We start from the raw sequence: 41,922 nt of genomic DNA on the forward strand, positions 1-41,922 counted from the left end.
CATGACGAAGAAATCGACACCACCTGACACCCCCTCCCCATCCCGCTATGCTGCCCCAAAACATAAAGGGAGAGCGCCATGAGCCAGCCAGCCGAACAAGCGGCCACCGCCGAACCGATCCTGCTGCGCGAGGATGCGGGCGGGATCGCGACCCTGACGCTGAACCGCCCGAAACAGCGGAACAGCCTGTCGGGCGCGCTGATGGAGGCGCTGACGGCGGAGCTTCACAAGGTCGCCGAAGACAGCACCGTGAGGGCCGTAATCCTGGCGGGGAACGGGCCGAGCTTCTGCGCCGGGCACGACCTCAAGGAACTCACCAATGCAAGGCAGGCCGAAGACCGGGGCCGCGCCTTCTTCGAAAAGACGATGAAGCAGTGCTCGACGCTGATGCAGGCGGTGATGCGCAGCCCCAAGCCGGTGATCGCACGCGTGCACGGCATCGCGACGGCCGCGGGCTGCCAGCTTGTTGCGAGCTGCGATCTCGCCGTGGCGGCGGAGGAAGCGAAATTCGCCACGCCCGGCGTCAATATCGGGCTCTTCTGTTCGACGCCCATGGTCGCCCTGTCGCGCAATGTGACGCGCAAACATGCGATGGAAATGCTGCTGACGGGCGAAATGATCCCCGCCGCGCGCGCCGCCGAAATGGGGCTCGTGAACAAGGTCGTGACGGCGGATGAACTCGACGCAGCGGTGCATCACTTTGCCGACATCATTGCGTCGAAATCCGCCCTCACCGTCTCTATCGGCAAGGAGGCCTTTTACGACCAGCTCGAAATGGGCGTCGGCGAGGCTTACGACTATGCAAGCGAGGTGATGGTGCGCAATATGCTCGCCCGCGACGCGGAAGAAGGCATCGGCGCCTTCATCGAGAAACGCGAACCGAAATGGGAAGACCGATAGACATGGCAAGCGAGCCCGAGACCATCGAGAAAATCTTGCGCAGCGCGAAAGTGATTGCGCTGGTGGGTGCGAGCAACAAGCCCGAGCGCGACAGCAACAAGGTGATGGCCTTCCTTCAGTCGAAGGGCTATCGCGTGATCCCGGTGAACCCCGGCCTTGCCGGTCAGGAGATCAACGGCGAGACGGTCGCCGGGGCGCTGGCCGACATCGAAGAGCCCGTGGACATGGTGGATGTGTTCCGCAATTCCGACGCGGCGGGCGGCGTGACCGACGAGGCAATTGCCATCGGCGCCAAGGCGGTGTGGATGCAGCTCGGGGTCGTCAATGAAGACGCCGCGAAACGCGCCGAGGCCGCGGGCCTCGACGTGGTGATGGACCACTGCCCGAAGATAGAGATACCGAAACTGGGATTGTAGAAACGGAACGACAATCGCCGTCATGCCCCGCCCTCCTTGAACGTAAGGGTGGGCACGTCATGGCGCATCGAGAACAACAGCCTATGGATCCCGGCTTCCGCCGGGATGACACCGAAAGAAGACAGGACAGAAAAATGAGCGACCAGGCTTTCAACACGCTTGCCATTCACGCCGGAGCGCAGCCGGACCCGACCACGGGCGCGCGCGCGACGCCGATCTACCAGACGACTTCCTTCGCTTTCGACGATGCGGACCACGCCTCGCAGCTCTTCGGCCTGCAGGCCTTCGGCAACATCTATACGCGCATCACCAACCCGACGACGGCGGTGCTGGAAGAACGCGTCGCGGCGCTGGAAGGCGGCACGGCGGCGCTCGGCGTCTCATCCGGCCACGCAGCGCAGCTTCTCGTCTTCCACACCATGCTGGAACCGGGCGATCATTTCGTGGCGGCCAAGCAGCTCTACGGCGGCTCCATCAACCAGTTCGGCCATGCCTTCAAGAAGTTCGGCTGGGAAGTCGATTGGGTGGACGTGTCCGACCCGGCGAATGTGAAGGCCGCCATCGGCAAGAAGACCAAGGCCGTCTTCATCGAAAGCCTGGCCAATCCCGGCGGCGTGGTGACGGACATCAAGGCGATTGCCGATATCGCGCATGAGGCGGGTATTCCGCTCGTCGTCGACAACACGCTGGCCTCGCCCTATCTGTGCAACCCGCTGGCGCATGGCGCGGACATCGTCGTCCATTCCATGACGAAGTTCCTGGGCGGTCACGGCAATTCCATGGGCGGCGTCATCGTCGATGGCGGCGGCTTCGACTGGTCGAAGGACGGCAAGTACCCGACGCTCAGCGAGCCGTGCGAGAGCTATCACGGCATGAAGCTGCATGAGACCTTCGGCAATATCGCCTTCGCCATCGCCTGCCGCGTGCTGGGCCTGCGCGACCTCGGCCCGGCCATCTCGCCCTTCAATTCCTTCATGATCCTGACGGGCATCGAAACGCTGCCGCTGCGCATGCAGCGCCATTGCGACAATGCGCTGGAAGTGGCGACCTTCCTGAAAGACCATCCCAAGGTGAGCTGGGTGTCCTATGCGGGCCTGCCCGGCGACCCGCATCACGAGCTGATGAAGAAATACTCGCCCAAAGGCGCGGGCGCGGTCTTCACCTTCGGCGTAGAAGGCGGATATGACGCGGGCGTGAAGCTGGTGAATTCGGTGAAGCTGCTGAGCCATCTCGCCAATGTGGGCGATACACGCAGCCTCATCATCCACCCGGCCTCCACGACGCATCGTCAGCTCTCGGAAGAACAGCAAACCGCGGCGGGCGCAGGCCCCGACGTGGTGCGCCTCTCCGTCGGCATCGAGGATGCGAAAGACATCATCGCCGATCTGGAACAGGCGCTGGCCTGATCCAACGGGATCGAAGAACTAGAGAAGCCACCCCGGCAAAACCGGGGTGGCTTTTTTTTATTCAGTTCGCCTCAGGCGCCGCGCCCATCCCGCGCTCGGTAAGGATGCGGTCGATGAGCCCCCATTCGAGCGCCTGCTCCGCCGTCATGAAGCGGTCCCGGTCCATCGCCTGTTCGAACTCCTCGTAAGAGCGTCCGCAATGCTCGGCGTAAGCCTTTGTGATGCGCTTCTTGGTGCGCAGAGTTTCTTCAGCATGAATGAGAATGTCGGACGCCTGCCCCTGAAAGCCGCCCGAAGGCTGATGGATCAGGATGCTGACATTGGGGAGCGCCGCGCGCTGGCCGGGTTCGCCCGCCATCAGCAGAAACGACCCCATCGAGCAGGCCGTCCCCATGCAGAGCGTATGCACGGGCGCCTTGATGTAGCGCATCGTGTCGTACATGGCGAAACCGCTGGTCACGACGCCACCGGGCGAATTGATATAGAGCTGGATCGGCTTCTTGGGATTTTCCGCTTCCAGAAACAACAGCTGCGCACAGACCAGAGCGGAGACGGTGTCGTTCACCTCGCCATTCAGGAAGATGATCCTCTCGCGCAGCAGGCGGGAATAAATGTCGAAAGAGCGTTCGCCGCGGCTCGACTGTTCGACGACCATAGGGACGAGTTGCATCGCTTCGCGCATCGGCGAATTCCTTTCTTCTGAATGTGACGGTGAAAGCCCTGCGCGTCAGGCGGCGCGCATCATCACGGACTCGTTGTTGTTCGACGCGGGCGGCAGCAGCCGTGCATCGGCCAGCCCGTGAACGATCGTCAGGATCGTCCCGCCCCGTTCATCGGGCCGGAGCTGAAACGCGACGATGCTTTCAAGGTAAGGCGGTTCGTCATCGCGCATCCGGTAACGAATTTCCTCGCCCGTCTCCACCGATACCGGCTCGGCATCGGCCAGATCGCGGCCCGGCAGCCATTTCTTACGAAAGGCGGGGTCGCTCACCGCGCGCCAGACTTTCTCCGGCGGTGCATCGAGTTCATATTCCTGCACCAGTTCCCGCGGCCGTTCTTCGGTCTTCAGCTTGCTCATGGGTCCATATCCTTCAGCAGAGCCTTCAACGCATCGATCCGCGCCGGCCAATAGGCACGGTATTTCGCGAGCCATTCGGCGATAAGCGCCAGCCCGTCGGGATCGACCTCGTAATTCACGAAACGCCCCTGCCGCTGCTCGCGCACCAGCTTCGCATTGCGCAGCACGGCAAGATGCTGGGACATGGCCGGCTGGCTGATCTCCATGCCCTCGCGCAAGGCGCTGGCATTCATCGTGCCGCTTGCGAGCTTTTCGAAGATCGCGCGGCGCGTCGGATCGGCCAGAGCCTTGAATATGTCGTTCTCGATCATGCAATCAGATAAGCACGCGCTTATCTGATTCGCAATGCCGAAACATCCGAGATCCGCGTCGTGAGATAATCCCGGGATGACATCAAAGGGTGTAGATCAGCCTGTCGCCACGCCCAGCCTTGCGGACGGCGTCAGCCGGTGGGCGTGCCAGACGGCGGCGGCGAGCACGATGACGGCGCCCGCCTGATGCGCCGCGCCCATGGGGATCGGCACCACCATGACCAGCGTGCCGATGCCGAGAACGACTTGCGCCAGCACGGCGGCCAGTAGGCAGTTGGCCGAGAGCCTTGCGTCCGCCACGCCGCTCGCGCGGACGCGCCACCAATGCCAGCCCGTCAGGATCACCAGCACATAGGCGAACATGCGGTGCTGATACTGCACGGTGAGTAGATTCTCGAAGAAGTTCGACCACCAGGGCTGAAGGTGGAAAAGCCCCTCCGGCGCGAAGAAGGCACCCTGAATGAGCGGCCATGTATTGTGGATGAAGCCCGCCCGCGTGCCCGCCACGAAAGCGCCCAGCACGATCTGCAGGAAGAACCCCGCGATCAGCCAGCGGGCGGCGGTGGAAAGCCCACTCCCCGCGTCCGGCGCATGGGACACCGCATCGCGGCTGCTGCGCCACAGGCTCAACCCCGTCCAGAAAATATAGGCGAAGAGAATGAGGGCGAGCGTCAGATGCGCCGCGAGCCGGTACTGGCTGACCTCCGTGCGGTGCACGAGGCCGCTCTTCACCATCCACCAGCCAAGCGCGCCCTGCAGGCCGCCCAGCACGAACAGAATGGCGAGCTTCGGCACCAATGCGCGCTCGACCTTCTTCGTGAAGGCAAACCAGAGGAACGGAATGAGGAAGGCAAAGCCGATGAGACGGCCGAGCAGCCTGTGCCCCCATTCCCACCAATAGATCTGCTTGAACTCCGACAGCGACATCCCCTTGTTGAGCGCGGCATATTGGGGAATCTGCTTGTAGAGGTCGAACTCGCGCTGCCAGTCGGTCTGGCTCAGCGGCGGGAGCGCGCCCGTCACCGGCTTCCACTCGGTGATCGAAAGCCCCGACTCGGTAAGCCGGGTCAGCCCGCCGACAACCACCATCACGAAGATGAGCGCGGCCACGCCGAAAAGCCAGATGGCGATCTGGCGATTGGCTTCGGGCTTATGGCCCAGGTGCGCCGAGGGATGAGATGAGGGGCCGGTTTCGATGCGCTGTGCGGTCATGAGGCTGATTTAGCGCGCCCGACGCGAAAAGCCCAGCCCGGGAAAGGCCGCGGCGCCGCTTTCGAAGCTGAATTTTTGGTCATGAAGGTGAGGCCGGAGAGCGCTCCGAGGAGGGCTTTGCTCTCCCCTTTTCATGATCGGGGCTTTGCCCCGGGCCTGAGAATGTCCTATCAGGTGGCATTCTCAATGGAGACGGACATGCGCCTCAATATCCGCACCAGGAAGCTGATCGGCACCATCGTGCTTCTGGTCTTCCTGACGCTCTACGCTTTTCTGGTGATGACCATTGCGGTCAGCCACCTGCCGGATAACGGCTTCCTCCAGTTCATCTACTACCTGACGGCAGGCGTGATCTGGGCGTTCCCGATGAAATATCTGATTATCTGGATGGTCCGGCCCGACCCCGAAGAGGAATAGGCCGAAATCCGATCACATCAGCCGGCCGGTCTTCAGATAGTTGAAGAACAGGATCGCTACGAAAAACAGGGCGATGGGGATGATGTTGGCCATCGAAAAACTCCGGCAGATAAAAGCTGAACGGGGCACCCGTCTCGTCGGTCGAGGGTGAGCGCCGATTGGGCCGCAATGTGCCCCAGCTTCGCGCAAAAGAAAAGGGCCGCCCGTCGATTAGACGAGCGGCCCTTAGTCTTCACAAATTGGTCGGAGCGGCGGGATTCGAACCCACGACCCCTTGTCCCCCAGACAAGTGCGCTACCGGGCTGCGCTACGCTCCGTCGGCTGTGAAGGCGCGGACTATAGACGCGCCCTTTCGGCTCGGCAACCGCAGAAAACGGTGCATCCGACCTTAATTTTCGTCTTCTTCCTCTTCCCAGAGAGTCTCGTCGATCTCTTCCTTCAAGGTGACGAGATCGTCGAGAATACGCGAGAGCCGCTGGCGCCCTGCGGCGTCGATGGAAGCGCCGCCCGCCTGGACGTCTTCCTCCGCGCCCTCATGGTCTGAACGCTGTACCGCTTCGCGGGCAAGCTCGGCGACCGAGGCATCGGCGGTGCCCCGGCCGGTCTCGGAAACGAACTTCGCGCCCTGCTCGCGAAAGACCTTCTGTACACCCTTGATGGTATAGCCGTCATTGTAGAGAAGCGCGCGCACGCCGCGCAGAAGGTCCACATCTTCGGGACGGTAATAGCGCCGCCCGCCGCCGCGCTTCAGCGGGCGGATATGGCTGAACTTGCTTTCCCAGAAGCGCAGCACATGCTGCGGCACGTCGAGATCGGCCGCGACTTCGCTGATTGTGCGAAAAGCTTCAGGAGACTTTTGTGCTGTAGAATGAGGCACTTGCCGACCGTCCTCAATCCGGTTTCCGACCACAGATCTTACCATATTCTACGCGAACCCGACGGGAGCGCCGGTACTTGAGAGCTTCAGTCCGCCGCAGCGGCCTTGCTGCTCAACGCATCGTTGATGCGTTCCTTCAAGACATGGCTTGGACGGAAGACGAGAACGCGCCGCGGTTTGATCGGCACTTCCTCGCCCGTCTTCGGGTTACGGCCCATCCGGCCGCCCTTTTGCCGGACGGAGAACGAACCGAAGGACGACAGCTTCACCGTGTCGCCGCCGGCAAGACAATCCGAAATTTCCTGCAATACCCGTTCGACCAGATCGGCCGACTCGTTCCGCGACAAGCCGACTTCCTGATAAACCGCTTCGCTCAGATGAGCGCGCGTGATCGTATCCCCCATCGCCGCACCTCTGCAATTTCGTCACTAAGCGTAGGGCTAGCCCAGAAACCCGTCAATATCAATGAATTGGCAGCTTTTTCTAATCGGCCGTTTCATAGATTACCGCAATATGTCCTGCGCGTCGGGCTCAATAGCGCAGCAAGAGCGATCCCCAGGTAAACCCGCCGCCCATCGCTTCGAGCAGAACGAGATCGCCCTTCTTGATTCGGCCATCCTTGAGCGCCGCGTCGAAAGCGAGCGGCACGGAGGCCGCCGAGGTGTTGCCGTGATCGGCCACCGTCATCACCACCTTTTCAGGCGGCAGGCCGATCCGCTTGGCGGTGCTGTCCAGAATGCGCTTGTTGGCCTGATGCGGCACGAACCAGTCGATGTCGTCCACACCAAGGCCGGTCGCCTCGAGCGACTCGCTGATGGCCTCGGCGATATTCACCACCGCGTGCCGGAACACCTCGCGGCCTTCCATGCGGACATGGCCGACCGTGCCGGTGGAGGACGGGCCACCATCGACATAGAGCTTGTCCTTCAGGCGGCCGTCGGAATGCAGATGCGCGGTGAGAATGCCCCGGTCCGCATTCGTCCCGTCGCCCTCGCCCGCCTGGACGACCATGGCGCCGGCCCCGTCGCCGAACAGCACGCAGGTCGTGCGGTCCGTCCAGTCCAGCAGCCGGGAAAAGGTCTCCGCGCCGATGACCAGCGCCGTCTTCGACTGGCCGGCCCGGATGAAGGTATCGGCAATGGTGAGCGCGTAAACGAAACCGGAGCAGACCGCCTGAATATCGAAGGCCGCGCCATGACCGAGGCCGAGCCCCGACTGCACGGTGGTCGCCGTCGCCGGGAAGGTATTGTCCGGCGTCGTCGTCGCCATGATGATCGTGTCGATCTCCTGCACGTCGATGCCCGCATCGGCGATCGCCGCCCGCGCCGCATGCAGCGCTAGGTCGGAGGTGAGTTCCCCCTCCGCCGCGATGTGCCGGCTCTTGATGCCGGTCCGCTCGGTGATCCAGTCGTCCGTGGTTTCTACAACCTTGGAGAGATCTTCATTCGTCATGATCCGTTCCGGCAGATAGCTGCCGGTGCCGGTCACGATACTTCTTACTGATGTCACGGCAGAGCTGCCTCGGATTCTTGAGTGTCCTGTTTGCCGCCATTGCGGCCGCTCGCGAGTTGTTCCAACCCGTCCAAATGACCGAGATCGGTCACGATCTTGTTGAGAAGGTCCGCCGACGCCACATCGACGGCCACGTCGATGGCCGCGGCAAACCCCAGCGCATCCGTGCCGCCATGGCTCTTCACCACCAGCCCGTTCAGGCCGAGAAAGAGACCGCCATTATTGGCGCGCGGATCGAGCCGCGTGGACAGCGCCTTGAAGGCGCCTTGCGCAAAGAAATATCCGATCTTCGCCATCAGCGACCGGGAGATGGCCGCACGCAGATATTCGGAAATCTGCCGCGCCGTACCCTCGGCGGTCTTCAGCGCGATATTGCCGGTAAACCCGTCGGTGACCACGACATCGACCGTGCCCTTGCCGAGATCGTCGCCCTCGACGAAGCCCTTGAAGACGATGGGAAGGTCGCTCTCGCGCAGCATCTGCGCGGCGGCTTTCACCTGCTCGGTGCCCTTCACTTCCTCCTCGCCGATATTGAGGAGGCCGACGGTCGGCTTGTCGACATTGAAGATGACGCGGGCATAGGCCTCGCCCATCGCCGCGAACTGCACGAGCTGCTTTGCATCCGGCCCGATGGTGGCGCCGACATCCAGCACCACGCTTTCGCCGCGCGTGGTCGGCCAGAGCGCGGAGATGGCCGGCCGCTCCACATGAGCGAGCGTCTTCAGGATGAACATGGACATGGCCATGAGCGCGCCGGTATTGCCGGCGGAAACAACGGCCTGCGCCTGCCCTTCCTTCACCGCGTCGATGGCCTGCCACATGCTGGAGACCTTGCGGCCGCGCCGGAGCGCCTGGCTCGGCTTGTCGTCCATGGAAATGGAAACGTCGCAGTGATGGATCTCGCTGACCGAGGCGACGCGCGGAAACCGCTCCATCACCGCCTTCAGCTTTTCCTCGTCGCCATAGACGAGGAAGCGCACATCGGGATGTCGGACCGACGCGATGTCGATGCCGCCGATCACGGTCTCGGGGCCGTGATCGCCACCCATCCCGTCCACGGATATCGTTAGTCCTCGCGTCACTCCAGCCCCTCCTGAAACGGCTCAATACCCCGGCTTCGCGACAAATCGGGGTTTAACAGGCGAATCGACCCGGGAAGGGTCCCGCGGATCAGACTCGCGCGCCCGAACATACAGCCATCATACCCCGATACAATACCCATCAAACAAGGCCGTCTTGTCTCGACCGGGGTATGCGATTAGTCGTTTTTCTTGAGTTTTTCCAATATTGCAAAGGGGTTTTCACGCTCTTCCCCAGCGTCCGCCTCTTCCTGCGGGGCCGCCTCGGCAGGCTCTTCGAGCGCCGCGCCGGGCTTGCGCGGATAAGGCTCCATGGCCAGCGAGAGCTGCTCGGCCACCGCTTCGCCATAGTCCACCCGGCCACCGGCCAGAAACGGCTCCGGCGGCTCCACCGCTTCCGGATCGATGAGAATCTCCTTCTCATCGGCTCCTGAAAAGCGCGCATCCCGCTCGATCTGGTCGTCGGGCAGGAAATGCAGGGTGAATTCCTCCGAAATCTCCTCGCTCATCGGCTCCAGCGTCACGACGCATTCGCGCATGAGATCGGCTTCATAGCTGCAATCGAGGGTCAGCCCCGTCTTGCGCCACGGCCGCAGCTTCGCCACGCCGGAAAGCCGCGAAATGCCTGGAATTCCGAAGCGGCGGGCCAGCGCCGCGCATTCGGCCTCATCGGCCTCGAAAGGAATGGCCGTGCCCTTGGGCGGCACGTCATTGGCCGACACGAGGCGGCGGAATTCCGGCTTGCTGTCCTTGTTATTCGCTGGGTCGCTCAAAAGCTGCTCCTCAGGCCGAAATGTCATGGGCTTCGGGCGATCCGATGCCCTGAGCGGCGCGCGTGGCGGCGAGATCTTCCGCAACCGGCGGCTCGGGAAACCGGATTTCGCCGGCAATCAGCGCCTTTTCGGGCTGCGCCCTCAGCGCCGAGGCCGCCCGGCCCACATAGGCCGCGATCAGCGTGAGCTGAGCCCTGTCCACGGCCGCATCGCCGTAGATATTGCGCCGAATCGCCTCCTGCAAGGTCTCGGAACCGCCCGCCAAGCCCGCCTCATAGGCCGAAATCCGCCCATAAAAGGAGGAAGCGAGCTTCTTGACCTTCTTGCCGACGCTGAGATCGCCGACGCCCATTTCGCGCATGGTCTGGTCCAGATCGTCGAAAAACACGTCGAAAAAGCGCTGCCCGAGGGCCTTGGCCTCGTCTCCGCCCTGTTTCAGCCGGTGCATCGCCAGAAAGGCGTGAAGCGCAACCATCTCGAAACGGCTTTCCACGGTATCGGGAACGCCCGCATGACGATAGAATTCCGCCCGGCGCGCCTGATCGCTTACCGCCCGGTAAAGCCGGAAGGCCGCGTCATCGTTTTGGGGACGGCGAAACAATTTGTTCCATATCATTCGGTAATCTCCTGCCCGACCCGTCGGGAGCTGAAAGCGCGGCCTGACATGCCGATTGAATTTAGTTGCCGACAGGGGTAGGTCAACGCATGAAGAAGATGTGTCGAGGAGGCAGTCACGCCATGAAGTCCGCTCACCCGCGCCGTAAGCTCAAGGCCGTCCTGGCCGCATCCCTGATCGCGACCAGCGCCACGCTGACGGTCGCCTGCGCACCCGTCGTGGAAGAGCGCGGTTACATCTTCGACGCGAAAGACCTGAAGCAGGTACATCCCGGCGACAGCCGCGAGCAGATAAGACAGCTCCTCGGGACGCCCTCGACCGTTTCCACCGTCCGCGGCGAAGCCTGGTATTACATTTCCAGCAAGTTCGAAACCTACGCCTTTTACGCGCCCGAAGAGGTCGACCGCAAGGTCGCTGCCATCTATTTCGACAAATCCGGCGTGGTGGACGATGTCGCCTATTACGGGCTGGAAGACGGCCGGGTGATCAATTTCGTCGACCGCAAGACGCCCACCCGCGGCAAGGAGATGACGGTTCTCGAACAGCTCTTCTCCAATATCGGCCGCTACAACAATGCGGGTGCGAGCAAGCCGCAGCCGGGCAACTGATCCTCAGGCGAACCTCAACCTGACATAGCCGACGCCTGACCGCAGGCGCCGGCGCAGGATGTCTTTCAGCACGTTCGTCCAGGGCGTGATCAGGAAGGTGACGCCGATGACGCAGACGAAGACGGCGAGCTTCTGCCAGGTGGAGTGCACGTCGTAGAGCCCGAGCGCGGCGACGCAGACGAAAATCGGAAAGTGGAACAGGTAGATCGGGAAAGTCGCATCGCCGACCTTGCGGGCGATCGCCTTCAACCGGTCCGGCACCGCGATCCGCTCGCCGTAAAGGTCCAGCGCCCAGAACACCCAGGCGAAAACCGCAAGCGCGGCAATGGACGGCAGAACCAGCGACACCGATACGCGCGCCGGGTCCACATGCAGCATGCCGAAGAAGACGTCGATCACCTGCCGGATCGTTTCGGCAAAGCCATTGAGGTCGACGGCGGCAAGCCCCATCACCGCGACGGCGCCCCCTGCGACGAAGAGGCGAATGCCCGTCCCCGTCTTCCTCTCCTTGCGGCTGTAGACGTCGTAAAGCGCCGCCCCGCCGATCCAGACGACCGCCATGAAGAGGATGTTGGGGCCGAGCAGCAGCGCGGTCAGGCCGAGCAACATGTAACGGCGGGAGAGATAAAGGCCGTACATCAGATAAAAGGCGGCTTCGTAGCCGAGCGACCAGAAAGGCGAATTGGACAGCGGATAGATGCTGTAGCCCCAGAGCTGGGTAAGGAAGCCGACATTGGCGAAAATCCGGAAAATCGGATGGTCCGCCTCCCCACCCCAATTGCTCATATAGAAATCCGGCGCGGCATAGCGCGAAACCGCGTCGAGACAGATCGTGGCGACGAGCGCCGGCAAGGCGACCGACCAGAGCCGCGACAGGCGGTCGACATAATAGCGGCCCTCATCGAAGGATTTTCCGTCCGGATAGATCATCCGGATGGTGTAGCCGCTCAGAACGAAGAAGCCCCCGACCGCGGCGACGCCGAAGATCGTCAGATCGGGCCAGTCCGGCTGGAAATAGCTCTGGGTCCAGTGCGCGCCGGCGACCGCAAGAGCGAGAAAGACCCGCGATACATCGAGCAGCACGGATATGGAATCGGGAACAATTCGCGTGCCCGCCGCCTGGCCTTGCCCCGTCATCCCTGCACTCCCATCCCGAATTGACACATGACCGCGTCCCGATCGGACATTTGTTAGAAACGCGGACGGCCCAAGCAGCGTTTTCCGCCGTTTTTCCGTCCGGTTTCCCTGTTCGACAATCACGCTTCAAGTCGCGGGCCATCCCGCGGGAGGCGCAGTCGAGCCGGGGCGAAAACAACCCGGGCAAAACAAAAGGCCCCGGCGTTTCCGCCGGGGCCTTTCTCTTTCTTTTTGGTCCCCGCGCTTAGTGCGCGAGGATCGCCAGCAGCAGCAGCGCCACGATGTTCGTGATCTTGATCATCGGGTTCACCGCCGGGCCGGCCGTATCCTTGTAGGGATCGCCGACCGTATCGCCGGTCACGGCCGCCTTATGGGCTTCAGAGCCCTTGCCGCCGTAATTGCCGTCTTCGATGTACTTCTTGGCGTTGTCCCACGCGCCGCCGCCGGCGGTCATGGAAAGCGCCACGAAGAGGCCGGTGATGATGACGCCGAGCAGCATCGCACCAACCGACGAGAAGGCGGCCGACTTGCCCGCGATCCAGTTGATCAGGAAGTAGAGCGCGATAGGCGACAGCACCGGCAGGAGCGACGGCACGATCATTTCCTTGATCGCCGCCTTGGTAAGCATATCCACCGCGCGGGCATAATCAGGCTTCGACGTGCCCTTCATGATGCCCGGATCCGCCTTGAACTGACGGCGCACTTCCTCAACGATCGAGCCGGCAGCGCGGCCGACCGCCATCATGCCCATCGAGCCGAACAGGAAGGGCAACAAACCGCCGACGAAAAGCCCGACAACCACATAGGGATTGGAGAGCGAAAAGTCCGGCACAACCCCCTCGAAATACGGGAACTTATCCGCATTGGCCGAGAAGAAGGTCAGGTCCTGCGTATAGGCCGCGAAGAGCACCAGCGCACCGAGACCGGCGGACCCGATGGCATAGCCCTTGGTCACCGCCTTGGTGGTGTTGCCGACCGCGTCGAGCGCGTCCGTCGTCTTGCGGACGTCCTCGGGCAGTTCCGCCATTTCCGCGATGCCGCCCGCATTGTCCGTCACCGGACCGAAAGCGTCGAGCGCGACCACCATGCCCGCAAGCGCCAGCATGGTCGTCACCGCGATGGCGATACCGAACAGACCCGCAAGGTTGAAGGAAACCAGAATGCCGACAACGATGATGATCGCCGGCAGCGCCGTAGCCTCCATCGAGACCGCGAGGCCCTGGATGACGTTCGTGCCGTGACCCGTTACCGAGGCGGCGGCAATGCTCTTCACCGGACGAAAGTTCACGCCGGTGTAGTACTCCGTCACCCAGATGATGAGACCCGTCACCGCCAGACCGACAATGCCGCAGACATAAAGCGTCATGCCGGTAAAGTTGAAGACATCGAAGGAATAGGCCGTATTGAGTCCGACCACCCAGTCGGTGACGAAATAGAGCGCAATCAGCGACAACACCGCCGAGGCGATGAAGCCCTTGTAGAGCGCGCCCATGATGTTCTGGCTCTTGCCGAGGCGTACGAAGAACGTACCGATGATGGAGGTGACGATGCAGGCACCGCCAATAGCGAGCGGATAGGTCATCATCGCCGTTTCGGCGGCACCGTTGAAGAAGATCGAGGCCAGCACCATGGTCGCTACCACGGTCACGGCATAGGTCTCGAAAAGGTCCGCCGCCATGCCCGCGCAGTCGCCGACATTGTCGCCGACATTATCGGCGATGGTGGCCGGGTTACGGGGATCGTCTTCCGGGATACCGGCTTCCACCTTGCCGACGAGATCGCCGCCGACATCCGCACCCTTGGTGAAGATACCGCCGCCGAGACGGGCGAAGATGGAGATGAGCGAGGCGCCGAAGCCGAGCGCCACCATGGCATCGATCACTTCACGATCGCCGGGGTTCAATCCAAAACCGAAAGTGAGCACTGTGAAATAGACCGACACGGCCAGCAGCGCGAGACCGGCAACGAGCATGCCCGTCACCGCACCGGAGCGGAAAGCGATCGAAAGGCCGGCTGCAAGGCTCGTCGCGGACGCCTGCGTCGTGCGCACATTGGCACGCACCGACACCAGCATGCCGATATAGCCCGCAAGACCCGACAGCGTGGCGCCGACAAGGAAACCGATGCCGACACGAATGCCGAGAAGATAGGAAACGATGATGAAGATGACGGCGCCCACGATGGCAATCGTCGTGTACTGACGATTGAGATAGGCGGCAGCGCCTTCCTGGATCGCACTCGCAATTTCTTGCATGCGCTCATTGCCCGCGTCCGCTGCCAGCACGGAGCGTATCGCCCACATGCCATAGAGGATCGCGAGCACGCCGCAAGCAATGATAGCCCACATTGTGCTCATTCTCTCTGTCCTTAATTTTTATGAAGGTCAGGTCGGTCGTTACGCACGCAACAAACACAAGACGAGAGAAATTCCCCAAATCCTCCCTGAGAATCCCCTCTACCTCCCCGGCCATACTCTTAAGCGGGAAAAACGATGCCAAATGCTCAAGATGAAAGCAACCGGACCGATGCACTCATTTTATAAAGGGGTCCGCAAGCGCCCGCAGGGCCATGAAGACGCTCAGAAATGGCGGAAACCCGCATGGGGAACGGCGATGGGCTCGCCCTCCGCATCGACGAGCCGAACCAGCGTTTCGGGCGTACGATTCGCCCGTTCCTCAAGGTGACCGATAAGAGCGACCGGCACCCCTGCCCCAGCGGCAGCTTCAAGAAACGCCTCTTCCGCTTCGGCGGACACGGCAAGGAGCAGTTCGTAATCGTCGCCGCCGGTGAGAAGCGAGGCGAATGTGACATCGCTCTCGGCCAGAAGCATGGCCGCCGCCGCGGGCGAAAGAGGAACGTCCGCCGCCCGGATGGTGGCGGCAAGGCCGGAGGCTTCGCACATATGCGTCAGATCCGATACGAGCCCGTCCGACACATCGAGCGCGGCATAAACGATGCCGGAAAGCGCGGGCCCGAGCGTCACGCGCGGTTGCGGCAGGCGGTACCGGTCGGCCAGAAAGGCGCGGTCCGCATCCGAACCTGAATGCAGCTGCTCCCGCAACACGGCAAGGCCGAGCGACGCATCGCCGATGGTGCCGGTCACATAGACCCTATCGCCCGCCTGCGCCCCGCCGCGCGGCAGCATGGCGCCCTCTTCCACCTCGCCGATGGCGGTGAGCGAGAGCGTCAGCGGACCCGGCGTCGATACGGTGTCGCCGCCCCAGAGCGAGATACCGAACGCGGCCTGATCCTCGGCAAGTCCGGCCGCAAAGCCTTCCAGCCACGACATGGAACATGTCTCGGGAAGCGCCGTGACGAGCAGATAGCCGCGCGGGCGCGCACCCTTGGCGGCAAGATCGGAGAGGTTCACGCGAAGAAGTTTCCGGGCAATCGTGTCGGGCGGATCTGAAGGGAGGAAATGGACGCCCTCCACCATCGCATCGACGGTCAGGACCGTCTCCTTGCCCGGAGCAGCCCGGTAAAGCGCGGCATCGTCCGTGAGACCGAAAGCACCGGCGGCCTCGCGCGCAAGCGGCGCGAACAGCTCGGCGATCAGCTCGAACTCGCCGGGGCGGGGCCTGTCTGCCTTCCCGCCCGCCATGCTCAGGCCTTCCTGCCGCCCGCGCCCTTCCCTGCGTCGGGAGAGCGGATTTCCTTCGCCATCCGGTCGAGCACGGCATTCACGACGCCCGGCTCGTCGCCTTCGAAAAAGGCGTGAGCGATATCGACATATTCGTTGATGACGACCTTCACCGGCACGTCCTTGCAGCGGCGCAGCTCATAGGCGCCCGCGCGCAGGATGGCCCGAAGCGTGGAATCGACGCGCGCCAGCGCCCAGCCCCGGGCAAGCGAATGGTTCACATGGGTGTCGATGTCGCGCTGCTCACGCAGCACGCCGCGCACGAGATCCTCGAAATGAGCGGCATCGCCCGCCACGATCTCCTCGTCCTCGATGTTCTCGCCCAGACGGAAGGTCTTGAACTCGGCAATGACCTCCTCCATCGGCGTTCCCGCCACATCCATCTGGTAAAGGGCCTGCACGGCCCCCAGCCGCGCGGCGCTGCGGGCGCGCGGATCGGTTTTCCGGTTATCGGCGTGTTCGGCGTTACTCGTCACTTGGCGCTGTCGCTTTCAAAGAACGGTCAGAACGGGGCTCAGGCCCCGAGCTGTTTTTTCAGGTCGATCATGTCGAGGCAAGCCTTTGCCGCGCCGCCGCCCTTGTTCTTGGCGGAAACGTTGGCGCGGGCCCATGCCTGCTCCTCGTTTTCCACTGTCTGGATGCCGTTGCCAAGAGCCAAGGCGCGATCGACGGTCAAATTCATGAGCGCGCGGGCGGATTCATTGGAAACGATCTCGTAATGCGTCGTTTCACCGCGGATCACGCAGCCCAGAACGACATAGCCGTCAAACCGGGCCGAGGGGCCGCCATGGGTCATGCCTTCCAGCGCGAATTTGACCGCCGCGGGCGTTTCCAGCACGCCCGGCACGCTCACGCGCTGATAGGTGGCGCCGCGCGCCTCGATTTCGGCAATGGCGCCACGGGCCAGCTCGTCGGCCAGATCCTCGTAGAAACGCGCCTCGACAATGAGGATATGGGGGTTGTTGTCGCTCATTCCGCCTTTTCCTTGACCGATTTCGCCTTCGCGCCACCCGCCGAGACGGAACGCTGGCCGGTGATCCGGAGCCCGTAGCCTTCAAGGCCCACCAGGCTGCGATCCGTATCGGAGAGAAGCTCCATTTCGTGAATGCCGAGATCGAGCAGGATCTGCGCGCCGACGCCATATTCGCGCAGGCGGCGCGGCATGCCCTGATCTTCGCTCTCCCCCTCACCCTTGTGGAGCAGCCGGTCGGAGATGACGGTGGAGGTCGTGTCGCGGATGAGCACGACCACGCCGCGCCCCTCCTCGCCGATGATCCGCATACTGTCTTTCAGCACCGACGACCGCGGGCCCGACGCGCCCAGCACGTCGTCGAAAATATTGACGGCGTGAACGCGCACCAGCACGGGCTCCGGCGTAGAGATATCGCCCTTCACCAGCGCGATATGCTCGGCATATTCGACCGTGTTCTGATAGACCATCATCTTGAAGTCGCCGCCGAACTCGCTCGTCAGCTCGCTCTCGATGGCGCGGCGGATGAAATTGTCGTAGCGGCGGCGATAAGCGATGAGATCGGCGATGGTCGCGATCTTGAGGCCGTGAAGCTGCGCGAAATTCACCAGATCCGGCAAACGTGCCATGGTGCCGTCATCATTCATGATTTCGCAGATGACGCCGCCGGGATAAAGACCGGCAAGCCTTGCGATATCGACGGCGGCTTCGGTATGGCCCGCGCGCACCAGCACACCGCCGTCCTTTGCGACGAGCGGAAACACATGGCCGGGCGACACGATGTCCTGCGCGCTCTTGGTCGGGTCGATGGCGACCGACACGGTATGCGCGCGGTCATGCGCGGAGATACCGGTGGAGATGCCCTCGCGCGCCTCGATGGAGACGGTAAAGGCGGTCTGATGGCGCGACTGGTTGTGGCTCGACATGAGCTGCAGGTTCAGCTCCTTGGCCCGGTCCGCATTCAGCGACAGGCAGATGAGCCCGCGGCCGTATTTCGCCATGAAGTTGACCGCTTCCGGCGTGCACATTTGCGCCGGGATGACGAGATCGCCCTCATTCTCGCGATCCTCCGCATCGACCAGCACGAACATCTTGCCGTTGCGCGCGTCTTCGATGACTTCTTCTATGGGCGACAGAAATTCCTTGTACACGGGGCCTTAGTCCTTCTCAGCCAGGCGCGCGACATAGCGGGCCAGCATATCAATTTCAAGATTAATCGCATCGCCCTCGCGGGCGCCGCCCCAGGTGGTGACGTCCTGGGTATGTGGAATGATGTTCACGCCGAAATGGCAGCTGCCGTCGGGCCGGTCCTCGACCTCGTTCACGGTGAGCGAAGTACCGTTGATGGTGATGGAACCTTTGGAGGCGATGTAGCGGGCGAGACTTGCGGGGGCCTCGAAGGTGAAACGCTTCGAGTCGCCATCGGGCCGGATGGACACGATACGCCCCACCCCGTCCACATGGCCCGAGACGACATGACCGCCCAGCTCGTCGCCGGCCTTGAGTGCGCGTTCCAGATTGATCCGCGTACCCTCTTTCCAGCCGCCCAGCACGGTGCAGTCGAGCGTCTCGGCGGAGGCATCGACGGCAAACCATTTGCCGATTTCATCGTCGCCCTTGTCCACCACGGTGAGGCAGCAGCCCGAACAGGCGATGGAGGCGCCCATATCGATGCCCGCTGGATCGTAATGGGTGGCGATGACGAAACGCGTGTCGCCACGCTTCTCGATGGCGCGCACGGTGCCTATGTCCGTCACGATACCGGTGAACATGATCGATCAGCTCCGATAGACGTAGCTCGACAGCGTGTCCGCGCCGAGCTGCATACTGTGAGTGTGAAGAAAACCCGGCGCATCGCCGACACGCCCGATACCGAGCGAGGCGATGGCGGGATAGCCGTCGCCGCCCAGCAGTGTCGGCGCGCGGAACCATTCGAGCCGGTCCACCAGACGCGCCTGAACGAGCGAAGAGGCAAGTCGCGCCCCACCCTCGACCAGCACGCGGGTCAATCCGCGTTCGGCAAGCAGTTCCATTGCCACGCGCATATCCATGGCGCCGGTCTTGTCGGGCGCGACATCGACAAGCTCCACGCCGCATCCCTCAAACGCCTTGCGACGCTCCGTATCGCCGCCCGGATGGGTAAGGATGACGAGCGGTACATCCTTCGCCGTGCTGACGAGCCTGGAGGTGAGCGGCAGGCGCAACCGCCCGTCCGCGACGATGCGCATGGGATGACGGTCGGACATGCCCGGCAGGCGGCAGGTAAGTTCGGGATCGTCGACGATGGCGGTGGCGCTGCCGACCATGATGGCGTCATGCGTGGCGCGCAGCAGATGGCCGCGCGCACGCGCCGCCTCGCCCGTGATCCACTGGCTGTGGCCGCTATGGGTCGCGGTGCGCCCGTCCAGCGTGCTGGCGATCTTGAGCGTCACCAGCGGGCGGTTGTCGCTGATCCTGAGGAAAAAACCTTCATTGAGCAGATGCGCCTCGAGCGCGCAGACATTGTCCTCGACCTCGATGCCCGCCTTCTCCAGAAGCGCGAACCCCCGTCCGCCCACACGCGGATCGGGATCGGTAATAGCGACGACAACGCGGGAAATACCCGCCTCGATCAGCGCCTGGGCGCAGGGCGGCGTTTGTCCGTGATGAGCGCAGGGTTCGAGCGATACATAGGCCGTCGCGCCACGGGCCGCTTCGCCCGCGCGGGAAAGCGCCTCCGTCTCCGCATGGGGACGGCCGCCGGGTTGCGTCCAGCCGCGCCCGACGATGCGCGGACCGTCTTCTTCCTCACGGACGATAATGCAGCCGACAGCCGGGTTCGGCGCCACGCGGCCGAGCCCGCGCGCCGCCAGCGCCAGCGCCATTTTCATGAAATCCGCGTCGTAGGGCCGGACCATGCTCTTCTCCTGCGGGCTCTTCAGACAAGACCGGGCCCGGCAGTGAGAACGCTAGTCCCGATCTTCGTCCACGTCCGATTCCGGGCCGCTCAACTCGCCCAGAAACTCTTCGAAATCCTTGACTTCGCGGAAGTTTCTGTAAACCGAGGCGAAGCGTACATAGGCCACGGCATCGAGTGAGCTGAGGCCTTCCATCACGAGCGTTCCGACCATTTTGGAAGGAATCTCGCTCTCGCCCATGCTCTCAAGCCGCCGGACGATGCCCGACACCATACGCTCGATGCGTTCCTGCTCAACCGGGCGTTTGCGCACGGCAATTTGCACGGAACGCATAAGCTTGTCCCGATCGAAGGGCACGCGGCGGCCATTGCTCTTCACAATGGTCAGTTCGCGAAGCTGGACCCGTTCAAAGGTCGTGAACCGCCCGCCACAGGCCGGGCAGAAGCGGCGGCGCCGGATCGCCGTGTTGTCCTCGGTGGGACGCGAGTCCTTCACCTGGGTGTCTTCGTTTCCGCAATATGGACAACGCATGCGATGCCGCCCCCGCCTTTCCATCGGCCGTCAGACCGATATGTGCCCCTCAGAAAAAGATCGGTCCAAGTCTACTTCGGACCGCCATAAATCGGAAACCGCTTGCACAGCTCCAGAACGTCCGCGCCGACCTTTTGTTCGACATCGGCGTTCTTTTCAGCGCCATTGGCGGCAAGACCGTTCAGCACGTCGACGATCATGCGGCCGACTTCCTGGAACTCCGTCACGCCGAAACCGCGCGTCGTGCCCGCGGGCGTCCCCAGACGCACACCGGAAGTAACGGTCGGCTTTTCCGGATCGAAGGGAATGCCGTTCTTGTTGCAGGTGATGCGCGCTTCCTCGAGCGCCTTCTCCGCAATATTGCCGGTCAGCGATTTCGGACGCAGATCGACCAGCACCACATGCGTATCGGATCCGCCAGAAACGATGTCGAGACCGCCATCGACCAGCGTCGCCGCCAGGGCGCGCGCATTGTCGACCACGTTCTGCGCATAGACCTTGAAGTCGGGACGCAGCGCTTCGCCGAACGCAACCGCCTTGCCCGCGATCACATGCATGAGCGGCCCGCCCTGAATGCCGGGGAAGATCGCCGAATTGATCTTCTTGCCGAGATCCGGGTTGTTGGACAGGATCATGCCGCCGCGCGGACCGCGCAGCGTCTTATGCGTCGTGGTGGTGACGACATCGGCATGCGGCAGCGGGCTGGGATGCGCGCCACCGGCCACGAGACCGGCGAAATGCGCCATGTCGACCATGAAATAGGCACCGACCTTGTCGGCGATCTCACGGAACGCCTTGAAGTCGATCTGACGCGGATAGGCCGAGCCGCCCGCGATGATCAGCTTGGGCTTGTGTTCCATGGCGAGGCTCTCGACCTCGTCCATGTCGATGCGGTGGTCCTGCTGGCGCACGCCATACTGGACCGCATTGAACCATTTGCCCGACTGGTTGGGCGCTGCGCCATGCGTCAGGTGACCGCCGGCGGCAAGGCTCATACCCAGGATCGTATCGCCGGGCTGCAGCAGCGCCTGGAAGACGCCCTGGTTGGCCTGCGAGCCGGAATTGGGCTGCACGTTCACATAGGCGCAGTCGAACAGACGCTTGGCGCGCTCAATCGCCAGGTTCTCGGCAATATCGACGAACTCGCAACCGCCGTAATAGCGCCGGCCCGGATAGCCTTCCGCATATTTGTTCGTCAGCACCGACCCCTGCGCGTCGAGCACGGCACGGGACACGATGTTCTCGGAAGCAATGAGCTCGATCTGCGTTTGCTGGCGCCCAAGCTCCTGCTCGATCGCCTTCATGATTTCGGGATCGCTCTCCGCGAGGCTCGCGGAAAAGAAACCGGCGGACTGACCAGCGCCGGTCGCAGCTTTGCTTAGAGACATAAAACTACCTTTTTCAGTTCATATTGGCCGCTGGCGCGTCACGCGCCCTGCGGGGACCGGCCGTTCGAACCTCACGCCGCGGAGCCCTTTGACGCATTCATCAAAGCGCAGGAATTCCAGCGCTCGCGCATTGGGTTTGCCGCTTATCTGTCGCCCACGGTTCGGGCGGACCGAGGGGGGACCAGCCGGTGCGCGCGTCATACCATATATGGCTGTTTGAGAGCAATTGACCACCATGTGACAAGCGCCGGGACACGAATGCAGGCCGCGGATGTCTCACTGGGAGACATGTGTTTTTATCGAAAACAGATTCCGCATGAATATATCCGCGCCAACGCGCCGCGAAAATGCGGAGTGCCGACTACCTTTCATGGAGCAATAGTCGTTTCATTAAATAGCCCCCACTAATATTTACAGATTTCATGTTTTCCTGCCCCAACTGCTTAAGCGACACCAGGATGCCAGTAACTCACACCACATTTGTTGATGTTTTCGTAAGCAGAAGCGGGTTAATTGCTTGCAGCGCTCTGTTGTATCGCGCTAGAAGATGATCGTTATTGACGCTGAGGGATTCTCAGCGAGCCGATCTTACGAAAATTAAAGGTAAATTCTCAGGATGGACCAGAACACTACCGGCGACGAAGTCCAGAGCAGCGACTATCTTGGCCTCGCTGTGGAGATCGTTTCTGCCTATGTAAGTAATAATGCGATGTCTTCGGCCGACCTGCCGGCAATGATCCGTACGGTTCACACGACCCTGGTCGATCTCGGCAAGGGAACGGATTCAAGCGAACCCGACCTGACGCCCGCCGTACCGGTGAAGAAGTCGGTGACGCCCGATTACATCATCTGCCTCGAAGACGGCAAGAAACTGAAAATGCTGAAGCGCTACCTGCGCTCGCAATACGGCATGACGCCGGAAGAGTATCGTGCGCGCTGGGGCCTGCCGCATGACTATCCGATGGTCGCGCCGAACTACGCCGCGCAGCGCTCCAAGCTTGCCAAGCAGATCGGGCTCGGCCGTGCAGGCACCGCCCCTGCCCGCGGTCGCCGCAAGAAGTAAGCTCCGATCGGTCAGACGATGATGCCGCCCCCCGATCCTTCTTCAGGATTTCGGGGGGTTGGTTTTTCCGGCGTCCGCTCTTCGCCTTCCTCGATCCGCTTGAGACGATAGAGAAGCTTGCCCCGCGCCACGCGCTCCAGCTCGCGCTGCGGCGCCGTCGTCGGCCCGACCACCGACACCTCGACACCTGTCGCCACATCGACGGCCGTCACCTTGACGCTGCCGCCCAGCGGTGTGAATTCGAAAATGATTTCCCCGCCGGCGCCCGCCGGCATCCCGGGGCGGCTCGCGCCGCCCTTTTCGGGATCGTCAGGCGGCACGCCTGATGTTCCGGCGCGTCCACACCTTGTCGAGTGCGGAAACGAGTTCGCGCATCATCTCGTCGGTATGCACCGGCAAGGGCGTGAAGCGCAGCCGCTCCGTGCCGCGCGGCACGGTGGGATAGTTGATCGGCTGCACATAGATGTCGAAATCCATCAGCAGCTCGTCGGAAACGGCCTTGCAGACGACAGGGTCGCCCACCATCAGCGGCACGATATGGCTTTCGCACATCATCACCGGCAGACCGGCCTCCGCCATCATGGAACGCAGCGTATGCGCCCGCTCCTGATGAAGTTCGCGCTCCGCATTGCTGCTCTTCAGATGACGCACCGAAGCCAGCACGCCCGCCGCCAGCACCGGCGCGAGCGAGGTGGAGAAAATGAAGCCCGGCGCATAGGAGCGCACGACATCGACCAACGTGGAAGACGCCGCGATATAGCCGCCCATCACGCCGAAGCCCTTGGCCAGCGTACCTTCGATGATGTCGACCTTGTCGAGCACATCGTCGCGTTCCGCGATGCCGCCGCCGCGCGGCCCGTAAAGGCCGACCGCATGCACCTCGTCCAGATAGGTCAGCGCATTGTAGCGATGCGCCAGATCGCAGATCTCGCCGATGGGCGCGATATCGCCATCCATCGAATAGACGCTTTCGAAAGCGACGATCTTGGGCTGGTCGGGGTCGATCTCGCGCAGCAGCTCTTCCAGATGCTGAAGATCGTTATGGCGCCAGACGCGCTTGGGCCCGCCGCCGCGGCGAATGCCTTCGATCATCGAGGCGTGGTTCATCTCGTCGGAGATCATCACGCAGTCGCCGAGAATACGCGCCAGCGTGGACAGCGTCGCATCGTTCGCGGCATAGCCCGAGGTGAAGAGCAGCGCCGATTCCTTCTGGTGAAGATCGGCAAGCTCATGCTCCAGCTCGACATGGTAATGCGTGGTACCGGAAATGTTGCGCGTACCGCCGGAGCCCGCGCCGACCTCGTCTACCGCCTGTTTCATGGCCGCGACCACCTTGGGGTGCTGGCCCATGCTCAGATAGTCGTTGGAGCACCAGACGGTGATCTGTTTCGTGCCTTCGGGCGTGTGATAGGTCGCACGCGGAAAATTGCCGCGATGACGCACGATGTCGGTGAAGACTCGGTATCGCCCTTCGTCCTTCACCGCCTGAAGCGCGTCCGTCAGTTTCTTGTCGTAATCCATCGCCCCTATCCTGCCTTTCCCCGGCCCATGCCGGGAGCCTCTCTTCGAGAAGGCACGCAACTCTCACGCGACGCCGGTCCAATGCGATACCGGTCAATGCCGCCCCGTCAACGGGTGATCCGCAAATTAACCCTTTGAAAATAAGGGGCCACACGCGAATTGTCGCATTATTTTCTTAGCATCGATGGGAGATCAGGACGAGCCCCAAAGCCCTCGCTCCTGCAGAACCGATTTCAGGATTTTCGGCTCATCGGTCATCAGCCCGTCCACCCCGATGTCGATCAGACGGCGCATTTCGTCCGGATCGTCGATGGTCCAGACATGAACCTGCATCCCCAGCTCATGGGCGCGCTTGACGAGCTGCCGGTCGGCGATGGGGATGCCGTGCTGGCTGACGGGCAATTGGGCGCATCCGGCCTCAAACCCGCCCCAGAGGACGCCCAGCGGACCGCTCCAGCTCGAAAAACGCAGGCGCGCCGTCCCCAGCGGACCGGTACCGGTACACAGATCCGGCCCCAGCGCCTCGCGGATGGCGGCGGTTCGCTTGTCTGAAAAGGAATTCACACAGACGCGCTCGATGGCGCCCTGCTCGCGCAGAACGCGGATCAGCGGCTCCACCGCATTGTTGAGCTTCGGGTCGATATTGATCCTGAGATCGGGCCAGGCGGTGAGCATGTCGGCAAAGAGCGGGATCGGCTCCTCGCCCGCGACCCGCGCCAGCTTCACCTCGTCATAATCCATCTCGCGGATGAGGCCCGAGCGGTCCGTCACCCGGTCGAGCCGGTCGTCGTGAAAGGCAAGCAGCACACCGTCCCGCGTCGCATGAACATCGGTTTCGATATAGCGATAGCCGAGATCCACCGCACCCTGAAAGGCGGGCATGGTGTTTTCCGGCCAGGCGCTCGCGCCGCCGCGATGCGCGAAAGCAAGAAGGCCGTCGAATTCGAGATAGGGAAATCGGGAGGGGCGTGTCACCTGAATTTCGTCCTTTCCTCAGGACTCTTCCTGTTCCCGTCATTGCGAGGAGGCGCAGCCGACGAAGCAATCCAGCGCCGAGCCAACCGCTTCTGGATTGCCGCGCGCCCTGAAGGGCGCTCGCAATGACGATCCCTTTGAAATCGATGACAACCGCATCAGATCGCCGCTCAGTACTGCGCGTTCGCAGTGCTGTAGAGGCTGTCGCGATTATAAATGTCCGGGCGGAAATTGACCATGCCGTCGCCATCCACCCAGGCGGTGATGTATTTCAGGTGGATCGGCACAGCCTGTTTCAGGCTGACGGCCTGGAGATAGCCCTTGGCAATGGTGGCGTCGATGCGCCCCCGGTTCCAGCCGTCCTTGCCTTCGAGAAGCCATGAGGCGAGCGTGCGCACTTCCTTCACACGCACACATCCGGAAGAGAAGCTGCGCGAGCTGAGCTGAAAGAGATAGCGCGTCGGCGTGTCGTGCAGATAGACCGCATGCTGATTGGGGAAGTCGATCTTCACCCGTCCCAGCGCATTCCACTTGCCCGGATCCTGCCGCAGGTAATAGCGGTTGAAGGTGTCCGCCGACCAGTTGACCGAATAGGGATTGATCTCGCGCGCGGTCGCGCCCCACCCCGCCATCAGCTTGAAGCCGGCGCGCTTCAGATAGCCCGGATCGGCCTTGATCTTGGAGAGCTTGTCCTTGACTGCGATGGATTTCGGCACGAACCAGTAGGGGTTCAGAATGACCGAGCTGATGGCGCTCGACAGTTCCGGCGTCTGCCGGTCCCGCTTGCCGACGACGACACGCTGGCGGAACTCGACGCGGTTATCGGCAACCGCCTCCACTTCCTGCGCGGCGATGTTCACGAAGACATAGCGTTTGCTGCCCGCCACCTTGGCGACCATCTCCACGAGCCGGGAGCGGTTCTGGCGAAGCTGGGCAATACGCCGCGATACCGGCACATTCATCATTTCAAGCGTGCGCGGACCGACCACCCCGTCGGGCTTCAACCCGTTGCGGCGCTGAAAGCGCTTCACCGCGGCATCGACCTGCGGCGTGAAAAGAAAGGGATCGGCCTTGGAGGCCGTCATGTCGCCGCCCGCCACCAGCCGCTCGCGCAGCAGCGCGACGCGCCGATCGGTGACGCCGAGTTCGAGCTTCTCGCCCTGCGGGATGCGGGGCCAGCCGCCCCAGCTCTTGATTTTCTCGTAAAGCGCAATCGCGCGGTCCATGCGCTGGACGGCGTTGCTGCCAAGCGTCGGCGCCACGCTCTGGGCGACCGGCACCTCGTCGATCTCGTCGGCCGCCGCCGCGGCGCTGCCGGGCGCATCCGCCGTGGACATCCCCGCATCGTCCACCGCCGGGGCATCCCAGGGATCGACCCAGGCATCGGCAGAGCCGTCGAGCCCTTGCGCCCGCGCGCCCACCGAAACGGCGGCGACGAAACAAAGCGCGAAGAGCGCCGTCGTAACGGCCCTGAACGGCATATATGAGAAAAAACGAACCACCGACCTGCTCTTTCCAGCCCCGCGCGCTTAAAGGCGCGCCCCCGGCATGTTTACCATTTTGGGACAGGGAGCGCGATTATTCATAACCCGCCGCGCCCGACATGGCCGAAAAAGGCACCAGGTGTTGCAGATGGGTGCATCGGGGGGCGACACATGTCCTCCCCATGCAACCCTCATGCAAGCGGCACCTCAGAGGCGATAGCGGATCTGGTCGGTCCAGAAGCGTTCAAGCTTGAAAAGCGTCTGGTTGAGCTGACGCAGCTCTTCCACCGAGACGTCGCCCACTTCGGCGATCTGGCCGCAATGCTTGTCGTAAAGCTGGTCGATCACCGCGCAAATCTCGCGGCCCTTGTCCGTCAGGCGCACACGCACCGAACGGCGGTCCACATTGGAGCGCTGGTGATTGATATAGCCCGTCTCCACAAGCTTCTTCAGGTTGTAGGAGACATTGGAGCCCAGATAATGGCCGCGCGTCTTCAATTCGCCCGCCGTCATTTCCGAATCGCCGATGTTGAAGAGCAGCAACGCCTGGACGGAGTTGATTTCGGAGCAATCCTGGCGCTCCAGCTCATCCTTGATCACATCGAGGAGGCGGCGGTGCAGACGCTCGACATAGGTCAGAGCTTCCAGATAGGTCGTTTTCGACGCTTCGTCATTCTGATTGGCGTCTTCACCGTCGCGGATAACCGGGTTCGGCTTCATTTGTGTGGCACCCATGAATTCGGCCTAAGCAAGCTGTTACACATGGCCCAAGCTAGCTGTTACACATCCGGGTCTTCTGACCCGACTCGCCGAAAAACATAGCTGCGCGGTACTAATGATGGCTTAAAGCCTGTTCATTTCCGTGCGAATTTGAGCCAATTGCAGGCTTATTTACCCAATTTTCCCTGAATGAGCCGGATGATCCCCGAAAAATCGAGGGAGTCCGCGCCTGCCGCCTCCATCAGCGTATAGAGCTGCTCCGCCGCGCCGCCGAGCGGGGTCGCCGCCCTGACGCCCGTCGCGGCCTCCTGCGCAAGGCGGAGATCCTTGAGCATCATGCCGGCGGAAAAGCCCGGCTGGTAATTGCGGTTGGAGGGCGCCGCCGGCACCGGCCCCGGCACGGGGCAATAGGAGGTCATGGACCAGCACTGGCCCGAGGCGGTGGAGGAAATGTCGAAGAGCGTCTGCGCATCGAGACCCAGCTTCTCGCCGAGATTGAAGGCTTCGCAAACGCCGATCATGGAAATGCCAAGGATCATGTTGTTGCAGACCTTGGCGACCTGACCGTTCCCCGCCTGCCCCGCATGGAAGATATTCTTGCCCATGACGTCGAGCACGGGCTTTGCCTTCTCGAAGGCCAATGCCTCGCCGCCGACCATGAAGGTGAGCGTGCCGGCCTCCGCGCCGCCGACGCCGCCCGACACCGGCGCATCGACCATCAGCATGCCCGCCTCTTCTGCCGCGGCAATCACCTCGCGTGCCGAGGGCACGTCGATGGTGGAGCTGTCGATGAAGAGCGTGCCTTTCCCGGCGGCGGCAAGCAGGCCGTCTTCGCCCAGATAGACCGATTTCACATGCGCGCCCGCGGGCAGCATGGTGACGACGAACTCCGAGCCCTTCACCACATCGGCAGCGGTCGACGCCGCGCTTGCGCCCGCCTCGACAAGCTTTGCGACAGCATCCTTCGACAGGTCGAAGACGGTGAGCTTGTGTCCCGCCTTGACGAGGTTGAGCGCCATGGGGCCGCCCATATTGCCGAGACCGATAAATCCGATTGCCGCCATTGTCGTCTCCTCCTGCCTGAACTTTTAGGGGCCCTTGTTGCGCCGGGCCTTAGAGCAACGCTTCCTTGCCGTCGCCCGAGAAATAAGTGTCGATTTCATCGGGCGTCACATCGGCAAGCGTCGCCGGTTTCCATTGCGGCGCGCCGTCCTTGTCGAGAATGGTCGCGCGCACGCCTTCGTAAAAATCATGCCCCGCAAAGAAGGACTGGGTAAGACGATATTCCAGCGCCATGGCCGCCTCGAAATCGAGATCGCGCCCTTCGCGGATCTGGCGGCAGGCGACCAGCGTGCTGAGCGGCGATTTGCCTTCGATGGTGTCTGCGGTTTTCACGGCCCATTCATCGCCTGCGTTTCGCAAGGACGCGACGATTTCCGTTACCGACGGCGCGACGAAATGCCGGTCGATAGCCTCATGCAAATCGGCGAGCGGCGCGGTTTCCGTATCCACTTCGACTTCCTGAAGCGCCTCGCGCAAATTCGTGCCGCCGCACAGCCGGTCTTTCAGCGTCTCCAGCGAGGCGGACGGCACATAGGTGTCCGCAATGCCCGCATAGATCGCATCTGCCGCCTTGAGGCGCGCGCCGGTCAGCCCGAGATAAAGGCCGGTTTCGCCCGGGCAGCGCGGCAGGAAATAGGTGCCGCCGACATCCGGGAAAAGGCCGATGCCCGTCTCCGGCATGGCGAAGGTGAGACGCTCGGTCGCGATCCGCATCGATCCGTGAACGGACAGACCGACGCCGCCGCCCATATTCACGCCGTCCATCAGCGCGACATAAGGCTTCGGGAAACGCTTGATGGCGATATTGAGGAGATATTCCTCTTTCCAGAAGTCGAGCGCCGTGCGGTCCTTCGCGCGGCCCCAGTCATGCAGCGCGCGAATATCGCCGCCCGCGCAAAAGCCCTTCTCGCCCGCGCCCTCGATGATGACGAGCTGGATGCTGTCATCCTTTGCCCATGCATCGAGCTGGGGATGAATGAGCCGCACCATGCCGAGCGTCAGCGCATTGAGCGCCTTGGGACGGTTCAGCGTGATGATGCCCGCCACGCCGCGCTTTTCGAACAGGACTTCTTCGCTCTTGGGTGCTTCATCGGACATGAAGTGGTACTCGCTTACTCTTTGAACATTTCGCGCGCGATGATGACGCGCATGATCTCGTTCGTGCCTTCCAGAATCTGGTGCACGCGCGCATCGCGCAGATGACGCTCCAGCGGGAAGTCCTTGAGATAGCCGTAACCGCCATGAAGCTGGAGCGCGTCGTTAATGACGTTGAACCCGGCGTCGGTCGCAAAGCGCTTGGCCATTGCGGCAAATTTCGTCGCATCCGGCGTCTTGCGGTCCACCTTGTGCGCGGCCTGATAGATCATCAGCCGCGCGGCTTCGAGCTCGGTCGCCATATCGGCGAGCTTGAACTGAAGCGCCTGGAACTGGGCGAGCTGCTTGCCGAACTGCTGGCGCTCGGTCATGTAATTCTGCGCCTGCTTCAGCGCGGCGCGGGCGGTGCCGAGCGAACAGGCGCCGATATTCAGCCGTCCGCCATCGAGCCCCATCATGGCGAATTTGAAGCCTTCGCCTTCCTCGCCGATCCGGTTTTCGACCGGCACGCGGCAATCCTCGAAAATCACCTGCGCGGTCGGCTGGCTGTTCCAGCCCATCTTCTTTTCCGGCGCACCGAAGGAAAGGCCCGGCGTTCCGTTTTCCACCACGATGCAGGAAACACCGCCCGCGCCCTCGCCGCCCGTGCGCACCATGCAGACATAAATGTCGGAGGTGCCCGCCCCGGAGATAAACGCCTTCGAGCCGTTCAGCACATAATGGTCGCCATCGCGTACCGCCTTCGTCTTGAGCGAGGCCGCATCCGAGCCGCTGGAGGGCTCGGTCAGGCAATAGCTCGCAATGATCTCCATCGAGGTCAGGCGCGGCAGCCAGCGCTGGCGCTGCTCCTCGCTGCCGAAGGTGTCGATCATCCAGGACGCCATATTATGGATGGAGATGAAGGCCGCGGTGGAGGTGCAGCCCTCCGACAGCGCTTCGAAGATCAGCGCGGCATCGAGGCGGCTGAGCGCGGAGCCGCCGACATCCTCGCGCACATAGATACCGGCAAAGCCGAGTTCGGCGGCCTTGCGGATGACCGGCACGGGGAAAATCGCGTCGCGGTCCCAGTCTGCCGCATGCGGGGCAAGCTCGGATGCGGCGAAATTCTGCGCGACCTCCTGAAACGCCCTCTGATCTTCGCTGAGTTCGAATTCCATGGAATCTCCCCGAATGACGGCTTTCCCAGCGTAATTTCGATCTTCTCACCGGGTTTTCAGCGGTTTACTGGGCACCCCCGCCCCTGTCAACGCGGGCCCCCGCCCCATCTTAACGCTACCGCAGCGGCAGGCTGGAACATTTGCCAGAGGCCGGTCCAGGGGATAAGAGTTTTGCCCAAAAGAGGATCCTCCATGCCCACACCGAGCTTCCCCGCGACGCGGATGCGCCGCAACCGCCGTACCGACTGGTCCCGCCGCCTGGTCGCGGAGAACGCGCTGAGCGCGAACGACCTCATTTGGCCGCTTTTCCTCGTGGATGGCGAGAAAAAGCGTGAGGCGGTGCCCACCATGCCCGGCGTGGAACGGCTGAGCGTGGACCAGGCCGTGCGCGCGGCGGAGGAAGCCGTCAAACTCGGCATCCCGGTGCTCGCGCTCTTTCCCTATACGGCGTCGGAAGACCGCGACGAAACGGGCTCGCTCGCAACCGATCCTGAAAACCTCGTCTGCCGCGCCACCCGCGCCATCAAGAAGGCGTTTCCCGAAATCGGCATCCTCTGCGACGTGGCCCTCGACCCCTTCACCAGCCATGGCCATGACGGGCTTATCCGCGAGGAAACGATCCTCAATGACGAGACGGTGGAAGTGCTGGTGCGCCAGGCGCTCAATCAGGTGGAAGCGGGCTGCGATATCATCGCACCGTCGGACATGATGGACGGGCGCATTGCCGCGATCCGCACGGCGCTCGAAGCGACCGGCCGCCACGACACGCAGATCATGGCCTATGCGGCGAAATACGCCTCCGCCTTTTACGGGCCGTTCCGCGATGCGATCGGCTCCACTTCGGCGCTCAAGGGCGACAAGCGCACCTATCAGATGGATCCCGCCAATGGCGACGAGGCGATCCGCGAAGTCGCGCTCGACATTGCCGAGGGCGCCGACATGGTGATGGTGAAGCCGGGCATGCCCTATCTCGACATCGTTTCCCGCGTGAAGCGCGAATTCGGCATGCCGACCTTCGCCTATCAGGTGTCGGGCGAATACGCGATGATCGCCGGCGCCATCGAGCGCGGCTGGCTCGACCGGGACCGCGTGATCCTGGAAAGCCTGCTGGGCTTCAAGCGCGCGGGCGCCGACGGCGTGCTGACCTATTTCGCCCCGCATGCGGCAAAGCTGCTGAAGGGCTGACGCCTAGAAACCGTCAAAGCCTGCCAGTATGAGCGAGGCTTCGCCGTGAAGCGCGGATAGACCGCCCGCGCTTTCCAGCATCTCCGCCAACTGGTCGACCGCATGGGCGCGGTCGTCCCAGCTCGCCTTGTCGTCGAGCCGGGAAAACATCAGTTCGTAACGCCCGGGAAAATCGCGCGCGAAATCGAGATAGGCGCGCTTCTTTCGCGCCGCACCGCCGACCGCGTCCACATCTTCAAGCAGCATGTCGAGGCTTTCCACCGCGACCGCGCCGAGCAAGGCATCCAGATTGTTGAAATGACGGTAAGGCGCAGCCTCAGAAACGCCCGCCCGCCGCGCCGCTTCGCGAAGGGTCAGCGCATCGCGGCCGCGAATGTCCAGAAGCGTCGCCGCCGCATCCATCAGCGCCTGTCTGAGGTCGCCATGATGATAGGCGGTCTTCTGACCGCGCATCCGGGCCCGAGCCATCTGCGTTCCCCCTTTGTGCCCAACAACCCAAATGTTATCGATGTTAACATTGAAAGTAAACCTCAACGGGAGAACGCTCCGTGAACGGAACATGACATAATCGTTAAAACTCGAAATCGCTATGGGTGCCGTCGATGCGGACGATCGTATCGGTGACGAAACCATTGAAGCCGGTCTGCATACCGATGGAATAGGCTCCCATCAGACCGAACTCGATCCAGTCGCCTTCCTGAATATTGTCCGGCAAATGGAAAGGCAGCTTCAGCACATCGAGGCTGTCGCAGGTCGGTCCGAAAATCCGGAACGGCTGGAGATGACCGGCAAGCGGCTCTCCGCCCCCGCCTTTCTTGCGGCGGATGGCACGGACCGGCGGATCGAGATCGCCGTCTCGGATTTCAGACAGACAGCCGTAAATGCCGTCATTGATATAAAGATCGTTGCCCTTGCGCAGATGAACCTGCGTCAGCACCGAGCAGCCATTGGCGACCAGCGCACGGCCCGGCTCGCCCATCAGCGGCACGGTGATCCCGAGCCGGTCTTTCGTCTCCCTGACGACATCGAAATAGTCCTGCAGCGGCGGCACGTCCATCTTGTAGCGCGCCGGGAAGCCGCCACCCACATCGAGATATTCGAGCGGCACGCCCGCTTTCCCGGCGACATCCATGGCAAGCTCCATGGCGATGCGGAACGCATCCGGATCCAGACACTGGCTGCCGACATGGAAGGCCAGCGCGGTACGGCAGCCGCGCCGGTTGGCCTCCTTCAGCAGCGCCACCCCGTCATCCGGCGGCGCGCCGAATTTCGCGGAAAGATTATAGACCGCCCTGCCCTTGGGCGTGGAAAGACGGACCTCGATGGTGACGTCGGTGCCCGCATACTGGATCACCTTGTCGAGCTCATGCATGTCGTCTACGACGAAATCCTTGAGCCCGTAGACATCGACTGCGCTGTCCAGCGCGCCGCGCCCCTTTACCGGATGGTTGAAATAGCAATGCGCATCCGGGAACTGCTCCGTCACCCTGGCGATTTCGAAGATGGACGCCGTGTCGAAATGATCGATCCCGCCTTCCGACAAGGCGCGCAGCACATAATGATGCGGGTTGCACTTCACCGCATAGAGAACCGTGCCGGGGAACCCCTCGACAAAGGTCCGCGCCCGCTCGCGCAGGATATCGGGAAACACACAGAACACCGGATAGGACGGGTTCAGCCGGTCGATCACATCGTCGACGGATGCAAACCGCGTTTCGCGCGATTGCCTGCTGCGGACCTGCTGTTCGCTCATCGCCGTCTCCTGTTCTGCCTGTTATTAGGCAATTGACCTCAGTTCTTCTTGTTGAAGCTTTCAAGCCGCGCGATGAGGCTCGACGTATCCCAGCGATTGCCGCCCATGCTCTGCACTTCGCCGTAAAACTGATCGACAAGCGCCGTCACCGGCAGGCTCGACCCGTTGCGGCGCGCCTCCGCAAGACAAATGCCCAGATCCTTGCGCATCCAGTCCACGGCAAAGCCGTGATTGAACTCACCCTCTATCATGGTCTTGTAACGGTTCTCCATCTGCCAGCTCTGCGCCGCGCCCTTGGAGATGACCTCGATGACGGCTTCGGGATCGAGCCCCGCCGCCTTGGCGAAATGAATGCCTTCCGAAAGCCCTTCCACGAGACCCGCAATGCAGATCTGGTTGACCATCTTGGTGAGTTGGCCCGCGCCGGAACCGCCCAGCAGCTTCACGGAGCGCGCAAAGCAGTCGATGACGGGTTCGGCTTTCGCAAACGCGGCCTCGTCGCCGCCGCACATAACGGTGAGGACGCCGTTCTCCGCCCCCGCCTGCCCGCCGGAAATCGGCGCATCGATGAACGCGATGCCCCGCTCGGCTCCGGCGGCGTAAAGCTCGCGCGCGACCTCGGCAGACGCCGTGGTGTGATCGACAAAAACCGTCCCGCTTTCCATGCCGTGATAGGCGCCGTCCGGCCCGGTCACGACCTCGCGCAGATCGTCGTCATTGCCGACACAGGCAAACACGATCTCCGCGCCCGCCACGGCCTGCTTCGGCGTCGGCGCGGAGGCGCCGCCATATTCGGCGACCCATTTTTCGGCCTTGGCGGCGGTGCGGTTATAGACGGTGACCTCGTGGCCGGCCTTCTTGAGATGACCCGCCATGGGATAGCCCATGACACCGAGACCCAGAAACGCCACCTTCATCGCCATATCGTCACTCCATCTTCGATCCGCAAAGGAGTGGCATATGTATCAGGCGAAATCCGGGCCGTCCAAAAGGCGCGTGGCGCGCCTCAGCGGGACGTCATGATGATGCGGCCCTGGCCGGCGAGATCGCCGCTGCGGCAGATGAGCGAGGAGCGTGCCGAACAGGGCGCGTAATAGAGGCGCAGAAGGTCGCCATCCAGCGTCATGTCGAAGCAGTCCTCGGCGCCGTACTGGATCTCCGACGAGCTGAAGCAGAAGCGGTTATCCTCGATCCACCATTTGCCCGACCCTGATTTGTGCTTCTCGCTGGAATATTCCTTCAGATAATTCGTGGCGAGATACTGGGTCAGATCCACTTCCATGCTGCCGTCGGCATCGAGCTCCAGCGTCATGTTGATGAGCTTGTTGGAGCCCTGCCGCTCGATACGGCCCATTTCGAGCTTCAGCGTCTTGCCCATCATCTGCGAGCGAATCTGACCGCCGGTCAGCGCATTGCCCTTGCGGTTGAGGATGGTCTTCTTTGCATCGCCCCCGGCACCGCCGCCTTTGCCGCCCTCGACGCCATTGCCCGCGGAGGCCTGCGGCTCTTCCTGCGGTTGAGGCACGGGTTCGGGTTTCCGCTCCGGCTTGGGCAAGGGTTTGTCCGCCTTGCGCACCGCCTGTTCCGGCTTCGGCTTGGGCGGTTCCGGTTTCTTCACTTCCGGTTTCGGCTGCGGCTTCGCCGCCGCCTTGCGCGGACGCGGCGCGGCATAGCGGTCGTTCATCGAGCCCGCGGCAAGCTGGAAGGTCACGGAATCGCCGCCGCCCGGACCGGGCCCGCCGAAAATGCCGCCCGCCATGGTCAGCCAGAAGAAGAGCGCCAGATGCAGCAGCACCGCCGCGACCAGAAATCCGCGCAGGCGCGGCTGCGGCACGGCGGTCGCATTTTCGTCCCACGCCACGCTCATGAGCCGCGCTCCGTCAGCAACGTCACCTGCTGCACGCCGGCGCCGCGCAATCCTTCCATCAGCGTCAGCACGCTTTCAGCGGGCGCGGCCTGGTCGGCCTTGATGGACACGCGCGACTTGTCCTTGTCCTTCATGAAGTCCTTCAGCATGAAGCCCGCGAGCGACGGCTCCATCACCTGCTCGCCGACCCAGACGAAACCGTCCGCCTCCACGTATAGCGTGACCTTCTGCGGCGGGGCCGGATCGTCAATCGTCCCGCTCGGCAGGTTCACGCCCACTTCGCTGGTCTCGCCCAGCGTGCCCGCCAGCAGAAAGAAGATCAGCAGCAGGAACACGACATTGATGAGCGGGATCGTCGTCTCGAACTCCCGCCGCGGCGCGGGCGCGCCATCCTGTTCGTCGAATTCGATCATTTGCCCAGACGCTCCACCCTTGCCGTACCGACATTCGTCGCGCCCGCCTCACGCGCCGCTTCCACCGCGCGGACCAGTTGCTGCGTGCGCGAATCCCTTTCCGCCAGAATGGTCACCGTCATGTCGGTCCTCTCGCCGATCCTGGCGCGGACCGCGTCTGCCAGCCCAGCCGACGAAACCGGATCGCCGTCCACGCGCAGCGACCCGTCCCCCATCAGCCAGATCTCGACCACACGCGCATCCTCCGGCAGCTCCTTCTGGTCCGCCGCCGGGGTCACCACGGACAGCGCCTGCGTCTGCAGGAAGCTCGTGGTGAGCATGAAGAAGATCAGCAACTGAAAGACGACGTCGATCAGCGGCGTGAGGCTCATCATCCGCCGCCGCTTGACCGGTACGTCGAAGGCATCTGCCATGGCGCTTGCTCCGGCTATGTCCCGCTCAGTCCGCCGCCTTGGCGGGCCGGCTCATGGGACGGGCATGAAGCGCGGCGAGAATCCGGGCCGACGCATCGCGCATCGAAAGCCGGACCTGATCCACACGGCCCTCGAAGAGGTTGAGCGCCGTGATCGCCGGAAGCGCCACGATGAGGCCGACAGCGGTGGTCAGAAGCGCCTGCCAGATGCCGCCCGACAGCAATGCCGGATCGACCTTGGAGCCGGATTCCTCAAGCTGCTGGAACGCCTCGATCATGCCGATCACCGTGCCCAGCAGGCCGAGCAAGGGCGAGATATTGCCGATCACTTCAAGCCAGCGGAAATGACGCTGCAAGGCGCCCAGTTCGACGGCCCCGACACGGGAAACCTCCGCCGCGACATCCTCGTCGCGCAGGTCGCCACGCGCCTTGGCGCGAACGCCGGCCGCCATGGCCCGCGACAGCGGGGTCTTGTATTTGGAGAGGATCGCGAGAGCCCCTTCCGGGTCGCCCGCCTCGACCTTGTCCACGGCCGGATCGACGAAATTGCGCCGCTTCAGATCCGAGCGCCAGAACTGCCAGAGCTTCAGCAGAATGACCGCGGCTGAAATAACCGACAGCACGATAAGGATGACGACGATGACGCCGCCCTTGTCCACCAGAGACGACAGGCTGTACCAGGGATCTGCGCCCCCTGCGGCAAGCGCATTGGCCGCACCGTGAATGGTCCCCGCCGCCTGATCGGCCCCCGTGGCCGCAGCATCCGCACCACTATTGGCAGCCACCGTCGCGTCGGCAGCCGTCTGAGCAGCATCCGGCATCTGTACTCCTCCCTCATCCCTCCGGTCCCATCCCCCCGGCAGATTCTATGATGAACCCGCCATTTTGTCATTTCGGTGACCGGCTTTTAGTAATTAATCTTTACGAAATCATCGTTGACCGCTCCGGTCAAGCGCCACATTGTGGTTATGCGTCAAAATAAATTTACGCGCGATCGGTCTGCCTCCGGACCGCCGGTTACGCCATATTCGAAGAATGAAATAAGAGGGTAACCCAATGGCAGAAACCAAAGGGGACCGCGTAAAAACGGCGGTACCGGACGACACTGCCGATGAAATGTCCTCCACCTATTTCGCCCAATTGCTGACCGCCGTGGGCGAGGAACTGGCAACGCGCTACGACGACGCAACCGGCCTGAACCGGAACCAGAACCGCATCCTGATCGCGCTCGTGGAGGAAGACGGCCTGACGCAGACCGAACTCGCAAACCTGCTCGCCATGCACAAAGTGTCGGTGGGCCTTCACATTGCGGAACTGGAAGCGATGAACCTCGTCACGCGCGAGGCGCATCCGACCGACGGCCGGGCCAAATGCATTCGCGTCACGCCTTTTCTGCGTATGCAAGCCCCCCGCGCACGCGGCGCTTTCGACGACATCCACCGGATCGCAACCGAAGGCATCGCACCGGAAGACTATACGATCATGCTGAATTGCCTCGCCCGCATGCATGCCAATCTGGCCAAAGGGGACGACGAAAACGAAAGCCCCGCCACCATCATCGACAAAAGCGCCCTGGCGACCCTATCCCCGGCAAACCGCAAGCATCGTAGCGCGTAGTAAAACGCACTCGCTTTACCGCCACGGGCATCATAATCCCGGTCAGGTCACCCCATAGTCATGTTCAAAGAAACCTTCACGCGCAAAGAGCTCGTCGACGCCCTTTTCAAGGGCGCGAGGGAAGCCGCCATCTTCGCGGATACGGACCCGTCGCATCGTCAGTGTGAATCCGTCCACCCTCGAGATGTTCGGATATGACGAGGACGAACTCCTCGGCCAACCGACATCCATTCTCTATGCCGACAAGCTGCGACGCGACCTGGCAGGAGGAAAGCCGGAAAACCGCATCCGGGCATGATCCGCGCGATCAGTCCTCGACCGAAAGCGCCCGGTAGGAGCCGCGGTGATAGACGAGCGGGTCGCCCTCCACGGCCCGATCGAAATGCAGCACACGGCCGACGAAAATGATGTGATCGCCCGCATCGTGTTTCGCATCGACCTCGCACTCGAAATGCGCCAGCGCCTGAACGAGGCGCGGACAACCGTTCACCCCGCCGATCGTCTCGACGCCTTCAAGGCTGTGGTCTCCGGGCTTGGCCAGCTTGTTGGACACTTCCATATGCGCGTCGCGCAGCACATTGACCGTGAATGCCTTGCTCTTCTGGAAGATCTCCAGCGTGTCGGAATTCTTGTCCAGGCACCACAGGACGAGCGGCGGGTCGAGCGAGACCGACGAAAAGGAATTGATGGTGAGGCCGATAGGCTCTCCATCGGTGGCCGTGGTCACCACCGCCACGCCGGTGGCGAAACATCCCAGCGCATCGCGGAATTTACGCTGATCCAGTACCGAACCTTCGGTCGCGCTCATGGGAAAATCCATCTCCGATATACTCCAGTCGCGGCCAGCTTGCGCACAAGGCGGCAGAAAACTGCCGGATATTCGGTTGTAGAAATGCCCTGAGAGGGGCGCAACCAACCATCGGCGCAAATCACCAATGCGTCGATGCAAAGCATTTTGGTTAAACCGCCTGTTAACAGGCCCTCCCCCAATATGTGGACGTGTGGCGCCGGATCGCAGAAAGCGACCGGGGGAAAAATATCAAGGAAGCATTTGGGCAATGCGACTGATAGTCGGGCTTTTGGTAGTTATTGTTAGCGTCTTTGGCGGTTATGCCGCGATGGGCGCCCACCTCGAAGTGCTGTTTCAGCCCTTCGAATTCGTCATCATTCTGGGTGCCGCGATCGGCGCTTTCGTGATTGGCAATCCGGGATCCGTGCTGAAATCCATGGGCTCGACCTTTGCCACGCTCGGACGCGGCTCGCGCTACACCAAGGACGCCTATCTGGAGCTCCTCGGTCTTCAGTACACGCTCTTCAAGCTCGCCAAGAGCAAGGGCAATCTGGCGCTGGAAGCCCATGTGGAAAACCCCGGCGACTCCTCGATTTTCGCTCAGTTTCCCGGTTTCGCAAACGACCATCACGCCGTCGAGTTCATGTGCGACTACCTGCGCATGATTACGCTGGGCACGGAAAATGCCTACGAACTCGAAGCGCTGATGGACGAGGAACTGGAAACCCACCATCAGGAACAGGAACGCATGGTCAATGCGCTCCAGGCGCTCGCCGACGGCACGCCCGCGCTGGGCATCGTCGCCGCGGTGCTGGGCGTCATCAAGACCATGGGCTCCATCGACCAGCCGCCGGAAGTGCTGGGCCACCTGATCGGCGGCGCGCTTGTCGGCACCTTCTTCGGCGTGTTCTGCGCCTATGGCTTCTTCGCCCCGATGGCGCAGTCCTTGCGCAACATCTACGAGGCGGAGGGCAAATATTATCTCTCCATGAAGGCGGGCCTTCTGGCGCATATGGCCGGCTACGCCCCCGCCGTCTCGATCGAATTCGCGCGCAAGGCGCTGATGTCCGATGTCCGTCCGACCTTTGCCGAGGTGGAAGCCTCCACCGCCACCCTTCAGGCAGCGTAAAACCCGAAAGGCGGACCCGACATGGCCGGCAACGAACAATCCATCATCATCAAGAAGGTCAAGAAGCAGGCGCATGCCCATCATGGCGGCGCCTGGAAGATCGCTTATGCCGACTTCGTGACCGCGATGATGGCCTTCTTCCTGCTGATGTGGCTGATCTCCATGACCACACCGGAGCAGAAGCAGGGTCTTGCCGACTATTTCGCCCCGCCCAATGTCAGCCGGTCCACCTCCGGGTCCGGCGGTGTGATGGGCGGCACCGCCTTCGATTCGAACGGCGCCCGCATGCCCGGCTCCAAGCCGCAGGTCATGATGACCAAATCGACGCCGGCCGCGCCCAAAAGTCCCGACACGGACGATTTGCGCGCCGCCTCCGCCGGTCAGGGCACGAAGAACGGCGAAGAGAGCGCCCATTCCAGCGCGCAGGCCCAGCAGGCCAGTCTGAACCAGCAGAAGGTGCTGAACGCGCGTGAGGAACGCAGTTTCCAGAGCGCCGCCGAAAGCATCCGGCAGGCCATGCGCGAAAACCCCGACCTCGCCGAACTGTCGCGCAACGTCATCATCGACGAGACGCCGGAAGGCCTGCGCATCCAGATCGTCGATCAGGACGGGCGCTCCATGTTCCCGCCTGGCTATGCCGAACCCTATGAGCGCACGCGCATGCTGCTAAAGACCGTCGCCAAGACGCTTCTGCGCCTGCCCAACCGGATCAGCATTTCCGGCCACACCGACGCGACGCCCTATCCCGGCAACAAGGGCTATTCGAACTGGGAGCTGACCGCCGACCGGGCCAACGCGGCGCGCCGCATTCTCGCCGCGGCGGGTGTCCCGCAGGACCGCATCTATCAGGTCGTCGGCAAGGCCGATTCCGAGCCGCTTTTCCCGGAAGATCCCTATCTGCCCGGCAATCGCCGCCTGTCGCTCGTGCTGCTGCGCGAGGCGCCCGTCGCCCCGCCCGGCTTCAGGCCGTAGGGCCTCAATCCTTGAATGGGCTGTAGACGCACCCTATCTCACACAGGCCGATCACAGGTCTCGGGATGAGGGATGAATTTCGATAACGATGTTGCCAATGCCGCGCCGGTCTTCGACGGTGAGGAAACCGCCTGGCCCGCCGGAAGTTTCGACGGCGTGGTTTTCCGCCGCCTCGTGGCGCTTTTCGCCGATCTTCTGATTCTCATCGTGCTGGTCAGCGCCTGCTACATCCTGCTGGCGATCTTCGGCATTCTGACGCTGGGGATCGCATGGCTGGCCTTCGGCCTCGTGCCGATCGTTCCCTTCCTCTATTTCGGCTATTATCTCGGCGGCCCGACCTCCGCGACGCCCGGCATGTCCTGGCAGGGAATCGAGGTCAGGACATGGAACGGACGCCGTCCCGGTTTCATACAAGGCGCGCTCCATGCCCTTGTCGCCTATGGGATTTTTGCGATCAGCAGCCTGGTGTTCTTCCTGACCCTGCTGATGCCCTTCTTCAACTCGCGCAAACGTTTCCTGCACGACTATCTGTGCGGAACAGTGGTTGTACGCCGCCAAATCTGATAACGATTCACCTGTCGCCCCGGCGATACCACCATCCGGTCATCGGGCGGTAAGCGGTGCCCGTTCTCCTTCCGGCGGACAGGAGGGCGGCTTGATCCCTCTCACAGATTTGCGCGCATGGAAGCTCTGACTCCCTTTGTCTGGCAAATGTGGGTTGTCTACGGTCTGATCGCCGGAGCGGTCGTGCTTTTCAGCATCGACAGGCTTCCGCTCGAAACATCGTCTCTGGCCGTCCTCGTCCTGTCGCTGATCTTCTTCTACTTCTTTCCCGTCACCGGAGAAGGCGGCGAAAACCTGCTTGGCGCGGGCGAGCTGCTGGCCGGGTTCGCCAATCCCGCCCTGATTGCCGTGCTCGCCCTGCTGGTGGTCGGCCAC

At 62.5% G+C, this 41,922-nt stretch carries 48 protein-coding genes, 1 tRNA gene and 1 pseudogene; 13 read left to right on the forward strand and 37 right to left on the reverse strand.

Annotated features, from left to right (window positions below; genetic code table 11):
* Window positions 1-78: 78 nt before the first annotated feature.
* From CMI59_RS07795 to CMI59_RS07805, 3 genes are all read left to right on the forward strand, one after another.
* Window positions 79-900: an enoyl-CoA hydratase gene (locus CMI59_RS07795; RefSeq protein ID WP_293326930.1), complete on the forward strand. Its 822-nt coding sequence runs from the start codon at window positions 79-81 to the stop codon at window positions 898-900.
* A 2-nt stretch (window positions 901-902) separates the two neighbouring features.
* On the forward strand, window positions 903-1,316 hold the full coding sequence (locus CMI59_RS07800) for a CoA-binding protein (RefSeq protein WP_293326932.1): 414 nt from the start codon (window positions 903-905) through the stop codon (window positions 1,314-1,316).
* 134 nt (window positions 1,317-1,450) lie between these two features.
* Window positions 1,451-2,722: an O-acetylhomoserine aminocarboxypropyltransferase gene (locus tag CMI59_RS07805; protein ID WP_293326934.1), complete on the forward strand. Its 1,272-nt coding sequence runs from the start codon at window positions 1,451-1,453 to the stop codon at window positions 2,720-2,722.
* 61 nt (window positions 2,723-2,783) lie between these two features.
* On the opposite strand, the gene CMI59_RS07810 is transcribed toward CMI59_RS07805, so the two are convergent.
* The 4 genes from CMI59_RS07810 to CMI59_RS07825 form a co-directional block, all read right to left on the reverse strand.
* Window positions 2,784-3,404: an ATP-dependent Clp protease proteolytic subunit gene (locus CMI59_RS07810; protein ID WP_293326936.1), complete on the reverse strand. Its 621-nt coding sequence runs from the start codon at window positions 3,402-3,404 to the stop codon at window positions 2,784-2,786.
* Between the two features lie 45 nt (window positions 3,405-3,449).
* Window positions 3,450-3,800, reverse strand: a complete 351-nt coding sequence (locus CMI59_RS07815; RefSeq protein WP_293326938.1) for an SRPBCC domain-containing protein — start codon at window positions 3,798-3,800, stop codon at window positions 3,450-3,452.
* Window positions 3,797-4,111 (reverse strand): metalloregulator ArsR/SmtB family transcription factor, encoded by a 315-nt coding sequence (locus CMI59_RS07820; protein ID WP_293326940.1) that lies wholly within the window; start codon window positions 4,109-4,111, stop codon window positions 3,797-3,799. The genes CMI59_RS07815 and CMI59_RS07820 overlap by 4 nt, the downstream gene beginning before the upstream one ends.
* Before the next feature lie 96 nt (window positions 4,112-4,207).
* The gene (locus CMI59_RS07825) at window positions 4,208-5,323 is read right to left on the reverse strand and encodes a COX15/CtaA family protein (RefSeq protein WP_293326942.1); all 1,116 of its coding nucleotides are present in this window, start codon (window positions 5,321-5,323) and stop codon (window positions 4,208-4,210) included.
* Between the two features lie 198 nt (window positions 5,324-5,521).
* Between CMI59_RS07825 and CMI59_RS07830 the strand changes: the two genes are divergently transcribed.
* Window positions 5,522-5,740 (forward strand): DUF2842 domain-containing protein, encoded by a 219-nt coding sequence (locus tag CMI59_RS07830; RefSeq protein WP_293326944.1) that lies wholly within the window; start codon window positions 5,522-5,524, stop codon window positions 5,738-5,740.
* Between the two features lie 240 nt (window positions 5,741-5,980).
* On the opposite strand, the gene CMI59_RS07835 is transcribed toward CMI59_RS07830, so the two are convergent.
* The 7 genes from CMI59_RS07835 to CMI59_RS07865 all read right to left on the reverse strand — a co-directional run bounded on the left by CMI59_RS07835 (window position 5,981) and on the right by CMI59_RS07865 (window position 10,597).
* Window positions 5,981-6,057: transfer RNA gene (locus tag CMI59_RS07835), tRNA-Pro, on the reverse strand.
* Window positions 6,058-6,128: 71 nt separating this feature from the next.
* Window positions 6,129-6,617 (reverse strand): MerR family transcriptional regulator, encoded by a 489-nt coding sequence (locus CMI59_RS07840; protein WP_293326946.1) that lies wholly within the window; start codon window positions 6,615-6,617, stop codon window positions 6,129-6,131.
* Window positions 6,618-6,703: 86 nt separating this feature from the next.
* Window positions 6,704-7,021, reverse strand: coding sequence for an integration host factor subunit alpha (locus CMI59_RS07845; RefSeq protein WP_167089382.1), 318 nt, complete (start codon window positions 7,019-7,021; stop codon window positions 6,704-6,706).
* Window positions 7,022-7,148: 127 nt separating this feature from the next.
* Window positions 7,149-8,126, reverse strand: coding sequence for a beta-ketoacyl-ACP synthase III (locus CMI59_RS07850; protein ID WP_293326950.1), 978 nt, complete (start codon window positions 8,124-8,126; stop codon window positions 7,149-7,151).
* A complete protein-coding gene (gene plsX, locus CMI59_RS07855) occupies window positions 8,123-9,211 on the reverse strand; it encodes a phosphate acyltransferase PlsX (RefSeq protein ID WP_293326952.1) in 1,089 nt (362 codons plus the stop codon). The genes CMI59_RS07850 and plsX overlap by 4 nt, the downstream gene beginning before the upstream one ends.
* A gap of 176 nt (window positions 9,212-9,387) precedes the next feature.
* Complete coding sequence (locus tag CMI59_RS07860) at window positions 9,388-9,981, reverse strand: DUF177 domain-containing protein (RefSeq protein ID WP_293326954.1); 594 nt, start codon at window positions 9,979-9,981, stop codon at window positions 9,388-9,390.
* Between the two features lie 10 nt (window positions 9,982-9,991).
* Entirely contained in the window at window positions 9,992-10,597 is a 606-nt protein-coding gene (locus tag CMI59_RS07865) for a ubiquinol-cytochrome C chaperone family protein (protein WP_293326956.1), read from the reverse strand.
* Window positions 10,598-10,719: 122 nt separating this feature from the next.
* On the opposite strand from CMI59_RS07865, the gene CMI59_RS07870 reads away from it, so the two are divergent.
* Window positions 10,720-11,205 (forward strand): outer membrane protein assembly factor BamE, encoded by a 486-nt coding sequence (locus CMI59_RS07870; protein ID WP_293326958.1) that lies wholly within the window; start codon window positions 10,720-10,722, stop codon window positions 11,203-11,205.
* A 3-nt stretch (window positions 11,206-11,208) separates the two neighbouring features.
* On the opposite strand, the gene CMI59_RS07875 is transcribed toward CMI59_RS07870, so the two are convergent.
* From CMI59_RS07875 to glyA, 10 genes are all read right to left on the reverse strand, one after another.
* Window positions 11,209-12,342: an acyltransferase family protein gene (locus tag CMI59_RS07875; protein WP_293326960.1), complete on the reverse strand. Its 1,134-nt coding sequence runs from the start codon at window positions 12,340-12,342 to the stop codon at window positions 11,209-11,211.
* Window positions 12,343-12,586: 244 nt separating this feature from the next.
* Window positions 12,587-14,698 carry a sodium-translocating pyrophosphatase gene (locus CMI59_RS07880; RefSeq protein ID WP_293326962.1) on the reverse strand — a complete coding sequence of 704 codons (2,112 nt, stop codon included), beginning with the start codon at window positions 14,696-14,698 and terminating at the stop codon, window positions 12,587-12,589.
* Window positions 14,699-14,920: 222 nt separating this feature from the next.
* Window positions 14,921-15,943: a thiamine-phosphate kinase gene (gene thiL / locus CMI59_RS07885; RefSeq protein ID WP_293326964.1), complete on the reverse strand. Its 1,023-nt coding sequence runs from the start codon at window positions 15,941-15,943 to the stop codon at window positions 14,921-14,923.
* 2 nt (window positions 15,944-15,945) lie between these two features.
* A complete protein-coding gene (gene nusB / locus CMI59_RS07890) occupies window positions 15,946-16,458 on the reverse strand; it encodes a transcription antitermination factor NusB (RefSeq protein WP_293326966.1) in 513 nt (170 codons plus the stop codon).
* A 38-nt stretch (window positions 16,459-16,496) separates the two neighbouring features.
* Window positions 16,497-16,955 carry a 6,7-dimethyl-8-ribityllumazine synthase gene (ribH, locus tag CMI59_RS07895; RefSeq protein WP_293326969.1) on the reverse strand — a complete coding sequence of 153 codons (459 nt, stop codon included), beginning with the start codon at window positions 16,953-16,955 and terminating at the stop codon, window positions 16,497-16,499.
* Complete coding sequence (gene ribB, locus CMI59_RS07900) at window positions 16,952-18,103, reverse strand: 3,4-dihydroxy-2-butanone-4-phosphate synthase (protein WP_293326971.1); 1,152 nt, start codon at window positions 18,101-18,103, stop codon at window positions 16,952-16,954. The genes ribH and ribB overlap by 4 nt, the downstream gene beginning before the upstream one ends.
* Before the next feature lie 6 nt (window positions 18,104-18,109).
* Entirely contained in the window at window positions 18,110-18,724 is a 615-nt protein-coding gene (locus CMI59_RS07905) for a riboflavin synthase (RefSeq protein ID WP_293326973.1), read from the reverse strand.
* A gap of 6 nt (window positions 18,725-18,730) precedes the next feature.
* Window positions 18,731-19,849: a bifunctional diaminohydroxyphosphoribosylaminopyrimidine deaminase/5-amino-6-(5-phosphoribosylamino)uracil reductase RibD gene (ribD, locus tag CMI59_RS07910; RefSeq protein WP_293326975.1), complete on the reverse strand. Its 1,119-nt coding sequence runs from the start codon at window positions 19,847-19,849 to the stop codon at window positions 18,731-18,733.
* Between the two features lie 51 nt (window positions 19,850-19,900).
* Complete coding sequence (nrdR, locus tag CMI59_RS07915) at window positions 19,901-20,380, reverse strand: transcriptional regulator NrdR (protein WP_293326977.1); 480 nt, start codon at window positions 20,378-20,380, stop codon at window positions 19,901-19,903.
* Window positions 20,381-20,451: 71 nt separating this feature from the next.
* Window positions 20,452-21,768, reverse strand: a complete 1,317-nt coding sequence (glyA, locus tag CMI59_RS07920) for a serine hydroxymethyltransferase (protein WP_293326979.1) — start codon at window positions 21,766-21,768, stop codon at window positions 20,452-20,454.
* A 616-nt stretch (window positions 21,769-22,384) separates the two neighbouring features.
* Between glyA and CMI59_RS07925 the strand changes: the two genes are divergently transcribed.
* Window positions 22,385-22,831, forward strand: coding sequence for a MucR family transcriptional regulator (locus tag CMI59_RS07925; RefSeq protein WP_293326981.1), 447 nt, complete (start codon window positions 22,385-22,387; stop codon window positions 22,829-22,831).
* An 11-nt stretch (window positions 22,832-22,842) separates the two neighbouring features.
* Here CMI59_RS07925 and CMI59_RS07930 read toward each other — a convergent pair whose 3' ends face one another.
* The 8 genes from CMI59_RS07930 to CMI59_RS07965 all read right to left on the reverse strand — a co-directional run bounded on the left by CMI59_RS07930 (window position 22,843) and on the right by CMI59_RS07965 (window position 30,845).
* Window positions 22,843-23,151, reverse strand: coding sequence for a hypothetical protein (locus CMI59_RS07930; protein WP_293326983.1), 309 nt, complete (start codon window positions 23,149-23,151; stop codon window positions 22,843-22,845).
* On the reverse strand, window positions 23,141-24,352 hold the full coding sequence (gene hemA, locus CMI59_RS07935) for a 5-aminolevulinate synthase (RefSeq protein WP_293326985.1): 1,212 nt from the start codon (window positions 24,350-24,352) through the stop codon (window positions 23,141-23,143). Before hemA ends, CMI59_RS07930 begins: the two co-directional genes overlap by 11 nt.
* Window positions 24,353-24,544: 192 nt before the next feature.
* Complete coding sequence (locus CMI59_RS07940; protein WP_293326988.1) at window positions 24,545-25,327, reverse strand: glycerophosphodiester phosphodiesterase; 783 nt, start codon at window positions 25,325-25,327, stop codon at window positions 24,545-24,547.
* A gap of 170 nt (window positions 25,328-25,497) precedes the next feature.
* Complete coding sequence (locus CMI59_RS07945) at window positions 25,498-26,829, reverse strand: L,D-transpeptidase family protein (RefSeq protein WP_293326990.1); 1,332 nt, start codon at window positions 26,827-26,829, stop codon at window positions 25,498-25,500.
* 189 nt (window positions 26,830-27,018) lie between these two features.
* A complete protein-coding gene (locus CMI59_RS07950; protein ID WP_293326993.1) occupies window positions 27,019-27,546 on the reverse strand; it encodes a winged helix DNA-binding protein in 528 nt (175 codons plus the stop codon).
* 152 nt (window positions 27,547-27,698) lie between these two features.
* A complete protein-coding gene (mmsB, locus tag CMI59_RS07955; RefSeq protein ID WP_293326995.1) occupies window positions 27,699-28,595 on the reverse strand; it encodes a 3-hydroxyisobutyrate dehydrogenase in 897 nt (298 codons plus the stop codon).
* Between the two features lie 49 nt (window positions 28,596-28,644).
* Complete coding sequence (locus tag CMI59_RS07960; RefSeq protein ID WP_293326996.1) at window positions 28,645-29,691, reverse strand: enoyl-CoA hydratase/isomerase family protein; 1,047 nt, start codon at window positions 29,689-29,691, stop codon at window positions 28,645-28,647.
* Between the two features lie 14 nt (window positions 29,692-29,705).
* Window positions 29,706-30,845 (reverse strand): isobutyryl-CoA dehydrogenase, encoded by a 1,140-nt coding sequence (locus CMI59_RS07965; RefSeq protein WP_293326998.1) that lies wholly within the window; start codon window positions 30,843-30,845, stop codon window positions 29,706-29,708.
* Window positions 30,846-31,037: 192 nt separating this feature from the next.
* Between CMI59_RS07965 and hemB the strand changes: the two genes are divergently transcribed.
* A complete protein-coding gene (hemB, locus tag CMI59_RS07970) occupies window positions 31,038-32,030 on the forward strand; it encodes a porphobilinogen synthase (RefSeq protein ID WP_293327000.1) in 993 nt (330 codons plus the stop codon).
* Between the two features lie 3 nt (window positions 32,031-32,033).
* Here the strand turns inward: hemB and CMI59_RS07975 are convergent, their stop codons facing one another.
* The 7 genes from CMI59_RS07975 to CMI59_RS08005 all read right to left on the reverse strand — a co-directional run bounded on the left by CMI59_RS07975 (window position 32,034) and on the right by CMI59_RS08005 (window position 37,296).
* A complete protein-coding gene (locus CMI59_RS07975) occupies window positions 32,034-32,498 on the reverse strand; it encodes a TetR/AcrR family transcriptional regulator (RefSeq protein WP_293327002.1) in 465 nt (154 codons plus the stop codon).
* Between the two features lie 103 nt (window positions 32,499-32,601).
* Entirely contained in the window at window positions 32,602-33,783 is a 1,182-nt protein-coding gene (locus tag CMI59_RS07980) for a type III PLP-dependent enzyme (protein ID WP_293327004.1), read from the reverse strand.
* Between the two features lie 38 nt (window positions 33,784-33,821).
* A complete protein-coding gene (locus tag CMI59_RS07985) occupies window positions 33,822-34,700 on the reverse strand; it encodes an NAD(P)-dependent oxidoreductase (protein WP_293327025.1) in 879 nt (292 codons plus the stop codon).
* Window positions 34,701-34,789: 89 nt separating this feature from the next.
* Window positions 34,790-35,650 (reverse strand): hypothetical protein, encoded by an 861-nt coding sequence (locus CMI59_RS07990; RefSeq protein WP_293327006.1) that lies wholly within the window; start codon window positions 35,648-35,650, stop codon window positions 34,790-34,792.
* A complete protein-coding gene (locus CMI59_RS07995; protein WP_293327008.1) occupies window positions 35,647-36,063 on the reverse strand; it encodes a biopolymer transporter ExbD in 417 nt (138 codons plus the stop codon). The genes CMI59_RS07990 and CMI59_RS07995 overlap by 4 nt, the downstream gene beginning before the upstream one ends.
* Window positions 36,060-36,476 (reverse strand): biopolymer transporter ExbD, encoded by a 417-nt coding sequence (locus CMI59_RS08000; protein WP_293327011.1) that lies wholly within the window; start codon window positions 36,474-36,476, stop codon window positions 36,060-36,062. The genes CMI59_RS07995 and CMI59_RS08000 overlap by 4 nt, the downstream gene beginning before the upstream one ends.
* Before the next feature lie 25 nt (window positions 36,477-36,501).
* A complete protein-coding gene (locus CMI59_RS08005) occupies window positions 36,502-37,296 on the reverse strand; it encodes a MotA/TolQ/ExbB proton channel family protein (protein WP_293327013.1) in 795 nt (264 codons plus the stop codon).
* A gap of 235 nt (window positions 37,297-37,531) precedes the next feature.
* Here CMI59_RS08005 and CMI59_RS08010 point away from each other — a divergent pair, with 235 nt between their 5' ends.
* Both CMI59_RS08010 and CMI59_RS08015 read left to right on the forward strand, forming a co-directional pair.
* On the forward strand, window positions 37,532-38,092 hold the full coding sequence (locus tag CMI59_RS08010; protein ID WP_293327015.1) for a MarR family winged helix-turn-helix transcriptional regulator: 561 nt from the start codon (window positions 37,532-37,534) through the stop codon (window positions 38,090-38,092).
* Window positions 38,093-38,246: 154 nt separating this feature from the next.
* Window positions 38,247-38,390, forward strand: coding sequence for a PAS domain S-box protein (locus CMI59_RS08015; protein WP_293327027.1), 144 nt, complete (start codon window positions 38,247-38,249; stop codon window positions 38,388-38,390).
* A gap of 9 nt (window positions 38,391-38,399) precedes the next feature.
* Here the strand turns inward: CMI59_RS08015 and CMI59_RS08020 are convergent, their stop codons facing one another.
* Window positions 38,400-38,900, reverse strand: coding sequence for a flavin reductase family protein (locus tag CMI59_RS08020; protein WP_293327017.1), 501 nt, complete (start codon window positions 38,898-38,900; stop codon window positions 38,400-38,402).
* A 250-nt stretch (window positions 38,901-39,150) separates the two neighbouring features.
* Here CMI59_RS08020 and motA point away from each other — a divergent pair, with 250 nt between their 5' ends.
* The 4 genes and pseudogenes from motA to CMI59_RS08040 all read left to right on the forward strand — a co-directional run.
* Window positions 39,151-40,011 carry a flagellar motor stator protein MotA gene (gene motA, locus CMI59_RS08025; protein WP_293327019.1) on the forward strand — a complete coding sequence of 287 codons (861 nt, stop codon included), beginning with the start codon at window positions 39,151-39,153 and terminating at the stop codon, window positions 40,009-40,011.
* A gap of 21 nt (window positions 40,012-40,032) precedes the next feature.
* A complete protein-coding gene (locus CMI59_RS08030) occupies window positions 40,033-40,983 on the forward strand; it encodes a flagellar motor protein MotB (protein ID WP_293327021.1) in 951 nt (316 codons plus the stop codon).
* 72 nt (window positions 40,984-41,055) lie between these two features.
* A complete protein-coding gene (locus CMI59_RS08035) occupies window positions 41,056-41,547 on the forward strand; it encodes an RDD family protein (protein WP_293327023.1) in 492 nt (163 codons plus the stop codon).
* Window positions 41,548-41,664: 117 nt separating this feature from the next.
* Window positions 41,665-41,922: pseudogene (locus CMI59_RS08040) on the forward strand (SLC13 family permease); the annotation flags it as partial.

This window comes from Parvibaculum sp. (assembly GCF_002684405.1).
Lineage (GTDB): Bacteria > Pseudomonadota > Alphaproteobacteria > Parvibaculales > Parvibaculaceae > Parvibaculum.

What these genes read in the sequence shown, in the direction of transcription:
- CMI59_RS07795 (WP_293326930.1), top strand. Translation starts at nt 79, where the DNA reads ATGAGCCAGCCAGCCGAACAAGCGGCCACCGCCGAACCGATCCTGCTG.
- CMI59_RS07800 (WP_293326932.1), top strand. Translation starts at nt 903, where the DNA reads ATGGCAAGCGAGCCCGAGACCATCGAGAAAATCTTGCGCAGCGCGAAA.
- CMI59_RS07805 (WP_293326934.1), top strand. Translation starts at nt 1,451, where the DNA reads ATGAGCGACCAGGCTTTCAACACGCTTGCCATTCACGCCGGAGCGCAG.
- CMI59_RS07810 (WP_293326936.1), bottom strand. Translation starts at nt 3,404, where the DNA reads ATGCGCGAAGCGATGCAACTCGTCCCTATGGTCGTCGAACAGTCGAGC.
- CMI59_RS07815 (WP_293326938.1), bottom strand. Translation starts at nt 3,800, where the DNA reads ATGAGCAAGCTGAAGACCGAAGAACGGCCGCGGGAACTGGTGCAGGAA.
- CMI59_RS07820 (WP_293326940.1), bottom strand. Translation starts at nt 4,111, where the DNA reads ATGATCGAGAACGACATATTCAAGGCTCTGGCCGATCCGACGCGCCGC.
- CMI59_RS07825 (WP_293326942.1), bottom strand. Translation starts at nt 5,323, where the DNA reads ATGACCGCACAGCGCATCGAAACCGGCCCCTCATCTCATCCCTCGGCG.
- CMI59_RS07830 (WP_293326944.1), top strand. Translation starts at nt 5,522, where the DNA reads ATGCGCCTCAATATCCGCACCAGGAAGCTGATCGGCACCATCGTGCTT.
- CMI59_RS07845 (WP_167089382.1), bottom strand. Translation starts at nt 7,021, where the DNA reads ATGGGGGATACGATCACGCGCGCTCATCTGAGCGAAGCGGTTTATCAG.
- CMI59_RS07865 (WP_293326956.1), bottom strand. Translation starts at nt 10,597, where the DNA reads ATGATATGGAACAAATTGTTTCGCCGTCCCCAAAACGATGACGCGGCC.
- CMI59_RS07870 (WP_293326958.1), top strand. Translation starts at nt 10,720, where the DNA reads ATGAAGTCCGCTCACCCGCGCCGTAAGCTCAAGGCCGTCCTGGCCGCA.
- CMI59_RS07875 (WP_293326960.1), bottom strand. Translation starts at nt 12,342, where the DNA reads ATGACGGGGCAAGGCCAGGCGGCGGGCACGCGAATTGTTCCCGATTCC.
- CMI59_RS07880 (WP_293326962.1), bottom strand. Translation starts at nt 14,698, where the DNA reads ATGAGCACAATGTGGGCTATCATTGCTTGCGGCGTGCTCGCGATCCTC.
- thiL (WP_293326964.1), bottom strand. Translation starts at nt 15,943, where the DNA reads ATGGCGGGCGGGAAGGCAGACAGGCCCCGCCCCGGCGAGTTCGAGCTG.
- ribH (WP_293326969.1), bottom strand. Translation starts at nt 16,955, where the DNA reads ATGAGCGACAACAACCCCCATATCCTCATTGTCGAGGCGCGTTTCTAC.
- CMI59_RS07905 (WP_293326973.1), bottom strand. Translation starts at nt 18,724, where the DNA reads ATGTTCACCGGTATCGTGACGGACATAGGCACCGTGCGCGCCATCGAG.
- ribD (WP_293326975.1), bottom strand. Translation starts at nt 19,849, where the DNA reads ATGGTCCGGCCCTACGACGCGGATTTCATGAAAATGGCGCTGGCGCTG.
- nrdR (WP_293326977.1), bottom strand. Translation starts at nt 20,380, where the DNA reads ATGCGTTGTCCATATTGCGGAAACGAAGACACCCAGGTGAAGGACTCG.
- glyA (WP_293326979.1), bottom strand. Translation starts at nt 21,768, where the DNA reads ATGTCTCTAAGCAAAGCTGCGACCGGCGCTGGTCAGTCCGCCGGTTTC.
- CMI59_RS07925 (WP_293326981.1), top strand. Translation starts at nt 22,385, where the DNA reads ATGGACCAGAACACTACCGGCGACGAAGTCCAGAGCAGCGACTATCTT.
- hemA (WP_293326985.1), bottom strand. Translation starts at nt 24,352, where the DNA reads ATGGATTACGACAAGAAACTGACGGACGCGCTTCAGGCGGTGAAGGAC.
- CMI59_RS07950 (WP_293326993.1), bottom strand. Translation starts at nt 27,546, where the DNA reads ATGGGTGCCACACAAATGAAGCCGAACCCGGTTATCCGCGACGGTGAA.
- mmsB (WP_293326995.1), bottom strand. Translation starts at nt 28,595, where the DNA reads ATGGCGGCAATCGGATTTATCGGTCTCGGCAATATGGGCGGCCCCATG.
- CMI59_RS07960 (WP_293326996.1), bottom strand. Translation starts at nt 29,691, where the DNA reads ATGTCCGATGAAGCACCCAAGAGCGAAGAAGTCCTGTTCGAAAAGCGC.
- CMI59_RS07965 (WP_293326998.1), bottom strand. Translation starts at nt 30,845, where the DNA reads ATGGAATTCGAACTCAGCGAAGATCAGAGGGCGTTTCAGGAGGTCGCG.
- hemB (WP_293327000.1), top strand. Translation starts at nt 31,038, where the DNA reads ATGCCCACACCGAGCTTCCCCGCGACGCGGATGCGCCGCAACCGCCGT.
- CMI59_RS07975 (WP_293327002.1), bottom strand. Translation starts at nt 32,498, where the DNA reads ATGGCTCGGGCCCGGATGCGCGGTCAGAAGACCGCCTATCATCATGGC.
- CMI59_RS07980 (WP_293327004.1), bottom strand. Translation starts at nt 33,783, where the DNA reads ATGAGCGAACAGCAGGTCCGCAGCAGGCAATCGCGCGAAACGCGGTTT.
- CMI59_RS07985 (WP_293327025.1), bottom strand. Translation starts at nt 34,700, where the DNA reads ATGAAGGTGGCGTTTCTGGGTCTCGGTGTCATGGGCTATCCCATGGCG.
- CMI59_RS07990 (WP_293327006.1), bottom strand. Translation starts at nt 35,650, where the DNA reads ATGAGCGTGGCGTGGGACGAAAATGCGACCGCCGTGCCGCAGCCGCGC.
- CMI59_RS07995 (WP_293327008.1), bottom strand. Translation starts at nt 36,063, where the DNA reads ATGATCGAATTCGACGAACAGGATGGCGCGCCCGCGCCGCGGCGGGAG.
- CMI59_RS08000 (WP_293327011.1), bottom strand. Translation starts at nt 36,476, where the DNA reads ATGGCAGATGCCTTCGACGTACCGGTCAAGCGGCGGCGGATGATGAGC.
- CMI59_RS08005 (WP_293327013.1), bottom strand. Translation starts at nt 37,296, where the DNA reads ATGCCGGATGCTGCTCAGACGGCTGCCGACGCGACGGTGGCTGCCAAT.
- CMI59_RS08010 (WP_293327015.1), top strand. Translation starts at nt 37,532, where the DNA reads ATGGCAGAAACCAAAGGGGACCGCGTAAAAACGGCGGTACCGGACGAC.
- CMI59_RS08020 (WP_293327017.1), bottom strand. Translation starts at nt 38,900, where the DNA reads ATGAGCGCGACCGAAGGTTCGGTACTGGATCAGCGTAAATTCCGCGAT.
- motA (WP_293327019.1), top strand. Translation starts at nt 39,151, where the DNA reads ATGCGACTGATAGTCGGGCTTTTGGTAGTTATTGTTAGCGTCTTTGGC.
- CMI59_RS08030 (WP_293327021.1), top strand. Translation starts at nt 40,033, where the DNA reads ATGGCCGGCAACGAACAATCCATCATCATCAAGAAGGTCAAGAAGCAG.
- CMI59_RS08035 (WP_293327023.1), top strand. Translation starts at nt 41,056, where the DNA reads ATGAATTTCGATAACGATGTTGCCAATGCCGCGCCGGTCTTCGACGGT.